The following is a 55,076-nucleotide window of genomic DNA, read 5'->3' on the forward strand; positions in this document are numbered from 1 at the left end:
TCGTTTCCGAAGGGTGAGACGGCAATGTTCAGTTATAATTTCCATTGGAATCAGGCGTTCAAGGCCCTGCCGCAGATGCTGGACGGTGCTTTGGTCACGCTCCAGATCGCCCTCGCCTCCATGGCCATCGGCCTTGTCGTCGCGCTCGCGCTGACGCTCTTCCGGCTGTCCGGCAACCGCATCCTGAACGGCTTTGCGACCGTCTGGGTCGAGATCGCGCGCAACACGCCGGCGCTCTTCCAGATCTACATGGCGCATTTCGGGCTGGGCAGCTTCGGCATCCACTTGAGCCCCTATACGGCGCTGCTCGTCGGCATCGCCTTCAACAATGCCGGCTATCTCGCGGAGAATTTCCGCGGCGCGCTGAAGGCGATCCCGGAAACGCAGACCCGCGCCGGCCGCTCGCTCGGCATGACGCCGCTCATGGCCTTCCGCTACATCGTCATGCCACAAATGCTGCGCATCGCCTTCCTGCCGGCCACCAACCAGATGGTCTGGGCAATCCTGATGACCTCGCTCGGCGTCACCGTCGGCATGAACACCGATCTCGCCGGCGTCACCCAGGCGCTGAATGCGGTGTCCTTCCGGACCTTCGAATTCTTCGCGCTCGCGGCGGTCATCTACTATCTGATCGCCAAGGCCGTGACGCTGGCTGCGCGTCTCGCCGCCACGCGCATGTTCCGCTACTGAGAGGGTAACCCATGTTCGATACCGCTCTCACGCTTGCCGATCTCGGCTTCCTCGCCCAAGGCGCGCTGATGACGCTTGCGGTCACCGCCGTCTCCGTGATCGCCGGCACCATTCTCGGCGTCGTCTTCGGCGTGCTGCGCAACCAGCTCGGCACCTACTGGTCGCTGCCGATCACCTTCCTGCTCGACATCTTCCGCTCCGTGCCGCTGCTCATTCAGCTCGTGCTCGGCAATGCGGCGCAATCGATCATGAAGCTCGGCTGGGCGCCCTTCACCACATCCTGCGTGGTGTTGTCGCTTTATACGGCCGCCTACTGCACCGAGATCGTGCGCGGCGGCATCTCCGCCGTACCGACGACGACGCGCCGCGCGGCCCGATCGCTCGGCATGACCTGGTGGCAGGACATGCGCTACATCGTGGCGCCGCTTGCCACCCGCGTCTCGCTGCCCGCCTGGATCGGCCTGACGCTCGGCGTCATGAAGGATTCGGCGCTGGTGCTCTGGCTCGGCCTCATCGAGCTGCTGCGCGCCTCGCAGATCCTCGTCACGCGCCTGCAGGAACCGCTGTTCATCCTGCTGATCTGCGGCGCCATCTACTTCATCATCAGCTTCCCCATAGCCCGGCTTGGCGGCTATCTCGAAAAACGGTGGTCCAATGATTGAGATCGAAAACGTCCGCAAGTCCTTCGGCCAGCTCGAAGTTCTCAAGGGGATCAACCTCACCGTCCAGAAGGGCGAAGTGCTGACCATCATCGGCGGCTCGGGCTCGGGCAAGTCGACGCTGCTCACCTGCATCAACGGTCTGGAGACCATCGATGCCGGCCGCATCGTGGTCGACGGCACCGACGTCCATGCCAAGGGCACGGACCTCAACAAGCTGCGCCGCAAGCTCGGCATCGTCTTCCAGCAGTTCAACGCCTTCCCGCACCTGACCGTGCTGGAAAACGTCATGCTGGCGCCGGTCAAGGTTCTCGGCCAGTCGAAGGCCGAAGCCGAGGCCATGGCCGTCAAGCAGCTGACCCATGTCGGTCTCGGCGACAAGCTGAAGGTCTATCCGAGCCGCATGTCAGGCGGCCAGCAGCAGCGCATGGCGATTGCCCGGGCGCTCGCCATGTCGCCGGCCTATATGCTGTTCGACGAAGTGACCTCGGCGCTTGACCCGCAGCTCGTCGGCGAAGTGCTGGACACGTTGCGCATGCTGGCCTCCGAAGGCATGACGATGATCTGCGTCACGCACGAAATGAAGTTCGCCCGCGAAGTCTCCGACCGCGTCGCCTTCTTCCACAAGGGCGTGATGGCCGAGATCGCACCGCCGGAAGCGTTGTTCGGCGCGCCGAAGGATCCTGAGCTGCAAAACTTCCTCGCCGCGACGCATTGAGACCGTGATGAACACTGACATTCAGCCCGGCGTCGTCGTCATCGGCGCCGGCGTCGTCGGCCTGTCGGCGGCCATTGCCGCCCAGGCGCGCGGCCTCACCGTCACCGTTCTGGAACGCGAGGCCCCGGCAGCCGGCGCGTCTGCCGGCAATGCCGGCGCTTTCGCCTTCACCGACATCCTGCCGCTCGCCTCGCCGGGCATCCTGAAGAAGGCGCCGAAATGGCTGCTCGATCCGCTTGGGCCGCTCAGCGTTCCGCCGTCCTACGCCATCAAGATCGCACCGTGGATGTTCCGCTTCTGGCGTGCCTGTTCGGCAAGCCGCGTCGCTCATTCCACGGCGGCGCAGACCGCGCTGATGGACCTTTCCAAGGCCGAGCTGGAACCGTTCCTCGCCCAGACCGATACGCTCGGCATGCTGCGCAAGGAAGGCAACCTGCAGGTCTATGAAAGCCAGGCCGAACTCAACGCCTCGCTGCCCGGCTGGAAGGCCCGCGAACAGCACGGCGTCGAGTTCCACCATCTCGACGCCAATGCCATGGCGGCGATCCAGCCCGGCCTCGCGCCACGCTTCACGCACGGCACGTTTACGCCCGGCTGGTATTCCATCGCCGATCCAAAACTCTACACGCTGGTGCTTGCCGACCATTTTCGCGCAAAGGGCGGCACAATCGAGCGTGCCGACGTCTCCGGCCTGCACCCGATCGAGGGTGGCATCGAAATCCGCACGACCGACGGACGGACGCTGCGGGCGCAGAAGGTCGTGTTGTCGGCCGGTGCCTTCTCTCATCAGGTCGCGCGCTCGCTTGGTGAAACCATCCCGCTCGAGACCGAGCGCGGCTACAACACGACGCTGCCTGTCGACGCCTTCGACCTGCGCACGCAGGTGACCTTCGGCGGCCACGGCTTCGTCGTGACCCGGCTTTCGACCGGCATCCGCGTTGGCGGCGCGGTGGAGCTTGGCGGACTGAAGCTGCCGCCGAACTTCCAGAGGTCGCAGGCCATGCTGGAAAAGGCCCGCACCTTCCTGCCCGGCCTCAAGCCCCAGGGCGGCGTGCAGTGGATGGGTTTTCGCCCGTCGCTGCCGGACAGCCTGCCGGCGATTGGCCGCGCCCGTGCCACGCCGAAGGTCATCTATGCATTCGGTCACGGCCATCTCGGCCTCACGCAGTCCGCCGGCACCGCCCGTCTCGTCGCCGATCTCTTGACAGACCGGCCGACCACCATCGACATCGCACCTTTCTCGCCGCAACGTTTCTAGGAGCTATTCCATGACAGCGCTCTCCGCCCGCAGCATTCTTGCCGGAACAGCCTCCGGTCCGATCATCGCCGCGGGCGAGGCGCTGAGCTTCTGGGGCGGCGTCGATCCGGCGACCGGCCGCGTCATCGACGTGCACCATCCGCTGCATGGCGTGACGATCACCGGCGGCATCCTGATGATGCCGTCGAGCCGCGGCTCCTGCACCGGATCCGGCGTGCTGCTCGATCTGGCGCTCACCGGCCGCGCGCCGGCCGCGCTTGTTTTCAGCGAGGCGGAGGATGTTCTGACGCTCGGTGCGCTGATCGCCGCGGAAATGTTCGGCAAATCGCTGCCGGTTTTGCGCCTCTCGCATGAGGCCTATGACGCGCTCTGTCGTGCCAAGACGGCGACGATCAGCGACACAGAAATCGTCGCCGACGACCTCGTCATCCCCGTTTCCCCGCCGGCCACAGCGGCCCTCGATCTCACCGAGAACGACCGTGCCATGCTCGAAGGCCGCGACGGCATCGCGGTGCAGCTGGCGCTGCGCATCACCATCGCCATGGCCGCCCAACAGGGTGCGGAAAAGCTCATCGACGTGGTGCAGGGCCATATTGACGGCTGCATCTATGCCAGCCCCGCCAACCTAACCTTCGCGGAAAAGATGGCCGACATGAGCGCCAAGGTGCGTGTGCCGACCACGATGAACGCCATCTCCGTCGACCGCGCCAACTGGGAGAAGCAGGGTGTGCCGCAGGAGTTCGGCGACCCGGCCGCCCGCCTTGCCGATGCCTATGTGCGCATGGGCTGCCGCCCGACCTTCACCTGCTCGCCCTACCTGCTCGACAGCGCGCCGAAGACGGGCGAGGCCATCGCCTGGGCCGAATCCAATGCCGTGATCTTCGCCAACACAGTGCTCGGCGCCCGCACGGCAAAACACCCCGATTTCCTTGACCTCTGCATCGCGCTCACCGGCCGCGCGCCGCTGTCCGGCGTCTATCTCGACGAACAACGCAAGGCCAGGCGCGTCATCGACGTGGAATTGCCCGACACTATCGACGACGCCTTCTGGCCGATCGTCGGCTATCTCGCCGGCCGCGCGGCACCCGACCGCATCCCCCTGCTGCGCGGCCTTGCGACCGCCAAGCCAACGCAGGACGATCTGAAGGCACTGTGCGCCGCCTTCGGCACCACCTCGGCCGCCCCCATGCTGCATATCGAGGGCGTGACGCCCGAAGCCGACGGCAGCGCCGCCGACAATGCCGACCGCACAATCATCACCCGCGCCGACATGATCGACGTCTGGAGGATGTTCAACGACGGCCCCGCCGAGGTCGAACTCGTTGCCATCGGCAGCCCGCACGCCTCGTCCTCCGAATGCCGGGCGCTGGCCGATGCGCTCGGCGACCGCAAGCGCCATCCCGATGTCACCGTCATCGTCACGGCCGGCCGCGATGTCATGGCGCAATCCGGCGACGTCCTGACCCGGCTCAGGGCGAGCGGCGTTCAGGTCCTGCCGGATCTCTGCTGGTGCTCGATTTCCGAACCGATTTTCCCGACGAAGACACGGGCGCTCATCACCAATTCCGGCAAATACGCCCATTACGGCCCGGGCCTCTCCGGCCGCACCGTGCGCTTCGGCAATCTCGCCGATTGCATCGAGGCGGCGCTGACCGGCCGCGTGCCGCCGCGCCTGCCGGCATGGCTCGCCTGAAGCCTCAGTCCCGCTCGAAAACGTCGCGCGTATAAACCTTATCCCTGACGTCTTCGAGTTCAGCGGAAAGGCGGTTAGCAACGATGAGGTCGGCGCGGCGCTTGAACGCGTCGAGATCGCGCACGATTTCCGAGCGGAAGAACGTGTCGTCCTCGAAATCCGGCTCGTAAATGATGACCGGAATGCCCTTGGCCTTGATGCGCTTCAAGATGCCCTGGATGGAGGATTCACGGAAATTATCCGAATCCTTCTTCATCGCGAGCCTGTAGACGCCGACTACATCGGGGTTGCGCGCGACGATGTCGAGCGCCAGAAACTCCTTGCGCGTCGTGTTGGCATCGACGATGGCGCGGATGAGGTTCTGCGGCACATCGGAGAAATTGGACAGAAGCTGCTTGGTGTCCTTCGGCAGGCAATAGCCGCCATAGCCGAAAGAGGGATTGTTGTAGTGCTTGCCGATGCGCGGATCGAGCCCGACGCCCTCAATGATCTGGCGCGTGTCGATGCCATGCGTCATGGCGTAGGAATCGAGTTCGTTGAAATAGGCGACGCGCATGGCGAGATAGGTGTTGGCGAAGAGCTTGATAGCCTCGGCCTCGCCCGAGCCGGTAAAGAGCAGCGGCACGTCGTCCTTCAAGGCGCCCTGCTGCAGCAGGCTCGCAAAGAGCCGCGCCTCCGGCGTATCCGCCCCCATGACGATGCGCGACGGGTAGAGGTTGTCATGCAGCGCCTTACCCTCACGCAGGAATTCCGGCGAGAAGACGATGCGCGCGTCACCGCGCTCATTGCGCAGCGCCTGGGTATAGCCGACGGGCACGGTGGACTTGATGATAACAGTGGCATCCGGATTGAGTGCCCGCGCCTCGTCGATGACCGCCTCAACGCTTTTCGTATCGAAATAATTGTACTGCGGATCGTAGTTGGTCGGCGTCGCCACGAGAATAAAATCCGCCCCGGTAAACGCCTCCGCCTTGTCCGTCGTCGCCTTCAACCGCAACGGTTTCGTCGCAAGATAGTCTTCGATCTCGGCATCGACGATGGGCGAAAGGCGCTGATTGACCTTCGCCACCCGTTCCGCGGAAATGTCATAGGCGATGACATCATTGTACTGGGCAAGCAGCACCGCATTGGAAAGCCCGACATAGCCGATACCGGCAACCGCAATCGTAACCATGAAAATCCCGTCGGCAACGCCGTTGAAACAGATGCTGCGGGCGCGGCGAAAGCCAGGTCCGGCGACAATCCGGCAGATATTATGGGGGGAGGGTTACAAAAGGATGGCGGACAGAGCGGGATTCGAACCCGCGATAGAGTCTCCCCTATACACACTTTCCAGGCGTGCGCCTTCAACCACTCGGCCACCTGTCCGTCCGCTCGCTGCCGGTGGTTAATCCGACGCGGGTCGCCTTCCTGTTTCCATTCCGGCGAGACGGCGCGATATATACCGAGGTTTGGCGCGCAATCAACCGCTTTCTGACAGTTTTTTGAAGGATATGCCGCATCGCGGCGAAGGATTGCAGAGTGCCGCGCGTCTTCCTATCTATAGGCAGCAATGAAGTGGAGCGGTTTTCGGCTCCCAAGGGCACCGGGAGGGTGCGCATGATACGGTTCGTCCTGAAGGCCATCAGTCTCTTCGCCCTCGTCGTTGCGGTCATGGCCGGCACGATCGATGCGATCCAGTCGGTCTCCGCCTCCGAGCCGGTGCTGACGCCGCTCGCCGTTGCCTGGAGCACGGCAAGCCCGGATACGATCGCGCTCGTCGCCGACGGCATCATGCGCAAGTTCCCCTATGCCTGGGATCCGGCGGCGCTCTGGGTGCTGTCGCAGCCGGCTTTTGCCGTGCTGCTCGCCGTATCCTTGTTCTTCTGGGTTATCGCCTACCGGCGCCCGCCCGTCGCAGGCCGCTTCACCGCCTGATACATTAAACCGCCGCCGTCCCGCGCGGCCCGGCCAGGAGGCCATCCATGTTCCTGATCGATATGTTCAACAAGAAGACCGCCATGCCCGCGCCGGAAGCCTCGCTTCCCGGCCGTGAGCAGCCGATCCCGACGTCGGAAACGCATTTCGTCAACGGCAATCCGCTGAAGGGCCCTTATCCGCAAGGTTTCAAGACCGTTTTGCTCGGCATGGGCTGCTTCTGGGGCGCCGAGCGGCTCTTGTGGAAAATCCCCGGCGTCTGGGTGACGGCGGCGGGTTATTCCGGCGGTTTCACGCCCAACCCGACCTATCACGAGACGACGACGGGACTGACCGGCCATACCGAAGTCGTGCTCGTCGTTTACGATCCCGCCACGGTGACGCTCGAGGCGCTGCTCAAGGTCTTCTTCGAGGCGCATGACCCGACGCAGGGCATGCGCCAGGGCAACGATATCGGCACGACCTACCGCTCGGCGGTCTATCTCGACGATGAGGCCGACCTTGCGACGGCGCGGCGTGTGCGCGACGCCTACCAGGCGGCCCTGACGGCAGCCGGGCGCACTGACCGCATCACGACGGAGATCGCCAAGGCCGGGCCACTCTACTTCGCCGAGGATGTGCACCAGCAGTATCTCGCCAAGAATCCCGGCGGCTATTGCGGCCTTCGCGGCACGGGCGTGGCCTGCGCCATCGGCTGAAAAAGCTCGAAAATTCGGGGAAATCCGCGCCGTCGCGAACAGGGTTTTATCTTCCTGTTGGCGGCGGCTTCTATTTTTTACCATCTGAAAAATTTCTGGTGAATTTTTCCCGGAGGCATGCAAGGATGCCGCCAGCCTGACCCAAGGGAACGGGTCGGTGGCTCCGCCGCGCGCCTGTCAGCGCCCGCGCGGAAGGTCCCTATAAGATCAATAGCGAACAGGGCTGCACAATGAAAAAAACCCTTCTCACCCTTCTTGCAACTGCTGCCATGTCGGCCAGCGCGCTCGCCGCGGATATCAAGCCGGCGATCATCTATGACCTCGGCGGCAAGTTCGACAAGTCGTTCAACGAAGCGGCCTATAACGGCGCGGAAAAGTTCAAGACCGAGACCGGCATCGAATACCGCGAATTCGAAATCGCCAACGACGCCCAGCGCGAGCAGGCGCTTCGCCGCTTCGCCGGCGACGGCAACAACCCGATCGTGATGGCCGGCTTCTCCTGGGCAGCGCAGCTTGAGAAGGTTGCCGCCGAATATCCCGACACCAAGTTCGCCATCATCGACATGGTTGTCGACAAGCCGAACGTCCGCTCGGTCGTCTTCAAGGAAGAAGAAGGCGGCTGGCTGGCCGGCATCCTCGCCGGCATGGCTTCCAAGTCGAAGACCGTCTCCTTCGTCGGCGGCATGGACATCCCGCTCATCCACAAATTCGCCTGCGGCTATACGGGCGGCGTGAAGTCGCTCGGCGCCGACTACAAGGTGCTCGAAGCCTATACGGGCACGACGCCGGATGCCTGGAACGACCCGGTCAAGGGCGGCGAAATCGCGAAGTCCCAGTTCGACCAGGGCTCGGACGTGGTCTATCACGCTGCCGGCGGCACGGGTGTCGGCGTTCTCCAGGCTGCGGCTGACGCCGGCAAGCTCGGCATCGGCGTCGATTCCAACCAGAACGGCATGCATCCGGGCAAGGTCCTGACCTCGATGGTCAAGCGCGTCGACGTCGCCGTCTACGACGCCTTCATGTCGGCCAAGGACGACACGTTCAAGCCCGGCATCAACGTGCTCGGCCTGAAGGAAAACGGTGTCGACGTCGCCATGGACGACAACAACGCACCGCTCATCACCCCGGAAATGAAGGCCGCCATCGACAAGGCGCGCGCCGACATCATCGCCGGCACGGTGAAGGTCCATGACTACATGACGGACGAGACCTGCCCCTACTAAGCGGCATTGACGGCCCGTTTGCGAAAGCAGACGGGCCGATTCCGTTTTCCGGCGCGTTCACCCTGTTTGGCCTGCGGCGCTGCCCGTTCAGTAATGCGGCGGGCGGGTAATGGCCGGGGCTTCGCCGGCCCCTTCCTCCAGCAAGAGAAACCGTTCCGTCAGCCGGTCGAGCTTCGTCCTGACCTGCTCGACCACACGCCATTGTTCGGCGAGCTGGTCGGAGAGCTCCTCGATCGTAACGGCCTGGTGGGCGACATGCTCTTCCAGGCGGGCGATGCGCGTGGCGTCGGTGTCTTCGGGAAGATCTGTCATGGCTGTCCTCGTCATGCGGCAAGCCTGAGCTATAGCGGGGGAGCCCCCGGCCCGCAATCGGGCTGGACAAGTGCAACGGAAGCAACAAGACTACGACCCGGCAGGCCGAAAAACGGCCCGTCGGCCCTAAATCCCCGTAAGAGTGGATCGTCATGAGCGAACTGGCAATCGAACTGAAGGGCATCGACAAGAGCTTCGGCCTCGTCCACGCCAACCGGAATATCAACCTGAAGGTCCGCAAAGGCACCATTCACGGTATCATCGGCGAAAACGGCGCCGGCAAATCCACCCTCATGTCGATCCTCTACGGCTTCTACCAGGCCGACCACGGCGACATCGTGATTGACGGCAAGACGATCAAAATCCGCGATCCCAATGCGGCGATCGCCGCCGGCATCGGCATGGTGCACCAGCACTTCATGCTGGTGGAAAACTTCACGGTGCTGGAAAACATCATGCTCGGCGCAGAGGAAAGCCAGATCCTCAATGCCGGCATCACCAAGGCGCGCGCCGAACTGAAGCGGCTCGAGAAGGAATATGCGCTGGAGGTCGATCCGGACGCCGTGATCGAGGAACTGCCCGTCGGTATCCAGCAGCGTGTCGAAATCCTGAAAGCGCTCTACCGCAAGGCCGATATCCTCATTCTCGACGAGCCGACGGGCGTTCTGACGCCGGCCGAGGCCGATCACCTGTTCCGCATTCTCGGCCAACTGAAGGACCAAGGCAAAACCGTTCTCCTCATCACCCACAAGCTGCGCGAGATCATGGCGATCACCGACGAGGTCTCGGTCATGCGCCGCGGCGAGATGGTGGCGACGCGCACGACCAAGGACACCTCCGTCGAGGAACTGGCCGAGCTGATGGTCGGTCGCCGTGTTCTGCTGCGCGTCGAAAAGGGTGAGGCCAAGCCCGCCGACGTCAAGCTCTCGGTCAAGAACCTCACGGTGCGCGACAGCCGCGGCGTGACCATGGTGGACGACGTGTCCTTCGACCTCAGGGCCGGCGAGATCGTCGGCATCGCTGGTGTCGCCGGCAACGGCCAGTCGGAGCTGCTGGAGGCGATTTCCGGCATCCGCCGCGCCAAATCCGGCACCGTGCTGCTCAACGGCCGCCCCGTCGATGTGACCGGCAATGCCGATCCGGCGGAGCTGCGAAAATGTGGGCTGGCCCATGTGCCCGAAGACCGCCACCATGTCGGCCTCGTCCTGAAATTCGAGGAGAGCGAGAACGCCATTCTCGGCTATCACGACGATCCGAAATACCGGAAGGGTCTGACCCTCGACATCGACGCCATCAGGGCCGAAGCTGAAGAGAAGATCGCGGCTTACGACATCCGCCCGCCGAATCCGCGGCTGAAGACCGCCAATTTCTCCGGCGGCAACCAGCAGAAGATCGTGCTCGCGCGCGAGATGGAGCGCAATCCCGATGTGCTGATCATCGGCCAGCCGACGCGCGGCGTCGATGTCGGGGCCATCGAATTCATTCACAAGCGCATCATAGAGATGCGTGATCAGGGCAAGGCCGTGCTGCTCGTCTCGGTCGAACTTGACGAGATCCGCGCGCTGTCCGACCGCATTCTCGTGATGTTTGCCGGCCGCGTCGTCGGCGAGCGTGCCCCGGATGCCACCGAAGGTGAACTCGGCCTGCTGATGGCCGGTGTGGAAGGCCCGAAGGAGGCCGCGGAATGAGTGTTCCCTATGCGAAACTGCCGGCCTGGGCCGAATATGGCCTGATCCCGCTCGTCAACCTCGCCGTCGCCTTCCTGATTTCCGGCCTCGTCGTGCTGATCGTCGGCGAAAGCCCGCTGGAAGCCGCCTATCACATGATCAACGGCGCCTTCGGCCGCGGCGAATATATCGGCTTCACGCTCTACTACACCACGACCTTCATCTTCACCGGCCTTGCCGTGGCGGTCGCCTTCCATGCCGGCCTGTTCAACATCGGCGGCGAAGGCCAGGCCTATGTCGGCGGCATCGGCGTGGCGCTCGCCTGCCTTGCGCTCGACCGGACGCTGCCCTGGTATCTCGTCTTCCCGATCGCCATCCTCGGCGCCGCTTTCTTCGGCGCGCTCTGGGCGATGATCCCCGGCTGGCTGCAGGCCAAGCGCGGCAGCCATATCGTCATCACGACGATCATGTTCAACTTCATCGCCGCCAGCCTGATGAACTACCTGCTCAACAAGGTGTTCAAGCCGCTCGGCTCGATGTCGCTGGAAACCCGCACTTTCGATGCCGGTGGCCAGCTGCCCAAGCTCGACTGGCTGATGTCGATCTTCGGGCTTTCCGTCGGCAATGCCCCCTTCAACATCTCCTTTCTGCTGGCGCTCGTCGCCGCCTTCGGCGTCTGGGTGCTGATCTGGCGCACGAAACTCGGCTACGAGATGCGCACGATGGGCCACAGCCCCGCCGCCGCGCGCTATGCCGGCATCAAGGAAGCCAAGATCATCGTCATCACCATGATGATCTCGGGCGGCCTTGCCGGCATGATGGCGCTGAACCCGATCATGGGCGAGCAGTTCCGCATGCAGCTCGAATTCGTCCAGGGCGCGGGCTTCGTGGGCATCGCGGTGGCGCTGATGGGCCGCTCGCATCCGGCGGGCATCATCCCGGCCGCGCTGCTCTTCGGCATGCTCTATCAGGGCGGTGCGGAAATCTCCTTCGAGATGCCCTCCATCTCGCGTGACATGATCGTCATCATCCAGGGCTTGGTGATCCTCTTTGCCGGAGCGCTCGAACATATGTTCCGCCCCGCCATTACCCGTCTCGTCATCGGCCTTTCGCCGAAGACGCGCGACGTCGCCGCCACCAAGGGAGCCTGATCCATGGATTTCTTTCAGGTCTTCATCGAACTCGCGCAATCGACCGTCCGCGTCTCGACCCCGCTGATCCTCGCCGCCCTTGCCGGTCTCTTCACCGAGCGTGCCGGCGTCTTCGACATCGGCCTTGAGGGCAAGATGCTGGGCGCGGCCTTCGCCGCCGGCTGCGTCGCCTATATCACCCAGTCCGTTTACATGGGCCTGCTGGCCGCGATCGTCGTGTCCATGCTTCTCTCGCTGGTGCATGGCTATGCCTCGATCACCCAGCGCGGCAGCCAGATCGTCTCTGGCGTCGCCATCAACTTCGTCGTCGCCGGCTCCACCGTCATCCTCGGCGAAGCCTGGTTCAAGCAGGGCGGGCGCACGCCGGCTCTCTCCGACGACGGTCGTTTCGGCACAATCCATCTGCCCTTCGCCGATGCCCTGCGCGACGTGCCGATCCTCGGCCCGATCTATTCCGGCCTGCTGTCGGGCCATTCGCCGCTGACCTATCTCGCCTTCCTGATGGTGCCGGCGAGCTGGTGGATTCTCTACCGCACGCGCTTCGGCCTGCGCCTTCGCGCCGTCGGTGAAAATCCGGGTGCCGTCGATACGGCCGGCATCTCGGTCATCTGGCTGCGCTACCGAGCCGTCATCTGCTGCGGCATTCTTTGCGGCATCGCGGGCGCCTATCTGTCGCTTTCAGCCGGCGCCGGCTTCACCAAGGGCATGACGGCCGGAAAGGGCTATATCGCGCTCGCCGCCCTCATTTTCGCCAAGTGGCGGCCGAAGAATATTCTCTTCGCCTGCCTGCTCTTCGGCTTCCTCGATGCCTTCGCCATCCGCTACCAGGGCTTTGCCTTCCCGCTGATCGGCAAGGTGCCGGTACAGTTGATGCAGGCCCTGCCCTATATCCTCACCGTGATCCTGCTTGCAGGCTTTATCGGCAAGGCCATTCCGCCGAAAGCCGGCGGCGTGCCCTACGTCAAGGAGCGATAATAAGATGTCCCACGACCTCTTCGAGGCGGCGCGCGCGGCGATGGCCTTCGCGCATGCGCCCTATTCCAAATTCCCCGTCGGCGCGGCGATCCGCGCCGAGGATGGAAAGATCTATGCCGGCGCCAATATCGAAAACCTGTCCTTTCCGCAGGGCTGGTGCGCCGAACCGAGCGCGATCAGCCATATGATCATGGCCGGCAACAAGAAGATCGTCGAAATGGCGGTCATCGCCGAAAAGCTGCCGCTCTGCCCGCCCTGCGGCGGCTGCCGGCAGAAGATCGCGGAATTCGCGACGGCGAAGACGCCGATCTATCTGTGCGACGAGACCGGCGTGAAGAAGACCATGACCATGGACGAGCTTCTGCCGCACAGCTTCGCGACGGATATTCTCGGATGAGCGTTCAGACCACGGACTTCCTGATCTCGCGCCTTGCCGGTGTTCTGCCGCGCTACGGAATCGTGCTCGGCTCCGGCCTGGGCTCCCTCGTGGAGGCCGTGCAGAACCCGCTGCGCATTCCCTATGCCGACCTGCCGAGCTTTCCGGTCAGTTCCGTCTCGGGCCATGCCGGCGAACTCGTCATCGGCTACCTCGGTGCCGTGCCCGTCATCATGCTGTCCGGCCGCGTGCACTACTATGAGAGCGGCGATGCGAATGCCATGCGCGCGCCGATCGAGGTGCTGAAGGGGCTCGGCGTGACGTCGCTGATCCTCACCAACTCGGCCGGCTCGCTGCGCGAGGACATGCCGCCGGGCTCGGTGATGCGCATTTCCGACCACATCAATTTTTCCGGCACCAATCCGCTTGTTGGCCTGGACAGCGACGACCGCTTCGTCGGCATGACAAATGCCTATGATGCGGAGCTGGCCGCCCGCATGGAAGCCGCTGCGACCAAGCTGGATATCCCGCTTTCATCAGGCGTCTATATGTGGTTCTCCGGCCCGAGCTTCGAAACGCCGGCGGAAATCCGCATGGCGCGCGTCTTCGGCGCGGATGCCGTAGGTATGTCTACCGTGCCGGAAGTGCTGATCGCCCGCCATATCGGCCTGAAGGTCGCGGCCGCCTCGGTCATCACCAATTTCGGCGCCGGCATGACGGGCGGCGAGCTCAGCCATCACGAAACCAAGGACATGGCCCCGATCGGCGGAAAGCGGCTTGCCGCCATCCTCGCTGAAATGATCGCGGGCGGAGGCAACGACCATGCTTAAGGACACCGCGCAGAAAGCGCTCTCTCTGCTCGACCTGACCGACCTCACGGACACTTGCGACGCGGCAGCCATCGAAAAGCTCTGCGCGCAGGCCCAGACGCCCTTCGGCACGACCGCCGCCATCTGCATCTGGCCGCGCTTCGTCGCGCAGGCGCGCGGCATTCTCGGCAAGGGCCATGCGGTGAAGATCGCCACCGTCGTCAACTTCCCCGCCGGGGACCTGGCGGTTGCCGAAGTGATTGCCGAAACGAAACAGGCGATCGCCGACGGCGCCGACGAGATCGACCTCGTCATTCCCTACCGCGATTTCATTGCCGGCGACGAAGGCGCCGTCACGGAGATGGTAGAAGCCGTCAAGGCTGCCTGCACGCCGCCCGTCCGTCTCAAGACCATTCTGGAAACCGGCGAATTGAAGGATCCCGCACTGATCCGCGAGGCCTCGGACCTTGCGATTGCCGCCGGCACCGACTTCATCAAGACCTCGACCGGCAAGGTTGCCGTCAACGCCACGCTGCCGGCTGCCGAGATCATGCTGAATGCCATCAAGGCCAGTGGCAAGCCTGTCGGTTTCAAGCCGGCCGGCGGGGTGCGCACGGTGGGCGATGCCGCCGACTATCTCGCGCTCGCCGCCAAGATCCTCGGCGAGGGATGGGCGACGCCCAAAACCTTCCGCTTCGGCGCCTCGGGCCTGCTCGGCGATATCCTCTCCGTGCTCGGCGGCCAGGCCGCGCCGTCGGCGCCTGCGAGCTACTGAACGATGCTGCCGCAGGAGACGATCCTCCGCAAGCGCAGCGGCGAGCCCCTCACCCGTGAGGAGATCGCCCGCTTCATCGCCGGCGTGACGGATGGCAGCGTCTCCGAGGGCCAGGTGGCCGCACTTGCCATGGCCATCTGGTTCAACGGCATGATGCGCGACGAGACCGTGGCGCTGACGCTTGCCATGCGCGATTCGGGTGACGTGCTCGACTGGTCGGATATCGACCGGCCGATCGCCGACAAACACTCGACCGGCGGTGTGGGCGATAACGTCTCGCTGATGCTGGCGCCGATCGCGGCGGCCTGCGGCCTTGCCGTGCCGATGATCTCGGGGCGTGGCCTCGGCCATACCGGCGGCACGCTGGACAAGCTGGAATCAATCCCCGGCTATACGATCATGCCGTCGGCCGACCTCTTCCGCCGCACGGTCAAGGATGTCGGCTGCGCGATCATCGGCCAGACCACCGCGCTCGCCCCCGCCGACAAGCGCATCTATGCGATCCGCGACGTGACGGCGACGGTCGATTCGGTGCCGCTGATCACCGCCTCCATTCTCTCCAAGAAACTCGCCGCGGGCCTGCAATCCCTGGTGCTGGATGTGAAGGTCGGCAACGGCGCCTTCATGACGGATGCGGCGGAGGCCGAGACGCTCGCCCGCTCGCTGGTCGAGGTGGCGAACGGCGCGGGCGTGACAACGTCCGCTCTTATTACCGACATGAACCAGCCGCTCGCCGACGCCGCCGGAAACGCTGTCGAGATCGCCAATTGCCTCGCCTTCCTCAAGGGCGAAAAGGCCGGCACGCGGCTGGAGCGCATCGTGCTGGCCTTCGCGGCGGAGATGCTGGTGCTGTCGGGCCTGGAACCGAACAGGCCGGCTGCCGAAATACAGGCGGCGAAGGCCCTTTCCAGCGGCGTGGCGGCTGATGTTTTCGGGCGCATGGTGCACGCGCTCGGCGGCCCCGCCGATATCGTCGAGAGATCGCAAACCTATCTGCAACCCGCACCGGTCATCCGCCCGGTCATCGCCACGCAGGCCGGGTATCTCAGCGCCTGCGACACGCGCGGCGTCGGCCTTGCCGTCATCGAACTTGGCGGCGGGCGCAGCCGGCCGGATGATGCAATCGACCATCGCGTCGGCTTCGATCGACTTCTTCCGCTGGGCACGAAGGTGGAAAAGGGCGACGAGATCGGCCGCGTACATGCCGCCGATGCCGACGCTGCGGCGCGGGCGGCGGAACGGCTTGCCGCGCTCTACACGATTGCGCCGGAGGCTCCAGCCTTGTCGCCGGATATCCTGACGCGCATCAGCGCGTGAGGTGCAGGCGGCCGTCCTCGACCTTGTAGGAGGCGAGGCCCTTCAAAAAGCTCATGCCGATCAGCGTGCCCGACAGGGCCTTGTCGTCCATCACCATGGCGCCGACATTCTCGACCTTGATCGGCCCGATCTCGACCTTGTCGAGCTTGACATAGGCGGCGCGCGCCCGGCCGTTCGCCGTATCCACGGCATAGCGGAAGTTGAGGTCGGTCTTGTCGATGCCGAGCCGCTGGGCGGTCGTGACATTGAGCGCGATCATGCTGGCGCCCGTATCGACGAGGCCCTCTTCCTTGCGGCCGTTGATGGAGAACAGGCCGGTGAAATGACCATTGGCATCGGCGTCGATCACGGCGCTGCGATTGCCCGTGTAGCGCGCAGCATCCTGGCCCGCCGGCACGGACGCCTTTTCGACCGTCGCTTCCGGTGTCTTGCTGTTCGTTCCCTCGAGATAACGGATCGCCACGCCGGGCACTACGGTGGCGGCAACGACAACGGAGCCGAAGAGAAAAACGAGGCTGCGAACGAACATGGACAGGTCTCCGGAAGGATCTGTCCCGAAATAACACGCTTGCGGCTAACGGACGGCAAAAGGGGCGCTCGACGGCGCCCCTCTCCACGATCTTCGCTTTGCTTGGTGAACGGCCGGTTAACGGCTCACTTCGTGCCGTACATGCGGTCGCCGGCATCGCCGAGGCCGGGCACGATATAGCCTTTCTCGTTGAGCTGGCGATCGATGGATGCCGTGTAGACCGGCACGTCCGGATGATGCGCACGGAAACTCTTGATGCCTTCAGGCGCGGCGAGCAGGCAGAGGAAGCGGATATTCGTCGCACCTCGGCTCTTCAGCGTGTCGATGGCGGCGATCGCCGAATTGCCGGTCGCCAGCATCGGATCGACGACGATGACGAGGCGTTCGTCGATGCTGTCGGGCGCCTTGAAGAAATATTCGACCGCCTCCAGCGTCTCGTGATCGCGGTAGACGCCGATATGCGAGACGCGGGCCGAGGGCACCAGCTCCAGCATACCTTCGAGCAGGCCATTGCCAGCGCGCAGGATCGAGGCGAAGACCAGCTTCTTGCCTTCGAGAACAGGCGCATCGATCTCCTCGAGCGGTGTCTTGATGCGCGCCGTCGTCAGCTCCAGATCGCGCGTGACTTCGTAGCAGAGCAGCGTCGAGATTTCACGCAGCAGGCGGCGGAAACTGCCCGTGGACGTCTCCTCCTTGCGCATGATGGTCAGCTTGTGTTGCACGAGCGGGTGATTGATGACTGTAACGCCGTCCATGGCCAACCTTCCGAAAGTAAGTAAGTGCGTACTTCTCCCACGGAACGGCCGGGACCTGCAAGAGACGACAGCCGGCCGCAGGCAACATCCCCACAGCCGGCTTGTGTCTTAGAGCTTGGCCAGCAGCTTCTGCCGCGTCGGCTCGTCGACGAAAGCAGCCTCGATGGCGGTGCGCGTCATACCGAGGATCTCAGCGTCGCTGAAGCCCATCACGGCCGAGGCGACCTCGTACTCACGGGCAAGCGAGGTGTGGAAGAACGGCGGGTCGTCGGAATTGAGCGTGACGCGCACGCCGGCCGCGTGAAGGGCGCGCAGTGGGTGGCTGTCGAAATCCTTGAAAACGCTCAATGCTACATTCGAACCGGGGCAGACTTCCAGCACCGTGCCCTCGTCCGCCAGACGTTTCACGAGATCGGCATCCTCGATGGCGCGCACGCCGTGGCTGATGCGCAACGGCCTGACATGATCGAGCGCATCGCGCACGCTAAAGGCGCCGGAGAGTTCGCCGGCATGAATGGTGATGCCGAGGCCGGCATCACGGGCAATGTCGAAGGCGCGGGTGAAATCGGCGACGCGGTGCATGCGCTCTTCACCGGCGAGGTTGAAGCCCGTGATCAGCGGATGCGGCCGGCGCGCGGCATATTCCGCCGCCTTCACCACCTGCTCCGGACCGAAATGGCGGATGCCGACGACCAGCAGGCGCGTCTCGATGCCGGTCTTCGCCTTGGCGCGTTCGGCGCCCTCGGCAAGCCCGCGCATATAGGCATCCGCGCCGATGCCCACGGCATCGCCCTGGTCGGGAGAGGCGATCAGCTCGCTGTAGATGGCGCCGGCCGCGGCGATCTCGGTCAGATAGGTCTCGGCGAGCAGCGCATAATCCTCCTCCGTGCGGAAGAGATTGGCGGTCGCATCGTAGCTCTGCACGAAGCTCGTGAAATCTTGCCAGGAATAGGCGCCGTCCTTGATGAAGGAGGACGTCTCGATGCCGTAGCGTTTTGCCTGGGTGGCGGCGAGTGCGGGCGGGGTCGCGCCTTCGATATGGCAGTGCAGCTCGGCCTTGGGCATGGATCTGGTCACAAAAAACTCCTTCCGTGCGGGCCGGGCGCGATGCCGAGATGGCGGGCAACGGTTTCGCCGATATCGGCGAAGGTTTTGCGGGTTTCGATGAGGCGCGAGCGCAGACCCGGCCCGAAGCTCAGGATCGGCACGCGCTCGCGCGTGTGGTCCGTGCCGCGCCAGGTCGGATCGCAGCCGTGGTCGGCGGTGAGGATGACGATATCGCCCGGCTTCAGCTTTCGGTCCACCTCCGGCAGGCGCCGGTCGAAGGCTTCGAGCGCCGCGGCATAGCCGGCGACATCGCGGCGGTGGCCGTAGAGCATGTCGAAATCGACGAAATTGGTGAAGACGAGATCGCCGTCCTTGGCTTCGTCCATGACGGCGAGCGTCGCATCGAACAGCGCCATGTTGCCGTTCGCCTTGGTGAGCGTGCCGATGCCCTGATGGGCGAAGATATCGCCGATCTTGCCGACGGCATGCACCGTGCGGCCGGCCTCCGTCAGCCGGTCGAGCAGGGTGGGCTCCGGCGGCAGCACGGAATAGTCGCGCCGGTTGCCGGTGCGCTCGAAGGTCTCGGGCGTCTCGCCGATGAAGGGCCGCGCGATGACGCGGCCGATGCGCCCGCCTGGCCGCTCGTCGAGGATTTTGCGCACGATCTCGCAGAAGGAAAGCAGACGGTCGAGGCCGAACGTGCTTTCATGCGCGGCGATCTGGAAGACGCTGTCGGAGGAGGTGTAGCAGATCGGCTTGCCGCTACGCCTATGCTCCTGCCCGTGCCGGGCGATGATGTCGGTGCCGGAGGCGTGGCAGTTACCGAGGATGCCGGGCACATTGCCGGCCGCGCAGATCGCTTCCACCAGTTCGGGCTCGAAGGCGTCGCCTTCCGACGGGAAATAGCCCCAGTCGAACGAGACGGGCGTGCCGGCGATCTCCCAATGGCCCGACGGCGTGTCCTTGCCGTTCGAGACCTCGCTCGCCGCGCCGTGATAGCCGAAAACGCGCTGCGGCACGTCGATGCCCTCGGGAAAACGGCCGGTCGCAGCGCGGGCGGCATGCAGGAGACCCAGCGCCGACATGTTGGGCAGTTTCAGTGGTCCTTGCCTGAGGCCCGGCCTGTCGGCAACGCCGGCCGCGCAGAATTCGGCGATATGGCCGAGCGTATCGGCACCGAGATCGCCGAAGGCGGCGGCATCAGGACCACCGCCGATGCCGAAACTGTCGAGAACGAAGAGAAAGGCTCGCGCCATGGATCACCTGCCGTCTGTCCGCATCCCCTCGCCGAACGATGGGAATGAACCTTCAGACATGGCACGGGCGGCAAGACGGGTTCAAGAAAAATCGCGAAAGAAGCCAGCGCCTCAGCAATCGCTGCAGGTGATCTTATCGCCGGTTCGCTGGCGGAAATAGCTCGTCTTGGAAAGATTGATCTTGTTGAAGGAAGAGGCAAGGCTAGGCATCATCGAGAGCAGTGTATAGGGCACGGTCAGTTCCGTGCGCACGATAAAAGTGCTCTTGGCTTCCAATGTCGAGGGCAGTGTTACAACGAGACCGGTTGCGTAGGGCCGCTGCTCATTCTGGTCCCGAGACCAGGCGACCGTCGCCTTACCGTCCGCAGCGACGGCGATACCGGTGATCTTCAGCGAATAGCCATCCTGCGAGAAGGGTGCGATCACAGTCTTCGTGACCGTCTTCATCGTGTCGAGCGTCGCCTTGTTCGTGGTCTGGTTCTGCGTGAGAAGGTCGGACACGGTGGCCGAGGCGCGGTTGATCTTTCTCGACACGGTGACGGCGACGGAAATCTCAAAGGCGCTGACATAGGCCATGATCAGGAGGGGCGCGACAATCGCGAACTCGATGGCACCGACCCCCCGGCGATCCTCGACGAAACGGCGCAACCGCGGAAGCACGCCACCCTTGATAGGCTGCTCTTTCAGGACGGAATCCTTGTGCAAGGGTCTATTTTCCATCCCTAGTAATCCTCGTTCTGGATCACGACGTTTGCGATCATCAGATAGTTCTGCCTCGAACCGTCTGCCGACTTGATGTTCGAGATGAAAGGACGGACGAGGTCGGTCATGATGTCCCAGCGGTAATACGCCCTGACGATGTTGATCGATTTCTTGCCACCGGGCGCAAACTTGAAGTTGGACGTATCGAGATCAGTGCCGTTCCGGGGGAGCGACTTCGGAATGTCCGTGAACTTCGCGAAGGTGCGCACGTCGATATACAGCTTATCCGGCGTCTCCAGCTCGTTGGCCGAGCAGGTCATCATGATCGCAATCTCTTCACAGAACGCCTTGCGGAACTGTGCCGTGCTCATATCCGTCGTCTTGCCGAGCTTATAGGTGATTTCGCCGGTACGGATTTTGCGCGCCATCACTTCCGTGGCGTTCGAAAGAATCTGCTCGGCGGAGAAGGCGACAAACGTTTCGAGCGAAGCGAATACGATCACCAAGAACGGCAGACTGAGCAGCGTGAACTCGATCGCCGTCGCGCCGTCACGCCTGGTGAGGAAACGGCGGAACAGGTCTTTCATCGACCTCCGTCGGATGTCTGTCGTGTGATCGAGCGTCATCGCGATCCATTCCCATATACTGGATGGAAGGAGACTAGACCGCCGACCGTTTATTTTTCGTGTGCGCGCGTGCGAAGAATTGAACGGTTTCCCGCTTTCGGCCAGCCGAAGCGACACACCTGGTCAGCCATCCGTCTGGTTGCTGGTGGCATGCTCTTCGCAATTGGGTGTGCAAGAAAGCACGGACCGGTCCGTCTGGCGGAAGACGCGCACCGTGTTGCCTTCGTCGATCGACACCAGGATGCGCTCGTCAACGATCGCATTGCCGTCGGTGTCGAGCAGAACGATATTGGTGGTGCCGAAGCTGCGGCCCGTCAGGACGATCGTCTTGGCGTCTGCCACCGTCGCATCGGCAACCTTAGCATTGCCGATGATCACCTTGCTGACCGGGCGATCCAATCGAAGCACCCGCGCATGATCCATATAGACGCGCATGAAGGGTTCCTCTGCGACAGCAGCACCTGCCATCGGCAGCACAATGCAAGCGCCCGTCACAAGCCTTGCGGCCTTCACGGCAAAGTTCCAGTCGCGTCCCATAATCGCTCATCCCGGCAAGAATATCGGACCAGCATCGCCGGGAATGGTGAATGAAGACTTAAGGCAAAACGCGATGTTTCGGCTTACGAGCGCCGCAGAGTGACACACCGGCCCGGAACAAGATCTCCGCAAACAGGGAAGAATACACGCGTAAGAGGATTAACACTTTTTACACCCTATTTCCGACAGCCAAAGATATAGGAAAAATTAACCGACTTCCTTAAGCCGATGGCAATCGCCCGACGCTAGGTTGCAGTCATCCGAACAACGGAAACAGTTGGCGGACGTGCTGAACCAACACTCGTGGAGCTAGGAGAATACAATGACCAAGATTTTTGCCCGCCTTATGAAGGACGAATCTGGCGCAACCGCCATCGAATACGGCCTGATCGCAGCCCTGATTTCCGTGGCCCTCATCGGCGGCGCAACTGCCCTCGGCTCCTCGCTGGGCACGCAGTTCACCAACCTCTCGTCTTATCTGGATGTTGCGGAGAAGTAATAATCGTCTTCGCTGGATATCAGCGACTAGCGGGCCGCCTCTTTTCAGAGGCGGCTTCGTTTTTTTCCAACAACCACCGCCGACCATCGTATTGTCTTGAGGAACCCGTTATGGCCCAGGCTATTATCTTCGTGGTTTTTCCACTCTGTCTTGCAGTTGCCGCCTGCTCCGACCTCCTGACGATGACCATCCCCAACCGAGTGTCGGTAATCCTTCTCGCCGCCTTCCTCATCGTTACCCCTCTCGTCGGCCTTGGTCTGCCTGCCATCACGATACATCTCGGTGCCGGCCTGCTTGTTTTTTCGATCGGCTTTGCGCTCTTCGCGCTAAATGTCATGGGTGGCGGCGACGTGAAGGTGCTGTCGGCGAGCGCCGTCTGGTTCGGCTTCACTGCCTCGCTTCTTGAATACATCATCTTGGTATCGTTCTTCGGTGGGCTTCTCACTGTCGCGATCGTGATGCTGAGAGGCAAAAGCACACAGATCTACGCCGCCGGCCTGCCCGTGCCTACACATCTCCTTTCCGGCAACAAGGTGCCCTACGGTATCGCGATCGGAGCCGCGGCCTTTGCCGCCTATCCCTCCTCGCCGCTGATGCTCGCCGCTCTCGGCTGACAGCCAATCCTTAAAGAGGAAACCGATTGGCCGGGATGGCCCCTGCCTCCCGGTTTTGCTTTTTGAGCCTCAGGCAGCATCCGCGGCGATCCCGTTAGCCGGACGTTAACCATACCCGTAAGGCGCTTATTAACCATAATTATACCATTGCCGGTCAATGTGGGCGGATAGAAGTGTCCGCAGCCCCAGGGAATCCATATGAGACCGGCGCGAATCATCATTCTGGCAGTAGCCGTCGTCTCGGCCGGCATTGCGGGCCTGCTTGCGCTGCAAGTCGCCCGCGGCGGCAAGGCGACCATCGTCCAGGGCGATCCCGTCATCGAACGCGAACCGACCGTCAACGTGCTTGTCGCGCGTGAGAGCCTGCCGGTCGGGTCCCGCCTCAAGCCCGATTCGCTCAGCTGGGCGGCATGGCCGCAAGGCTCCGTAATCGAAGGTTTCATCACCGATCAGAATCGGCCGGATGCGATGGAAAGCCTTGATGGCGCCATCGCCCGCATGCCGATCTTCAACGGCGAGCCGATCCGCCAGGAAAAGATCGCGGACTCGAGCAATCGCATCATGTCTTCGCTGCTGCCGGCCGGCAAACGAGCGGTCGCGACCGAAATCTCCGTTGCCACGGGCGCCGGCGGCTTCATCCTGCCGAACGACCGCGTCGACGTGATCATGGTGCGCAAGGCCGACACCGGCTCTTTCCTGACAGAGACCGTGCTGTCGAACGTGCGCGTGCTCGCCATCGACCAGCAGATCCAGGAAAATCCCGACGGCTCGAAATCGGCCGTCGGCACCACCGCCACTTTGGAACTGACGCCGGACCAGACCAAGGTGATCACCGTCGCCCAGCAGATGGCCGAGCGGCTACAGCTGGCGCTGCGCAGCGTCGCCGATGCCCAGGAACCCGATACGACTGCCGCCGACTACCTGCTTTCCGGCGGCGACGGCGTGCCGCTCGTCACGGTGATCAAAAGCGGCGAAATCGTCAACGGCACGAATGCCGCAAAGCAGTGACCAGGAGCTGACCGTGTTTGGACTTGCTAAGACTTTTCGGGCTTCTGTCGCCGGCGGGCTGAGTGTCTGCCTCGCTTTTTCCGGCTTTCCGCTTGCCCCCGTTGCAGTCGCCGAGGCGGCAACCGCCTCTGTCATCCGCATCAGCGAGAGCGGGCCCGGTGCCCGCAAGGCCGTCAAGCTCGGCCTCAATAAGGCGATCGTGGTGGATCTGCCGTCCGATGCGCACGACATCCTCGTCGCCGACCCCGTCAAGGCGGACGCCGTGACGCGCAGCTCGCGCCGCATCTATCTGTTCGGCAAGGAAGTCGGCCAGACCAACATCTTCATCTTCGGGCCGAACGGCGAAGAAATCGTCAGCATCGACCTGACCGTCGAGCGCGACATCGATGGCCTGCAGGCAAACCTGCGCCGCTTCATTCCCGACTCCGACATTCAGGTCGAGATCATCTCCGACAACATCGTGCTGAACGGCACTGTGCGCACGCCGCAGGACGCCGCCCAGGCGACACGGCTTGCGCAGATTTTCCTGAAGGGCGGCGAAGCGACCACCCGCAACATCACGGCCCAGGGCAACAATGGCGACGCCGCGATCTTCGGTGAAGAGCGCCAAAGCTCCCAGGTCGTCAACATGCTGAAGATCGATGGCGAAGACCAGGTCACCCTCAAGGTGACGGTTGCGGAAGTCAGCCGGCAGGTGCTCAAGCAGCTCGGCTTCAACGGCTCCGTCCAGGGCTCGTCCGGCGGCATCTCCTTCCGCAATCCGACCAATCTCGGCGGCGCCGCTGACTGGGTTTCCAACGGCGCCCTGGCCGGTAGCGTCGGCGGGCTCAACCTCGCAAGCTATGTCAGTGCCATGGAACAGGCCGGTGTCATGCGCACGCTGGCCGAACCGAGCCTCACCGCTATCTCCGGCGAAGAGGCCAAGTTCTATGTCGGCGGCGATTTCCGTCTCCCGACGGAACAGGAAATTGCCAAGGACGACGACGGCGCCAACACGATCAAGCGTACCATCGAGGAAGTCGAATACGGTATCCGGTTGAATTTCCGGCCGGTCGTGCTTTCGCCGGGGCGGATCAGCCTGCGCGTTCAGACGGAAGTGTCAGAACCGACCTTCGAGGGATCGGCGACCTGGGGCGGCACCAGCAGCATTCCCGGCATGACGGTCCTCGGTATTCGCCGGCGCGAAGCGACGACCAGCGTCGAGCTGCCCTCCGGCGGCTCCATCGTGATCGCCGGTCTCGTCAAGGATGATATCCGCCAGGCAATGTCCGGTCTTCCGGGCCTGTCGAAAATCCCGATCTTCGGCACGCTGTTTCGATCCAAGGATTTCGTGCGGAACGAGACGGAAATGGTGATCATCGCCACGCCCTATCTCGTGCGGCCGGTCGCGCGCACCGCGCTGTCGCGTCCCGACGACAATTTCAATGCGACCAACGACGCCGCGAGCTTCTTCCTCGGCAAGGTGAACAAGGTCTACGGCCGCAAGGAAGACGCGATGCCCGCGGGCAATTATCACGGCTCCATCGGCTTCATCTACAAATGACGGACAGGTCCATGAGCGAAACGATCCAGAACTTCCGTCATTCCGCAAGGAGCCGCCCGATGCGCGCTGCGCTCGCCGCCACCCTCGTCCTCTCCGCCGTCGCCCTTTCCGGCTGCGGCACGAAGCCGGACCGCAATGCAACCGGCTCGATCCCGGACGATTACCGCACGCGCCACCCGATCGTGCTGGCCGAGGACGCCCAGACGCTCGACATCCCGATCGCCACCGGCGACCGCTCGCTGACGACGGGTGTGCGCGACAACATCCGCGGCTTCGCTTCCGACCATGCCGCTAAATCGCGCAGCGCCGTGCAGATCATGCTGCCGCGCGGCTCGGCCAATGCGGCCACGGCCGACCATATGCGCAAGCAAATCCGCGCGACCCTCATTGCGGCCGGCGTCAAGCGCGACATGCTGATCGAGACGGCCTATGACGCCGCGGCCTACGGCCCGAACGCGCCGATCCGGCTCGCCTTCTTCGCCATCACCGCCAAGGCAGGTCCCTGCGGCGAATGGCCGGAGGATCTCGTCGAAAACACCATGGAAAACAAGAACTACCACAATTTCGGCTGCGCGACGCAGGCCAACCTGGCCGCCCAGGTCGCCAATCCGATGGATCTCGTCCAGCCGCGCGGCATGAGCGCGATCGACGCCGAGCAGCGCAATGTGGTGATCCAGGACTACCGCAAGAACGGCCAGCCGGATTTCTGACGGCAGGCGCGTTGAACCACTCCCACCGGTCCGCCGGATACCAGGAACGGGCATGACGATGAGCACAGTAGACTACACCATTGAGCGTGCCGGCGAGGGAATGGCGGACGAAGCGGTTCGGCCGACCGAGATGGAGACCGTGCGGCCGCTACCGCGCATTTCCGTGCATGCCTTCTGCGAAAGCGAAGCGATGCTGCGCACCATGGAACGCTGCGGCCAGGATCGTCGCATGGCCAAGGTGAGCCTGCGCATTTCGAGCGCCAGCATTGCAGCGGCCGCCAACATGTTCGCTTCCGCACCGACGCCCAATCTCCTGATCCTGGAAACCTCGACCGAGCCCGGCGGCATCATGGACGAGCTTGCCCCGCTCGCCCAGGTTTGCGACCCCAGCACCAAGGTCGTCATCGTCGGCCGCTACAACGACATTCCGCTCTACCGCGACCTCATCCGCAACGGCATTTCCGAATATATGGTCGGCCCCGTCGGCATGGCCGAGGTGCTGAACGCCATGACGGCGATCTTCGTCGATCCGGAAGCCGAGCCGCTCGGCCGCACTATCGCCTTCATCGGCGCCAAGGGCGGCTGCGGCTCCTCGACGATCGCGCACAACTGCGCCTTCGACATTTCCAATCTCTTCCAGACGGAGGTCATCCTCGCCGACCTCGACCTGCCCTACGGCACGGCCAATATCGACTTCGACCAGGATCCGCCGCAGGGCATTTCCGAGGCGATCAGCGCACCGGAACGGCTCGATGAGGTGTTCCTCGACCGCCTTCTGACGAAGTGCTCGCAACATCTGTCGCTGCTCGCCGCCCCCTCCATGCTGGACCGCGCCTACGATCTCGAACGCGGCTCCTTCCAGCCGATCGTCGAGGTGCTGCAACGCAGCGCTCCGGTCACCGTGCTGGACGTGCCGCATGCCTGGTCGGAATGGACGCGCGCACTGCTGTCGGAAGTCGACGAGGTGATCATCACCGCCGTGCCCGACCTCGCCAATCTGCGCAATGCGAAGAACATGCTGGATGCGTTGAAGAAGCTCCGGCCCAACGACAAGCCGCCGCATCTGGTGCTCAACCAAGTCGGCCTGCCGAAGCGCCCGGAAATCGCGCCCGACGACTTCTGCGAGCCGCTCGGCATCCAGCCGATTGCGGTCATTCCTTTCGACGCGCAGCTTTTCGGCACGGCCTCCAACAGCGGCCGCATGATCGCGGAAATGGACAAGAAGTCGCCGACGGCGGAGACCTTCTCACAGCTCGCCCATATCGTGACGGGCCGCTCGACGGTCAAGAAGGCCAAGAAGGCCGGCCTCGGCAAGATGCTGGGCCTGCTCGGCCGAAAGTAAGGCCTCAGGGCAACAACAGACTGGATGACAAGGCATGTTCGGCAAACGCGGCAATGAAGGTTCAGGCAAGGGCGGCCCGGTTGGCCAACCGGCGCATGCCATGGCGCACGCCACCCAGACCGTGACGGCGGAGCGGCCGGTCAGCGCGGCACCGGCGCAGCCCGTCTTCGAGCCTGCGCCTGCCCCCGTAATAGCACCCGCCGCAACGGCACGCCGCCGCACGCCGCGCACCGAGGACTACTACGACACGAAGAGCCAGGTCTTCTCCGCGCTGATCGACACGATCGACCTGTCGCAGCTCGCCAAGCTCGACACCGAGAGCGCGCGCGAGGAAATTCGCGATATCGTCAACGACATCATCACGATCAAGAACTTCGCGATGTCGATCTCCGAGCAGGAGGAACTGCTTGACGACATCTGCAACGACGTTCTCGGCTACGGTCCGCTCGAGCCACTGCTGGCCCGCGATGACATCGCCGACATCATGGTCAACGGTGCGGGCAAGACCTATATCGAAGTGGCCGGCAAGGTGCAGGAATCGGAAATCCGCTTCCGCGACAACGCCCAGCTGCTCTCGATCTGCCAGCGCATCGTCAGCCAGGTCGGCCGCCGTGTCGACGAATCGAGCCCGATCTGCGACGCGCGCCTTCCCGACGGCTCGCGCGTCAACGTGATCGCCCCGCCGCTCGCCATCGACGGCACCGCGCTCACCATCCGTAAATTCAAGAAGGACAAGCTGACGCTCGACCAGCTCGTCAAGTTCGGCTCGATCACGCCGGAAGGTGCGACGCTTCTGCAGATCATCGGCCGCGTGCGCTGCAACCTCGTCATCTCGGGCGGTACCGGCTCGGGCAAGACGACGCTGCTCAACTGCCTGACCAACTATATCGACCGCGACGAGCGCGTCATCACCTGCGAAGACTCCGCCGAACTCCAGTTGCAGCAGCCGCATGTCGTGCGCCTCGAAACCCGCCCGCCGAACATCGAGGGCGAGGGCGAGATCACCATGCGCGATCTCATCAAGAACTGCCTGCGTATGCGTCCTGAACGCATCATCGTCGGCGAAGTGCGCGGACCCGAGGTCTTCGACCTGCTGCAGGCGATGAACACCGGCCATGATGGTTCGATGGGCACCATCCACGCCAACACGCCGCGCGAATGCCTTTCCCGCATGGAATCCATGATCGCCATGGGCGGCTATACGCTGCCGGCCAAAACCGTGCGCGAAATCATCGCCGGCTCAATCGACGTCATCATCCAGGCCTCGCGCCTGCGCGATGGCTCACGCCGCATCACCCACATCACCGAAGTCGTCGGCATGGAAGGTGACGTCATCGTCACCCAGGACCTGATGCGCTTCGAGATCCAGGGCGAGGACGCCAACGGGCGTCTCATCGGCCACCATTCGGGCACGGGCATCGGCAAGCCGCATTTCTGGGACCGCGCCCGCTATTTCAACGAGGACAAGCGCCTGGCGGCGGCGCTCGACGCGATGGAAAAACCGTAGAGGCAGACGATGTTCGGACTGGATATCACCATCGTCGCCATCTTCGCGTTGGCAGCCATCGCCACGGCGGGGCTCACCTACGGCGTCCTCTTCTCGCGCATCGAGACGGAGAAGAAGGCGGAAAGCCGCGTGCGGCGGGTTCAGGCGGCAGAAACCGACCAGTCCAAGGCCAAGGTCGCCCGCGACCGCATGCAGGAACTGTCCAAGCGCCGCAAATCCGTGCAGGATTCGTTGAAGGACCTGGAAAAGAAGCAGCAGGAGCAGACGAAGCGCATCGCCACGACGCTGAAGGCCAAGCTCGTCCAGGCGGGCCTGTCGATCACGGTTTCGCGGTTCTATGTCTATAGCGGCATCTTCGGCCTCTTCGCTTTCGTGGTTTCATTGATTGCCGGCGCCGGGCTGTTCGTCGGCTTTGGCGTTGCCGTCATCGCGGCGCTCGGCGTGCCGCGCTGGTTCGTAGGCTTCATGATCAAACGTCGCCTGAAACGGTTCCTGGCTGAATTTCCGAATTCGCTTGATGTCATGGTGCGGTCCATCAAGTCGGGCCTGCCGCTGACGGACGCGCTTCGCCTCATCGCCGCGGAAGGGCAGGAGCCGGTGCGCACGGAATTCCGCAAGATCGTCGAAGCCCAGCAGGTGGGCTTGAGTGTGCCGGAAGCCTGTGCGCGCATGTTCACCAGCATTCCGCTGCAGGAAACCAACTTCTTCGCCATCGTCATCGCCATCCAGAGCCAGGCCGGCGGCAATCTTTCCGAAGCGCTCGGCAACCTGTCGCGCGTGCTGCGCGAACGGCGCAAGATGCGCGACAAGGTGCAGGCGCTCTCGATGGAAGCGAAGGCGTCAGCTGCCATCATCGGCGCCCTGCCCTTCATCGTGACCCTGCTCGTCTACCTGACCTCGCCCGATTACATCATGATCCTGTTTACGGATCCGCGCGGTCACCTGATCCTCGGCCTCGGCCTCGGCTGGATGTCCATCGGCATCCTCATGATGCGCAAAATGATCAACTTCGACATCTAGGAGCGCGCGGGCATGTCCGGACTCGTCACCACTCTCACCGACCCGACCGTTCTCCTGCCGGCCTTCGTAATGATGGCGGTGCTCGCAACCATCTACACTTTGGCGGTGCCCTATCTCGACCGCGGCGATCTCGACAAACGCATGAAATCGGTGGCGCTCGAACGCGAGCAGATGCGCGCCCGCGAGCGCGCGCGCCTCAATGCCGAGGCCGTGCAGAGCAAGGCCTCGCTGCGCGCCCAGCATAACACCTCGGTGCGCCAGATCGTCGAGCGGCTGAACCTGCGCGAGGCGCTCGTCGACGCCAACACGATGAACCGGCTGCGCCAGGCAGGCTATCGCTCGCAGAACGCCCTCAACATCTTCCTGTTCGCACGCTTCGTGCTGCCCTTCCTCTTCGGCGCGGTGGGCGCCTTCTACATCTTCTATCTCGGCTATCTCGGCGAAAAGCCGTTCTTCATGCGGCTGCTGGCCACCCTTCTGAGCGCCTATCTCGGCTTCTATGCGCCGAACATCTTCATCTCCAACCAGGTCAACAAGCGGCAGAGCTCGATCCGTCGTGCCTGGCCGGATGCGCTCGACCTCATGCTGATCTGCGTGGAATCGGGTATTTCCATCGAGGTCGCCTTCAAGCGCGTGGCCGATGAAATCGCCATGGCCTCGCCGGAACTCGCCGAAGAGCTGGTGCTCACGACGGCCGAGCTCTCGTTCCTGCAGGAGCGGCGCGCAGCCTATGAAAATCTCGGCACGCGTATCGGCCTCGATACGGTGAAGGCCGTCGCACAGGCGCTCATCCAGGCCGAACGCTACGGAACGCCGTTGGCGCAGGCGCTGCGCGTGCTGGCCCAGGAATGCCGCGATCAGCGCATGAATGAAGCCGAAAAGAAGGCAGCCGCCCTGCCGCCGAAGCTCACCGTGCCGATGATCCTGTTCTTCCTGCCCGTACTGGTCGCCGTCATTCTCGGCCCCGCCGGCATCCAGGTCTCCGACACCTTCAAGTAACGCCTCCTGCCCCTGAACAGAAAACGCCCCGGTCAGGAGAAATCCTGCCGGGGCGAAGGCGTCCTTGGGAGGGACTATTCGAAATCTCGATATCCGGTCTCAGTTCGTACCGTTGTCGTCGGCGGCGAGCTTCTTCCAGGAATTCTGCTGAGCGAGCATGGAGCGCAGATATTTGACATTGGCTTCCGCCTGATCGGCGGTCAGTTCCTGGCGTGCGATGTTTTCCGCTTCCTGGAAGCGGCCCTGCAGGCCGATGGTCAGTGCCAGGTTCTGGCGCACGCTGCTGTCGGCGCCGGGCTGCGAGGCAGCCGAGCGAAGATAGGTTTCCGCCGTCTTCAGATCCTTCGCAAGCAGATAGGACATGCCGAGATTGGAGAGGACCGAGGGTTCGTTCTGGTTGATGTCGAGCGCCTCGCGGTAGCGCTGGCGCGCTTCGCCGGAACGGCCGAGCTGGTCGAGAATGGCGCCTTCGGCCGATTTCAGACGCCAGTCGGGGCGATCGGGCGTCTGGGCGCGGCCAATGGTGTTCAGCGCCTGCTCCAGCTGGCCGGCGGCGGCCTGCGCCTTGCCGTAAGCGGCGAGCACGTCGCGGTCGCTCGGGAAATTGATGGCGACCTGCTGCATGACGGCGAGCGCCTGGTCGTTGCGGCCGTTCATGCGCAGCACATTGGCGTAGTTGAGGCCGATATTGCGGTCCTTCGGGTTCTTCGCATAGGCTTGGCCGATGCTGTCGGCGGCGCCGCGAAGCTCCGTCGCGTTCATCTGGTCGATGGGCTTTCCGCCCCGCGAAATGGAGCCCGTCGTGAGGTTGCTCTTGCCGCCCGCGCAACCGGCCACCGCCACGGCGATGGCGAGGAGGGCGGCCCGCCTCAGGAGCCCTTTGCGAAGTGACGAACGCGTGCGGTAAGCGGTCATGATCAGTCCCCGAAGCGATTTCCGCATGACGCGGCGGTTAGGAATCACGCCGCAATCTCCGCACCAGCAATAATCTGTTAACCCTAACAGAGTGTTAATTGGCCGATTCTCCGGCTTTCTCCAAAGGTTCCCCATGGCCCCCTTCCAGTTCATCGACCGGCCCTCTCCCTTCAACACGAAGAACGGAAAGACGCTGCCGATCTTTGCGATCACGCCTGCTCATATCGAGACCGGCACGATCGACCCGATTGCCTTGGACTGGGCGAAGAAGGCGGGCTTTAAGGCGGATTCGGGCGCGCTCCTGATGGTGCCGACGGCGGACGGCCATCTCGGCGGCGCACTGTTCGGGCTGGGCAAGAACCCGTCCGACGCGCCCTTCCTGGCGGGCAAGCTCGCCCGCGCACTGCCGGCCGGCGACTGGCATGTCGAGACCGCGCCGCTGACGGCAAACCGCCTGGCGCTCGGCTACGGTCTCGGCAGCTACCGCTTCGAGCGTTACAAGGCCTCCGCCTCCGAAGCGCCGACGCTGCTCATCCCCTCCGATGCCGACGCCACCGATATCAAACGCCAGCTCGCCGGCGTGTTCCTCGCCCGCGACCTGATCAACACGCCCACCAACGACATGGGGCCGGACGCGCTGGAGGACGTATTCCGCGCGCTCGGCGAGCACTATAAGGCCAAGGTCTCGGTCATCTCGGGCGAAGACCTGCTCAAGGAAAATTTCCCGCTCGTGCACACGGTCGGCCGTGCTTCCGAACAGGCGCCGCGCCTGCTCGAACTGCGCTGGGGCAAGAAGGGCCACAAGCGCGTGACGCTGGTCGGCAAGGGCGTGACTTTCGATACCGGCGGCCTCGACATCAAGCCGGCCTCTTCCATGCTCTTGATGAAAAAGGACATGGGTGGTGCGGCCAATGTCATGGGCCTCGCGCTGATGATCATGGACGCCAAGCTGAAGGTTGACCTGCGCGTGCTGGTGCCCGTCGTCGAGAACTCGATCTCGGCCAATGCCTTCCGTCCCGGCGATATCTACAAGAGCCGCAAGGGCCTGACCGTCCAGATCGACAATACCGACGCCGAAGGCCGGCTGATCCTGGCCGACGCGCTGGCCTATGCGGATGAGGAAGACGCCGATCTGATCGTTGACATGGCGACGCTGACGGGGGCTGCGCGCGTGGCGCTCGGCCCCGATCTGCCGCCCTTCTTCACCGACGATGAGGACCTGGCGCAGGATCTCACCGAAGCGAGCCTGACGGTGGACGACCCGATGTGGCGCATGCCGCTCTATATGGGCTATGACAAGGACGTCTCCGCCCGCATCGCCGATCTCACCAATGCCCCCTCGGGCGGCATGGCGGGCTCGATCACGGCCGCACTCTTCCTCAAGCGCTTCGTCACCCGCAACACGCACTGGGCGCATTTCGACATCTATGCCTGGGCGCAGGCCGAGCGGCCGCATTCGCCCGTCGGCGGCGAGGCGCAGGCCATTCGCGCGCTCTACCACCACCTGCGCACGATCACCGCCTAAGCAATTGCAGCAAAAGTGCGAAGCGGTTTTGCGTCCGCAATTGCGGCATTCAAAAACTTCCTTTTGGGGAACCGATACGGTAGCGTAACGAAACGCTAACGCAAATGCGGGACAACTGCCTGAGCCGCCCTTTTGCCGGGCGGACAGGTTCATCCCCGGAGGCGCCGTGCCGGTAGATTTGACCCCATCGCAGGCGCTCGGCCTCTGGCACGAGGTGACCGTGCAGCAGGTGCATGCCGATGGTCGCGACCTGACGCTGCGCCAGCTCGCTATCCTGCTCGAAATCTATCTCGTGCCGCCGCCGCATACAGTGCGCGGGCTTGCCGCCAAGCTCGGCGTGACCAAGCCCGTCATCACGCGCGCTCTTGACACGATGGGCGAACAGGGTCTCGTTACCCGCATGCGCGACGACCGCGACCGCCGCAATGTCATCATCAAGCGCACCGTGGATGGTGCGCTTTATCTCGAACGGCTCGGCGACCTCATCATCGCCAGGGGCCATACGCTCGTTCCGTGAGACGCCCATGAACGCCCTGCCCGACCGCCGCCTCAACGCCTACCGTCCCGACCTCGCCGAAGAGGCGCTGCGCGGCACCGTGGAGGCGCCGCACTACACGTCCGGCACGCCGGCGCATGTCGCCGTGCCCGTCGCATCGCTCCGGCCCCGGCCGGACGCCGCCGCCGGCATCGACACGCAGGTGCTGTACGGCGAGACCGTGCAGGTGCTCGACCGGGCAGATGGGTGGGCCTGGGTGAAATCCGGTTTCGACGGTTATGTCGGTTATATCGAGGAGACGGCGCTGTCTTCGGACGTGCCCGCACCCACCCACATCGTCGCCGTGCCCCGCACCTTCGCCTATAGCGGCGCGGATCTCCGGACCCCCGCCGCCTTTGCGCTTTCGATCGGAAGCCGGCTAACGGTCGTCGGCGAGAGCGAAACGCGCGGCACGCGCTACCTGACGCTGGCGGGCGGGCAATCCGTCGTCGCCGGCCATTGCCTGGCCATCGGAGAGGCCGCCAGCGACGACTATGTCGCCATCGCCACCCGCTTCCTCGAAGCGCCCTATCTCTGGGGCGGCCGCTCCGGCTTCGGGCTAGATTGCTCGGCGCTGGTGCAGCTCTCGATGATGATGGCCGGCCGCACGGCCCCGCGCGATTCCGACATGCAGGCCACCGGCCTCGGCACGTCGATCACTCGCGAGGAGTTGCGCCGCGGCGATCTCGTCTTCTGGAAGGGCCATGTGGCGATCATGGAAGACAATGCGACCATCCTCCACGCCAACGGCCACACGATGACCGTGGCCCGCGAAGGGCTGGATGCCGCCATCGAACGCATCGGCTGGCTCTACGAGCGGCCGACGGGCTACCGCCGGCCCTGAGCATTCCAGCAAAAGTGCGAAGCGGTTTTTCAATAGCCTGCATTGCGATCGACGAGATGCTCCAGCGGCTTGCCGCCTTCGAGCCGCGTGATCTGCTGTTCGACATGACGGAAGAGCGCTGCGACGTCCGAAGCCGCCGCTGCGTGCGGCGTCAGGAAGGCCTTGTCCATCGACCACAGCGGGCTTTCGAGCGGCAGCGGCTCCTGCTCGAAGACGTCGAGCGAGGCACCGTGCAGCGTGCCGTCGTTGAGGCTCGCGACGATATCGGCCTCGACCTGGCTGCCGCCGCGGCCGGCATTGATGAAAACGGGCGCGCCGAACGGGCCCTTGCGGCTGAGACGGGTGAAGAGGCCGGTGTTGAAGATGCCCTTCGTATCCGGCGTCAGCGGCAGCAGGCCGACCAGGATGTCGCTCCTGCCGAGGAAGGCATCGAGACCACTGTCGTCGAACGTCTCGAAACCCTCGACCTTGCGGCCGCTCTTCGACCAGCCGATGACGTTGAAGCCGAGTGTCTTCAGCTTTTTCGCCGAATCCTGCCCGAGCACGCCGAAGCCCATGACGCCGACGGTAAAATCCTTCGCCTCGGGCTGGGAAAGCTCGCGCCAGATGCGCTTGTCGCGTTGCGCCTCGTAGAGACGGTGCTGGCGCATGTGCAGGAGGCACTGCATGACCACCCATTCGCTCATGCGGGTCGTCAGCGTCTCGTCGACGAAGCGGACGAGCGGCACATCCGGCAGGCCCGGCAGCGTCAGCACGTGATCGACGCCGGCGCCACCTGAGAATACGACCTTCAGATCCTTCGCCCGCGAAAAGAGATCGGCGCCCGGCTTCCAGACCACGGCATAGTCGATGCTGGAGAGATCGCGCTTGCGGTTGCCCGGATGCAGGAGGTTGATGACCTCGCGGTCCGGAAAGGCACCCTTCAACGCCGCCGCGACCTCCTCCTGATCGAATTTCAGATCGATGATAACGGGGCTTTTCATGGGCAGTCTCTTCTTGGCTACTGATGGATGCTCTCGGCTCTGACGGCTTCGAGATTGAAGGCGGCGGCCATGAGGGCCTTGGTATAGGCCTCCGTCGGACGCTCGATGATGTCTTTCGCCGGCCCCTTCTCCACGACGCGCCCGGCGCGCATGACGATGATGTCATTGGCCAGCGCCCGCACGACCTTGAGGTCGTGGCTGATGAAGAGATAGGCGAGATTGTGCTTGGCCTGGAGGTCGCGAAGCAGCTCGACGACCTGCGCCTGCACGCTCATGTCGAGCGCGGAGGTCGGCTCGTCGAGCATGACGAATTCGGGTTTGAGCACCATGGCGCGGGCAATCGCGATGCGCTGGCGCTGGCCGCCGGAAAATTCATGCGGATAGCGCCAGCGGGTCGAGGCGTCGAGGCCGGTTTCTTCGAGCGCCGAGGCCACGCGATGGTCACGCTCGGCTTCCGACAGCGCGGGCTCGTGGATCTTCAACCCCTCCGCGACGATATCGGCGACCGACATGCGCGGCGACAGCGAGCCAAAGGGATCCTGGAAGACGATCTGCATGCGCCGGCGCAGCGGACGCATTTCTGCGAAGGAGTGGCCGGCAATGTCCTGCCCGATGAAGGCGATGCGGCCCTGCGAGGCGATGAGCCGCGTCAGCGCGAGACCAAGCGTCGTCTTGCCAGAACCGGATTCGCCGACGACGCCGAGCGTATGGCCGGCGCGCAGCGTCAGGTCGATGCCGTCGACCGCCTTCACATGATCGACCACACGGCGCATGAAGCCCGCCTTGATCGGGAACCAGACCTTGACGTCGTCAGCCTCCATGATGACGGGCTGGCCGGCATCGCCCGGCCGCGGCTCGCCCTTCGGCTCGGAGGCGAGCAGGTGGCGCGTATAGGCGTGCTGCGGGTTGGAGAAGATTTCCTCGACCGGACCGGTTTCGACGATCTTGCCCTTGGTCATCACGCAGACCCGGTCGGCGAATTTTCGCACGATGCCGAGATCGTGGGTGATGAAGAGCATGGACATGCCGTGCTCTTCCTTGAGTTTTTCCAGGAGTTCGAGGATCTGCGCCTGCACGGTCACGTCGAGCGCGGTGGTCGGCTCGTCGGCGATCAGCAGTTCCGGGCGGTTGGCGAGCGCCATAGCGATCATCACGCGCTGACGCTGGCCACCGGACAGTTCGTGCGGATAGGCGGCCAAGCGTTTTTCCGGCTCGCGGATGCCGACCTGGTTGAGCAGCTCCAGGATTTTTGCCCGCGCGGCCACACCTTCGATGCCCTGGTGCAGCTTCAGGATCTCGCCGATCTGCCGCTCGATCGAATGCAGCGGATTGAGCGAGGTCATCGGCTCCTGGAAGATCATCGTGATGTCGTTGCCGCGCACATTGCGCAACGTCGCATCCGACGCATTCAGGAGGTCCTTGCCGTTGAAATGGATTTCGCCCGAGGGGTGGCTGGCGGCCGGATAGGGCAGCAGCTTCAGGATGGAATTGGCCGTCACCGATTTGCCGGAACCGGATTCGCCGACCAGCGCCACGACCTCGCCGCGGTGGATGTCGAAGGACACCTGATCGACGGCAAGCGATGTCTTGCCGCCCTGGTGGAAGGCGACGGAGAGGTCCTTTACGGACAGGAGGATTTCGCGAGCGCTCACCGGAAGGTCTTCCTCGGATCGAAGGCGTCGCGCGTTGCTTCACCGACGAAGATCAGAAGCGACAGCATGACGGACATGACGACGAAGGCGGTGATGCCGAGCCACGGCGCCTGAAGGTTGTTCTTGCCCTGCGCGATCAGCTCGCCCAGTGACGGCGAGCCCGGCGGCATGCCGAACCCTAAGAAGTCGAGCGAGGTGAGCGTGGTGATCGAGCCCGAAAGGATGAAGGGCAGGAAGGTCAGCGTCGCCACCATCGCGTTGGGCAGCAGGTGCCGGTACATGATCGTGACATTGCCGACGCCGAGCGCGCGGGCGGCCCGGACATATTCGAAATTGCGGGCGCGCAGGAATTCCGCACGCACCACGCCGACGAAGCCGACCCATGAGAACAGCAGCATGATGCTGAGCAGGATCCAGAAGCCGGGCGGCAGGATGGCGGCGATGATCAGCAGGATGTAGAGGACCGGCATCGAGGACCAGATCTCGATGAAGCGCTGCATCAGAAGGTCGGTCCAGCCACCGAAATAGCCCTGCACGGCCCCGGCCGTCACGCCGACAATGGCAGAGGCGATGGTGAGGGCCAGACCGAACAGCACCGAGATGCGGAAACCGTAGATGGCGCGGGCCAGCACGTCGCGCGCCTGGTCGTCCGTACCGAGCCAGTTGAGGTTGCTGATCGTGCAGTTCGGATCGTTCACGCCGCCGGGATAACCGGCGCAGCGCTCTTCCTTCGACATCAGCCAGAAGGGTTTCGTCGGGGCGGAATGCGGGATGTTGGAATTGGTCGAGCTGTAGGAATAGCGGATCGGCGGCCAGATCATCCAGCCGTTGGCGTTGAGCTCTTCCTGAATGAAATCCGAGCGGTAATCGGTCTCGGCCAGGAAGCCGCCGAACTTTTCTTCCGGGTAATCGACCACGACGGGGAACAGCAGTTCGCCTTTGTAGGAGGCGATGATCGGCCGGTCGTTGGCGATGCCCTCGGCAAAGAGTGAGAGCACGAAGATGACGAGGAATATCCACAGCGACCAGTAACCGCGCCGGTTCGCCTTGAAATTCTCCCAGCGCCGGAGATTGGTCGGATTGAGCAGCCCCTTGCGCGGGGGCGCGACCGGCTTTGCGTCCGTCACGGCGGTCATCACACGTCCCTCCGGTCGAAATCGATGCGGGGATCGACCCAGGTGTAGATGAGGTCGGAGATGAGGCTGACGACGAGGCCCATCAGCGAGAAGATGAAGAGCGTGGCGAAGACGATCGGGTAGTCGCGCCGCACGATAGAATCGTAGCCGAGGCGGCCGAGGCCATCGAGCGAGAAGATGTATTCGATGAGCAACGATCCCGTGAAGAAGGCCGAGATGAAGGCGCCGGGGAAGCCGGCGATGATGATCAGCATGGCATTGCGGAAGACGTGGCCGTAGAGCACCTGACGCTCATTCAGGCCTTTCGCGCGCGCCGTCGTGACATACTGCTTCTTGATCTCGTCGATGAAGGAGTTCTTGGTGAGCAGCGTCGTGGTGGCGAAGGCGGAGAGCAGCAGCGTGATCAGCGGCAGGGTCATGTGCCACATGTAATCGAGCGGCTTCTGCCACCAGGCGAGGCTGTCGAAATTGTCGGAGACGATGCCGCGCAGCGGGAACCAGTCCAGGAAGGACCCGCCGGCGAAGAGCACGATGAGCAGGATGCCGAACAGGAAGCTCGGCACCGCATAGCCGATGATGATGATGCCGGAGGTCCAGACGTCGAAGGCCGATCCGTCCGACACCGCCTTCTTGATGCCGAGCGGGATGGAGATAGCGTAGGAGAAGATCAGGATCCACACGCCGAGCGAGATGGAGACCGGCATCTTCTCGGCGATGAGATCGACGACCGAGGTGTTGCGGAAGAAGCTCTCGCCGAAATCGAAGCGCATGTAATCCCACATCATCGTGAAGAAGCGCTCGAGCGGCGGCTTGTCGAAGCCGAACTGCTTTTCCAGCTTGGCGATGAATTCGGGATCCAACCCCTGCGAGCCGCGATAGGCGCCCTCGCCGCCGGCATTCTGCAGCATGTCGCCGCCGCCGGAGAGACGGTCGCCCGCGCCCTGGTTGGTGAGGTCGGAAATGACCTGCTCGACCGGGCCGCCCGGCGCGAACTGCACGATGGCAAAGGAGATCGCCATGATACCGAAGATGGTCGGGATCATCAGCAGGAGACGACGCAGGATATAGGCGCTCATCAGCGACGCCTCGCCGGAAGGACGTGCGCATCCGCGGCACGCCGCCGCTTCGATATCCAGTCGATCAAACCCAGACCTTCTCGTTTAGCCGCCACTGCCGGCAGCGGTGATTCGCTGTCGCTATATGGAGCCCAGCCGGCTTTGCGGCGCAAGCCCCGCCTCATTTCGCAGCGGTTTTCGACCACCAGACCTGCGGGAAACCGAGCCCATAGTAAGGCAGCTCCTGAGGACGGCTGAGATTGTTCCAGTAGGCGATGCGCTGTGCCTTTGCATAGAACAGCGGCACGACATAGTGATGAGCGAGCAGGACGCGGTCGAGCGCGTGGGTGGTCGCCACCAGTTCCTCGCGGTTCGGCGCGAATATGATGCGGCGGATGAGGTCGTCGATCGCCGGATCGGAAATGCCGGCATAGTTTTTCGAGCCCTGCTGGTTGGCCGAGGCCGAACCCCAATAGTCGGCCTGCTCGTTGCCCGGAACCAGCGACTGCGCCCAGATGCCGTAGATCATGTCATAATCGAAGCTGCGGGTACGGTTGGTATATTGCGAGGCATCGACAGTGCGGATGCGCGCATCGACGCCGATCTTCTTCACGCTGTTGACGAAGGGCGTGACCGTGCGCTCGAAGGAGGGATTGGAGAGCAGGATTTCGAAGCCGAAGGGCTCACCCGTCTTCACGTTGACGAGCTTGCGGTCCTTCAGCTCGTAGCCGGCCTCCTTGAAGAGATCCAGCGCCTTGCGCAGGTTGGTGCGCACCTTCTGCGGGTCGCCGTTGACGGGATTGGTATAGGGCGTGGTGAAGACTTCTGGCGGAACCTTGTCTTTCAGCTCCTCGAGGATTTCCTTCTCGCGCCCTTCCGGCAGGCCGGAGGAGGCGAGTTCCGTGCCCCAGAAATAGCTGTCGACGCGCTGGAAGGCGTTATAGGCGAGGCTGCGGTTCAGGTCCTCGAAATCGAAGGCGTAGTTCAACGCCTCGCGCACCTTCTGATCCTTGAACTTGTCGCGGCGCAGGTTCGGCACGAAGGCCTGCATGATGCCGGTGGCGCGCAGCGGGTTCTCGATCTCCTCGCGCACCACGCGCCCGTCCTTGGCAGCCGGGAATTCGTAGGACGTCGCCCAGTGGCTCGCGCTGTTGTCCTGGTAGAATTGGACATTGCCGGTGCGGAAGGCTTCGAATTCGACGGTCCTGTCGCCGAAGAACGTGTAGATGATCGTGCCGAAATTGTTCTGGCCGACATTCACGTTGAGGTCCTTGCCCCAATAGTCGTCGCGCCGCTCGAAGCGGATGGAGGCGCCGGCCTGGAATGCGCCGATCTTGTACGGCCCAGAGCCCATCACCGGCTCCAGCGTTGTGCGGCTGATGTCGCGCTTGTTACCCTTGTCGTCCGTTCCCTCCCACCAATGTTTGGGGATGACCGGAAACTGGCCGAGAATGTTCGGCAGTTCGCGGTTGTTCTTCTCGTCGAAGCGGAAGGTGATGTCGCGCTCGCCGGTCTTTTCGGCCGAAATCACGTGGCGATAGTAGTTGGCATAAAGCGGATTGTGCTCCTTCAGCTTTTCGAAGGAGTAGACCACATCCTCCGGCGTCACCGGCTTCCCATCCGCCCATTTCGCTTCCGCGCGCAGGCGGAAGGTCGCGGACGAGAAGTCGTCGGGATAGGAGACGCCCTCGGCGAGCAGGCCGTAGGAGGCGGTGATCTCGTCCTCGGCCGATTTCAGCAGCGTATCGAAGACGAGCGAGCCGACGCCCGTCGCCGCCTCGCCCTTGGAAAGGATGAGGTTGAACGTGTCATAGGTTCCGGTTTCGGAAAGCTTCAGCTCGCCGCCCTTCGGCGCATCGGGATTGACATAGTCGAAGCGTTCGAAGCCGTTGGGATGCTTCAGTTCGCCGATGGTGGAGATACCGCTGCGCCAGACCGGGCTTGCGGCATCCTGAGCGGCGGCCCCCGTTGCAAGCGCGAGCGCCAAAACCGCCGTGACCAGAGTTTTCCCGAAGGCTGCCTGCATGCCAAGTCCCTTTCCGATGCGTTTGCCGAAGCATGCAGCGGAGAATAGGCAAAATCCGGGCAATTGACAGGCCTGCCATGAAAGCGGCGGTTTTTGCCGCCCCTATCGGCCAAGACGATTCATTTCCGCGAAAGGATGATCCTTTAACCTTTCGTGAGCGATTGCGACTTCGAGACCTGCCAATGCCCCTGCCTTCCAAGCTTACCCGCCTCATCCCATGCCTGATGGCCGCCGGCCTCGCGTTGACCGCCCTTGCCGCACCCTCCGCCGCCGAGGACCGGCCGGCTAAGGAGCTGTTCGGCGCCAAGCGCCTGCCGGCGAAGATGGCGACCAACCCCTATGGTTCCTATGCCAAGGGCTGCATCGCCGGCGCCGTGGCGATCCCGACGGACGGTCCGGCCTGGCAGGCGATGCGCCTGTCGCGCAACCGGCGCTGGGGCCATCCGCAGATGATCGCGCTCCTGGAGCAGTTCTCGCAGGATGCACAGAAACTCGGCTGGCCGGGCCTGCTGCTCGGCGATATCTCGCAGCCGCGCGGTGGGCCGATGCTGAACGGTCATGCCTCGCATCAGGTCGGTCTCGACGCCGATATCTGGTTCACGCCGATGCCGGATCATCGCCTGTCGGCCGAGGAGCGCGAAAAGCTGCCCTTCACCTCCATGCTCGACAAGAGCAAGTTTCTGACCGTCGATTCGCGCCGCTGGACCTCGACCCATGCCAAGCTTGTGATGAAGGCAGCGAGCTATCCTCAGGTCGATCGCGTCTTCGTCAATCCGGCGATCAAGAAGAAGCTCTGCGACACCTGGCAGGGCGACCGGTCGCTGCTCGGCAAGGTGCGGCCGATCTACGGTCATGACGAGCACTTCCACATCCGCATCAAATGCCCGGAAGGCGCGGCCGGCTGCAAGCCCCAGGCCCGCGTACCGGCCGGCGACGGCTGCGATGCATCGCTTGCCTGGTGGTTCACCAAGGAGCCCTGGTCCAAGCCGAAGCCGAAGAAGGACGACAAGCCCGTAAAGCCCTGGTATCTCACGATGGCCAACCTGCCCAAGGCCTGCAGCACCGTGCTTGCCAGCGCCTCGCCGGCCTCCGAGCAGGAAGTGACCTATCAGGGCAATGGCGGGGTCTCCTCCACCGCGCTCGCCTTTTCCGGCGGTGGCGACACGCCGGCAAACAGCATCGAATCGGTCATTGCCAACGATACGGCGCTGCCGGCCATCGTGCCGATCCCCATTCCGCGACCGTTCCAATAAGCGGCTGCCTGGCGGCGGGGCTTTTCAAGGTCCCGCCGCCTTTGTATAAGGCAATCAAATCGATTTAAATTTCCCCGTCGAACCCACGAGGAACGCCATGTCCCGCCGCAAATGCATCGCTCTCATCGCGCATGACGAGAAGAAGGACGACATGGCGGATTTCGCGCGGCGCAATGAGAACGTGCTGGCGCAGGCGAAGATCGTAGCGACCGGCACCACCGGCGGCCGCGTGCTGGAAGCCTGCCCCGGCCTCGACGTCACGCGTCTTAAGAGCGGCCCGCTCGGCGGCGACCAGCAGATCGGCGCGCTGATCGCGACCGGCGAGGTGGACGTGCTGATCTTCTTCGTCGATCCGCTCACCCCCATGCCGCACGATGTCGACGTCAAGGCGCTGATGCGGCTTGCCATCGTCTATGACATTCCGATGGCGCTGAACCGCGCCACCGCCGAACACCTGCTCGACTTCGCTGCCGATTGACGGCACTGTTGAGCCCGGATAGCGATAAGCCAAAATTACGACGCGAAAGAACGGGATAGCTTGATGGCAAGGCCAGGCGACAACGACACCAACCTCCCCTTCCCCATTCTCGTCGGCGATATCGGCGGCACCAATGCGCGCTTCGCGCTGCTGCTGGATGCCTTTGCCGAGCCCAAGCCGTTCCCGATCGTCCAGACCGCCGATTTCACCAATATCGACGACGCCCTGCAAAAGTGCATCCTCGACACGAGTTCGGTGCAGCCGCGCTCGGCGATCCTGGCGCTCGCCGGCCCGATCCAGGGCGACGAGGTGCCGCTGACCAATTGCCCCTGGGTGGTGCGCCCGCGCGACATGATCGCCAATCTCGGCTTCGAGGACGTGCTGCTCGTCAACGATTTCGAGGCGCAGGCGCTCGCCGTCGCCTCGCTTGGCGAAACCGACCGGGAAAAGATCGGCCCCGGCATCGAGCGCAACGCCGCTTCGCGCACCGTGCTCGGCCCCGGCACCGGGCTCGGCGTCGCCGGCCTCGTCTATGCCCGCCACAGCTGGATCCCGGTTCCCGGTGAAGGCGGCCATGTCGATGTCGGCCCGCGCAGCGAGCGCGACTACCGGATCTGGCCGTTCCTGGAACCGATCGAGGGCCGCATCTCCGCCGAGCAGCTTTTGTGCGGGCGAGGCATCATGAATATCTACCGCGCCATCTGCGCGGCCGACGGGGTGGATGCGACACTCGCCAAACCCTCCGACGTGACGGCCAAGGCGCTGGCGCAGGAAGACCGCGCGGCAGTCGAGACCGTCTCGCTGTTTTCGACCTATCTCGGCCGCGTGGCGGGCGACATGGCGATGATCTTCATGGCCAAGGGCGGCGTGTTCCTGGCCGGCGGCATCTCGCAGAAGATCCTGCCGGCGCTGCGCGGACCGGAGTTTCGCGCGGCTTTCGAGGATAAGGCGCCGCACAGCGCGCTGCTCAAATCCATCCCGACCTATGTCGTCACCCATCCGGTCGCAGCGCTTGCCGGCCTTGCCGCCTTTGCGCGCATGCCGGACCGTTTCGGTGTTGCAACCGAGGGACGCCACTGGAAAAGGTGACGTCTTCGGCAGCGCTTGACGCCGCCTCGGACTCGCCAAAGGCCGACCGACACCCTATAGAGCGGCCAAAGCGTCGGTTTTGGCCGGCCGCCCGTGAGATCGTGCAGGAAAGTCAGTCTATTGGCCGATAAGAGTCGTCCCGAGCGCCCCCACGTCAGCTCCGACACCGTCACCACCGTGCTGAAGCGCGTCATCGCCGAGAACGGCCGTGACCACCTCAAGGGCTACGGTCTCGCCGTGCTCAGCCTCGCCGTCGTCGCCGCCACCACGGCCTTCACCGCCTGGATCATGGAATCCGTCGTCAACGAGGCCTTCGCCAACAAGCGCGCCGACCTCGTCATCCTGATCTGCGGCTCGATCTTCGTCGCCTTCGTGCTGCGCGGCTTCGCGACCTATTTCCAGGCCGTCATCCTCTCGAAGATCGGCAACAACATCGTGGCGCGCTACCAGCGCCGCATTTATTCGCACCTGATGGCGCTCAGCGTCGGCTTCTTCTCGGAATCGCGCTCGGCCTATCTCGCCGCCCAGATCAGCCAGAACGTCACGGGCATCCGCGACGTGCTCAACATGACGGTGACGTCGGTCGCGCGCGATTTCCTGACCCTCGTCGCCCTCATCGGCGTGATGTTGTCGAAGGACTGGATCCTGACGCTGATCGTGTTCTTCGTCGCCCCGCCGCTGCTCATCGGCCTGCGTTACGTTTCCAAGCGGCTGCGTAGCGCCACGCGCGAATCCGTCGTGCTGAACAGCCACGTGCTCGGGGCCATGCAGGAGACGGTGCAGGGCATCACCATCGTCAAGGCTTTCACCATGGAAGCCCAGCTGAAGGACAAGGTCGAAGGCATCATCGCACGGGCGGAAAACCGCTCGAACCGCATTGCCCGCCTTTCCGAACGTACCGCGCCGATGACGGAAGCCTTCGCCGGTTTCGCCATTTCGGGCGTACTCGGCTACGCCGCCTATCGCTCGATCTATGGCGGCATCCTGCCGGGCGCCTTCTTCTCCTTCGTCACCGCACTTTTGATGGCCTATGAGCCGGCCAAGCGCCTCGCCCGCCTGCAGGTCTCGCTGGAGCGCGCGGTCGTCAATGCCCGCATGATCTATGAAATCCTCGACCTCAAGCCGCGCCAGGCCGACCGCGCGGACGCCAAGGCGCTGGCGGTTACCGATGCCACCATCACCTTCAAGGACGTGCGTTTCGGCTATTCGGAAAACGAGACGATCCTCAAGGGCCTGAACTTCACCGCCGAGGGCGGGAAGACGACAGCGCTCGTCGGCCCCTCGGGTGCCGGCAAATCCACCGTCATCAGCCTCATTCCTCGCTTCTACGACCCGGCGGAGGGCGAGATCCTGATCGACGGGCAGGACATCGCCCATGTGACCAAGCAGTCGCTGCGCAACGCCATCGCCTATGTCTCGCAGCAGCCCTATCTGTTCGAAGGCACCATCCGCGACAATATCCGCTACGGCCGCCCGGACGCGACGGATGTCGATATCGAGGAAGCCGCGCGCCACGCCTATGCGCATGATTTCATCCTCGCCCAGCCGCTCGGTTACGAGACGCCGGTCGGTGAAAACGGCGTGACGCTGTCCGGCGGCCAGCGCCAGCGACTGTCGATCGCGCGCGCTCTTGTTCGCAATGCGCCGATCCTGCTGCTCGACGAGGCGACTTCCGCGCTCGACACGGAATCGGAACAGGCCGTGCAGAAGGCGCTGGACGAGGCGATGAGCGGGCGCACCGTCGTCGTCATCGCGCACCGCCTGTCGACCGTGGTGCGCGCCGACAAGATCATCGTGATGCAGGATGGCGCGGTCGTCGAGGAGGGCTCGCACACGGCGCTTGCGAGCCGGGAAAACGGCCTTTACGCTCGCCTCAACAGCCTGCAGGCTCCGGCCGGCAACAAGTAAACAGGGACAAGACATGAGCGGCACCGCAATGAAGCTGGTCGTCGTCGGCGCTGCCGGCCGCATGGGCCAGACGCTGATCCGCACCATCCATGCCATCGAGGGCGCAGAAGTGTTCGCCGCCGTCGAGCGTGAGGGATCGCCCTTCATCGGCCGCGACGCGGGGGAACTTGCCGGCCTCGGCCCGATCGGCGTTGCCATCACCGACAAGCCGCTCGAAGCCTTCGTCGCCGCCGAAGGCGTGCTCGATTTCACGGCTCCGGCCGCGACCGTCGATTTCGCGGGGCTGGCCGCACAGGCCCGCATCGTGCATGTCATCGGCACCACCGGTTGCTCGGTTGAGGACGACGAGAAGATCAAGGCGGCCGCCCGCCATGCCCGCGTGGTCAAATCAGGCAATATGAGCCTCGGCGTGAACCTGCTCGGCGTGCTCACCGAGACAGCCGCCCGCGCGCTCGGCCCCGCCGACTGGGATATCGAGGTGCTGGAAATGCACCACAGGCACAAGGTGGACGCGCCCTCTGGCACGGCGCTCCTGCTCGGCCAGGCCGCCGCCAAAGGGCGCGGCATTTCGCTGGCCGACAATTCCGTGCGGGTGCGTGACGGCCATACCGGCGCGCGTCCCGCGGGCACGATCGGCTTCGCCACGCTGCGCGGCGGTTCGGTCATCGGCGAACATTCCGTCGTGATCGCCGGCGAAGGCGAGCTGGTGACGCTGTCGCACAGCGCGACCGACCGCTCGATTTTTGCGCGCGGCGCGGTGCAGGCAGCGCTCTGGGCGCGCGACAAAAAACCCGGCCTCTATTCCATGCTCGACGTGCTCGGGCTCAACTGAAATTTTTGTTCACAGCGCATCGTTTAATCCGAAAACCGGTACCCACTTTTCGGAACGATGCTAACCGGAGAAAAACCCTATGAGCGGAACCCTCGTCCTCGTTCGCCACGGCCAGAGCGAATGGAACCTGAAAAACCTCTTCACCGGCTGGCGCGATCCCGACCTGACCGAACTCGGCGTCGAGGAAGCCAAGACCGGCGGCAAGGCGATCGCCGAAACGGGCATCAAGTTCGATATCGCCTTCACCTCGGACCTCTCCCGCGCCCAGAAAACGCTGAAGATCATCCTTGACGAGATCGGCCAGCAGGGTCTGGAAACGATCCGCGACCAGGCGCTCAACGAGCGCGACTATGGCGATCTCTCCGGCCTCAACAAGGACGACGCCCGTGCCAAGTGGGGCGAGGAACAGGTCCATATCTGGCGCCGTTCCTACGACATCCCGCCGCCGGGCGGCGAGAGCCTGCGCGACACCGGCGCCCGCGTCTGGCCCTATTACCTCACGGAAATCCTGCCCCGCGTGCTGCGCGGCGAAAAGGTTCTGGTCGCCGCGCACGGCAACTCGCTGCGCTCGCTGGTCATGGTACTCGACAAGCTGACCAAGGACGAGATCCTGAAGCTCAACCTCGCGACCGGCGTTCCCATGGTTTACACGCTGAACGCTGATTCGACCGTAAAGACCAAGGACGTTCTCGGCGACATGTCTGGCGCGCACTGAGCTTTCTCGGCAGAACAAGCAAAAGGCCGGCATCTCTGCCGGCCTTTTTCGTTTCAGGCCTTGCCCGATTCCCAGCCGAGCATCGCCCGCTTGCGCGTCAGGCCCCAATGGTAGCCGGTCAGCGCGCCGCTCTTGCCGAGCGCGCGGTGGCAGGGCACGACGAAGGAGATGGGGTTACGGCCGACGGCGGCACCGACGGCGCGCGAGGCGGTGGGCTGGCCGAGTGTTTCGGCAATCGAGGAATAGGTGACGGCGCAGCCCATGGGGATGCGCAACAGCGCCTCCCAGACGCGGACCTGGAAATCCGAGCCGATCAGCACGATGCGCAGCGGCGCCTTGGGGTCCCAGCGGGTCGGGTCGAAGATGCGCTCGGCATAGGCGGCGGTCGCCTCGCTGTCCTCCACATATTTGGCGTTCGGCCAGCGCGAGGACATGTCCTCGAAGGCATCCTCGCCGCCGGGCTCATCGGCGAAGGCAAGGCCGGCAAGGCCGCGATCGGTGATCATGACGAGGGCGCGGCCGAAGGGCGACGGGTGAAAACCGTAGCGGATCGTCAGGCCCGCCCCACGCGCCTTCCATTCACCCGGCGACATGGCCTCGTGCGTGACGAAGAGATCGTGCAGGCGGCTCGGGCCGGAAAGGCCGACCTCAAAGCTGGTTTCGAGCAGCGGCAACTCTTCCTGGCGCAGCAGGCGCTTGGCGTGATCGAGCGTCACGGCCTGCAGAAAGGCTTTCGGCGAGAGGCCGGCCCAGCGGGTGAAGGTTTTCTGCAGCTGTGTCGGCGACTGGCCGAGTTTTCCGGCAATATCCTCCAGACCGGGCTGGTCGCGATAGTCGTCCGTTATCATCTCGATGACCTGGCGGACGGTCGTGTAATCGTCGCCCTCAGGCGTGATATCGGTTTGCAAAGTCGCGGCAATGTTCATCGCTTTTCTCCTGTGCCGCCAGAAAAGCATGGCGCGCGTGGGCTCGCCACCCGATTCCTGCCGACCCGTTCAGTAACCGCGTTTGACACGGGCCAAGGCGCCGGAAAAGGCCGTGGCGAAGCGCTCGCGATCGTCGAGCGGCAGGAAGGTGCCGACATCGGTCTCGCGGCCGTTACCGCGCACATGCATGGCGGTGATGCCGATCTTGGCCTTGCGCGACACCTGGAAGCGCGCCCAGAACGGGTTGAAGACATGCTCCGTCTCGCGGCCGGACGGGCTGATCTTGCGGATGGAGATGTTGGTGCGCGACAGCGAGACCACCTCGCGCGCTTTGGCCGCCCGGTTGTTCAGCCAGAAGGCGCCGAAGAGGATCAGGAAATCGAGCCCGAAGAACAGCACAACCGGCCATGCACCCGAGATCAGGAACACCGCCATATGGGCAAAGGTCAGCGCGCCGGCGATGAGGAAGAAGATACGGTAGCCGGTGCGCCCGAGCGACCGGTAGGGATGCAGCTCGGCCGAGAAGACCGGCAGCTCGTTCATCGTGATGTCAGCGTTGCCTTGCGTCATGAGCGAGGATTATAGAAGCACCATGGAAAACGGAAAGATCAAAAAGACGGCGGCCCCCCGCCGCAAGGCGCCGGCCCGGCCGAAAAGCCTCTATTCGCAGGACGAACTCAAAGAAATCTTTCGCCGCTTCTCCATCCAGCGGCCGGAGCCGAAGGGCGAGCTCGAACATGTGAATCCGTTCACGCTCGTCGTCGCCGTCGCCCTTTCCGCGCAGGCGACCGATGCCGGCGTCAACAAGGCGACGCGCGCGCTCTTTGCCGTCGCCGACACGCCGGAAAAGATGCTCGCGCTCGGCGAAGACAAAGTGCGCGACTACATCAAGACGATCGGCCTCTACCGCAACAAGGCGAAGAACGTCATCGCGCTCAGCCAGATGCTGGTCGACCGGTTCAACAGCGAGGTGCCGCGCACCCGCGAAGAACTCATCATGCTGCCCGGCGTCGGGCGCAAGACGGCGAATGTCGTGCTCTCCATGGCCTTCGGCCAGGCGACGATGGCGGTGGACACGCATATCTTCCGCATCGCCAACCGGCTGCGCCTTGCCCCCGGCAAGACACCCGACGAGGTGGAAGAGAAGCTGATGCGCCTCATCCCCGACGAATATCTCTACCACGCCCATCACTGGCTGATCCTGCACGGGCGCTACTGCTGCAAGGCGCGCCGGCCCGAATGCGAGCATTGCGTCATCGCCGATCTATGTCGATCGCCGGAAAAGACCTGCGACGTGCCGGCGCCCCTGGTGGAGCTGCCGGCACAGCTGTTCGGCCCTACGCCCTGAGACCATCGATGAGGTTGGCAATCGCCGCCTCATAGGCCTTGCGGTCCACTCCCGCCTCGATGGCGATGGCAGCACGGTCGAAGGCGGCGGAGAGCAGGTCCGTCAGCGCCTGGAGTTTTTCCGCACCCGCATGCGGCCCGAGCAGGTCGCGGAGGCCGGTTTTCAGCGTACCCTCGGCATTGTCCCGGTCGATGGCGAAGGCATCTTCGAGGCCAATGACGGCGGGCGCTTCCAGCAGCAGAAGCCGCGTGCGGCCGGGTTCGGCCATCGCGTTGAAATAGGCGCAAGCGCCTGACAGCAGCGCATCACGCGGCGTGCCGGAAGGCATAGAAGCCGTCTCGATCTGCGCGGCGACGGCTTGCGCCTCGCGCTCAAGCGTGGCGCGAAACAGCGCCCGCTTGTCCTCGAAATGATGATAGAGCGCGCCGCGCGTCACGCCGGCCTCCGCCACGATGTCGGGCGTCGCCGTTTCGGCATAGCCCTTTTCCACGAACAGCCGCCGCGCTGCCTCGATCAGAGCCAGCCGCGTCGCTTCCGTGCGTTCTCTATTGCTGCGTGCCATCTCGCCTCTTTACATACAAACTGCATGTATGTTAATTGATAGAAACATGCAGACTGTATGTTTATTTTCGCGAAAGGCAAAGCGATGAAAACGACCAGCTACTATCCCGTGATCATGACCGACGACGTGACGGGGACTGCAGAATTCTACACGGCGCATTTCCGGTTCGAGGCACTCTTCACCAGCGATTGGTACACCCACCTCCAATCGAAGGAGGATGAGAAGGTGACGCTTGCGGTGCTCGACGGCAGCCATGAGACGATCCCCGCCGTGGGGCGCGGCAAGGTCTCGGGCCTGCTCCTGAATTTCGAGGTCGAGGATGTCGATGCCGTCTATGACGCTGTGCGCGCCGCCGGACTGCCGATCCTGCGCACTATCAGGGACGAGGATTTCGGCCAGCGCCATTTCATCACCGCCGATCCGAACGGCGTGATGATCGACGTGATCAAGCCGATCCCGCCGAGCGCCGACTTCGCGATCCTCTATGACGCATCAGTTCTGCCGCAGTGAGAAATCCCGGTCCTTGCGGCTCAAGGCCTTGTGGAGATGCACCATGAGGCCGGCCGCAAAGAGCGGCGTCATGAGGTTGACAATGGGGATCGCCAGGAAGGCCGCGATCAACAGGCCGGCAAGCAGCACCGTGGACGCGTGTTTCGACCTGAACAGCCGTGCCTCCGCCGGCGTGCGGTAGCGCATCGCGGCGAACTCGAAGAATTCCCGGCCGAGCAGATAGCCGTTGACCACGAAGAAGGCGACCAGATTGACGCCGGGAATGAACAGCAGGAACAGCGCGATCAGGTTGCCGAGAAGCACGATGCCGAGGAACTTGATCGAGCCCGCTATCGCCTGCCCCATCGGCAGCGCCACGCCCGGCGTTTCCGCGGGATAATCGCGTTTCTCGATAACCTCGGCGACATCATCGAGGAAGAAGCCGGCGATGATGGCCGTGACGGGCGCGAGCAGCAGGGCAAGGCCGAGCGCCAGCCCAATGCTTGCGACAACGCCGAAGACGAGGGTGAGCCAGCCAGCCCAATCCGGCAGGTCGGGCATGAAAGCGCCTTGCAGCCACGGCCAGGCAAAGGCGATGAAGGTTTCGCGCAGCCCGAACCAGATGACCACAAGGGCAAGCAGCGTGAGGCCTAAAACCTTCCAGAAGACGCCGCGCGTCTCCGGAGCGAAGAGATTGGCCAGCGAAAGACGGGCAGCGTCGAGGATCATCGCAAACTCCTGTTCGCCCCCGCATGTAGGGTGTGGAAAAGCGCCCGGCAAGGCAGGCCTTCGCAACCTCCCATTAAGCCGGCGTTAAACGACGATCCCTAGACTTTCGCGCACTCTTACGCGGCTCGCCGCCGCCATAAAATTCAGGGAACCGTCATGCGTAATGTCCGGATCAGCAGGTTGCTACCCGCCCTCTTCCTGCTCATGGTGGTGCTGGGCGGCCTGCAGGGTGCCGTCGCCTTCCGCTCGCTCTCGGCGATGACCGGCCATATCGAGCGCATCGGCACGGACCGCATGCCGCAGATGAGCAGCATCCTGCAGCTGAGCCATGCCTTTTCCGAGCTGAACGCCACCTATTCCGAACATCTGCTCTCGATGGATCCGGACGAGATCGGCCGTATCGAGGCGCGCATCAAGGAGCGCGCCGATGCCTTTGCCGGAATGGTCGACAGCTACGGCGCGGCCAATACGGGCGACGCGGCGACGACGGCGGAGGTCGATGGCATCAAGGCGACGCTGAAGACCTATCTCGACGAATCCGCCAAGCTCATCCAGTTCTCCGCCATTGCCGCCAAGGGGCCGGCGCTGGAAGTCTATAAGGGCCCGATGCAGGCGAGCGCCGATGCGATCACCGCCTCGCTGAACGATCTCGTCGCGCGCACCCAGAAGGTGACGGACGAGACGATCCTGTCGGCCCGCGCCGAGGAGGGCTCCGCCTTCGCGCTGACCTGGGCGTCGCTTGCCGCCGCCATGGGCCTCGCGCTTGCCGCCATCCTCCTCGTCAACCGCCGCGTCGTGAAACCGCTCACCGGCCTGGGTGCCGCGATGAAGCGGCTCGCCGAAGGCGACACGACCGTCACCATTCCCCATGCCGACCGTACCGACGAGATCGGCGAAATGGCTGGCACCGTCGCGATCTTCCGCGACAATGCCGCCGATCGCCAGCGCCTGGAGCGCCAGAGCGAGGACGACCGCCGCCGCGCCGATGGCGAGCGCCAGGCCCGCGACGCCGAACGCACCCGCGACAGCGGCCGCGTGCAGGAAGCCGTTGCCAGCCTTGCCGATGCGCTCGGAAAGCTCGCATCCGGCGACATGACCTGCCGGATCGAAAAGCCCTTCGACGGCGACCTCGACCGGCTGCGCGAGGATTTCAACGCCTCGGTCTCGCGCCTCAGCGACGCGCTGCGCGAAGTCGGCGAAAACGCCCGCGCCATCGATGCCGGCGCCAGCCAGATCCGCGCCGCTGCCGACGATCTGTCGCGCCGCACCGAGCAGCAGGCCGCCTCCGTCGAGGAAACCGCCGCAGCCCTTGAAGAGATCACCACGACCGTCAAGGATTCGACCAAGCGGGCGGAAGAGGCCGGCGCACTGGTCGGCCGCACCCGCACGGGCGCTGAAAAATCCGGCGAGATCGTGCGCCGCGCCGTCGCCGCCATGCAGGAGATCGAAAAATCCTCCAGCGAGATCACCAGCATCATCGGCGTCATCGATGAGATCGCCTTCCAGACGAACCTGCTGGCGCTGAATGCCGGCGTAGAAGCAGCGCGTGCCGGGGAAGCGGGCAAGGGTTTTGCCGTCGTTGCGCAGGAAGTGCGCGAACTTGCCCAGCGGTCTGCCAAAGCTGCCAAGGAAATCAAGGCGCTGATCAACACGTCCGGCGAGCAGGTGCGCACCGGCGTGTCGCTGGTCGGCGATACCGGCCGCGCCTTGCAGACCATCGTTACCGAGGTGCAGGAGATCAACAGCCACGTCGTAGCGATCGTCGAGGCCGCGCGCGAACAGTCGACCGGCCTTCAGGAGATCAACACCGCCGTCAACGCCATGGACCAGGGCACGCAGAAGAACGCCGCCATGGTCGAGGAGACGACGGCGGCAAGCCACGGCCTCGCCTCAGAAGTGCAGGCGCTGAACGCGCTGATCGGCCGCTTCAATGTCGGCGGCAGCGCGGCGGCCGGCCGCTCCATGCAGGCGCCGCATCTCCACATCGTGCCCTCTACCCCGGCCTCGCCGGTCATGGCCGCGCCGGAACCGGCCGTCGCCCGCAAATCGCCCGGCCAGTGGAACGTCAAGGCGGCCACCGCAAAAACCCGCCCGGTCAGTTCGCCCGCCCTTGCGCTCAGCGAAAAGCTTGCCGGCGCATTGGGCGTGCGGCAGGAAACGGGCAATGACGGGGACTGGGAAGAGTTTTGAGAAAGGCCTTTAGGGCCTAACCCTCTTCCGGCGGATACAGATGCGTTTCCCCGCGAAAATCGCGCAGGCGGAAACAGCCGTCGTCCGCCTCTTCCACCGCCATGGAATCCGCCCGCACCTTGCCGTGGCCGCCGGGAATATCGAGGATATAAGCGGGCTGGCAGAGGCCGGAGACGCGGCCGCGCAGGCGCTCGGTAAGCGCCCGGCCTTCGGCAAGCGTCAGGCGGAAATGCGACGTGCCGGGCGCGAGGTCCGGGTGATGCAGGTAATAGGGCTTTACCCGGTTCTCGACGAAGCTGCGCATCAGCGCGGCCAGCACATCCGCATCGTCGTTGACGCCCTTCAAGAGCACCGTCTGGCTGATCATCACCATGCCGGCGTCGACGATGCGGGCAATAGCGGCACGGGCGTCTGCGGTGAATTCGCGCGGATGGTTGGCGTGCAGCGCCACATAGGTGGTCTTGCCCGAGGCTTTTAGTGCATCGATCAGTGCGGCATCGATGCGGACGGGATCGACGACCGCCACGCGGGTGTGAAAGCGCACGATCTTCACATGCTTGATCGCGGCAAGCCGCTCCATCATGTCGCGCAGCCGGCGCGGTGACAGCACGAGCGGGTCGCCGCCTGTCAGAATGACTTCCCAGATTTCCGGCCGGCCGGCAATATAGGCGATGGCGGCATCGAGTGCTGCCGGCGTCAGCGTGCCAAGGCCTTCCGGCCCGACCATCTCGCGGCGGAAGCAGAAGCGGCAATAGACCGGGCAGACATGCACGGCCTTCAGCAGCACGCGGTCGGGATAGCGGTGCACGATGCCCTCGACGGGGCTGTGCGCGAGATCACCGATCGGGTCGGCCCGTTCCTCCGGCAGCGTCACCAGTTCGGCGGCATCGGGCACGAACTGGCGGGCGATGGGGTCGAGCGGATCGTCGGCATCGATGAGCGCGACGAGCGGCA

At 63.9% G+C, this 55,076-nt stretch carries 56 protein-coding genes and 1 tRNA gene (1 of these 57 only partly in view); 36 read left to right on the forward strand and 21 right to left on the reverse strand.

The features are described 5' to 3' along the window. Window positions 1–24 precede the first annotated feature (24 nt). From ACOZK4_RS18230 to ACOZK4_RS18250, 5 genes are read left to right on the forward strand one after another with little or no spacing between them, the layout of a single operon-like run. Window positions 25–690, forward strand: coding sequence for an amino acid ABC transporter permease (locus ACOZK4_RS18230; protein ID WP_421593180.1), 666 nt, complete (start codon window positions 25–27; stop codon window positions 688–690). Between the two features lie 11 nt (window positions 691–701). Beyond that, complete coding sequence (locus tag ACOZK4_RS18235) at window positions 702–1,352, forward strand: amino acid ABC transporter permease (RefSeq protein WP_313526623.1); 651 nt, start codon at window positions 702–704, stop codon at window positions 1,350–1,352. Then, window positions 1,345–2,067, forward strand: a complete 723-nt coding sequence (locus tag ACOZK4_RS18240; RefSeq protein WP_313526620.1) for an amino acid ABC transporter ATP-binding protein — start codon at window positions 1,345–1,347, stop codon at window positions 2,065–2,067. Before ACOZK4_RS18235 ends, ACOZK4_RS18240 begins: the two co-directional genes overlap by 8 nt. A 7-nt stretch (window positions 2,068–2,074) precedes the next feature. Continuing rightward, on the forward strand, window positions 2,075–3,325 hold the full coding sequence (locus ACOZK4_RS18245; RefSeq protein ID WP_421593102.1) for an NAD(P)/FAD-dependent oxidoreductase: 1,251 nt from the start codon (window positions 2,075–2,077) through the stop codon (window positions 3,323–3,325). Between the two features lie 10 nt (window positions 3,326–3,335). Next, a complete protein-coding gene (locus ACOZK4_RS18250) occupies window positions 3,336–5,018 on the forward strand; it encodes an aconitase X (RefSeq protein WP_421593103.1) in 1,683 nt (560 codons plus the stop codon). A gap of 4 nt (window positions 5,019–5,022) precedes the next feature. Here the strand turns inward: ACOZK4_RS18250 and ACOZK4_RS18255 are convergent, their stop codons facing one another. Together ACOZK4_RS18255 and ACOZK4_RS18260 are read right to left on the reverse strand one after the other, a co-directional pair. Beyond that, window positions 5,023–6,192, reverse strand: a complete 1,170-nt coding sequence (locus ACOZK4_RS18255; RefSeq protein WP_421593104.1) for a nucleotide sugar dehydrogenase — start codon at window positions 6,190–6,192, stop codon at window positions 5,023–5,025. A 104-nt stretch (window positions 6,193–6,296) separates the two neighbouring features. Beyond that, window positions 6,297–6,386, reverse strand: a tRNA-Ser gene (locus tag ACOZK4_RS18260). Window positions 6,387–6,617: 231 nt separating this feature from the next. On the opposite strand from ACOZK4_RS18260, the gene ACOZK4_RS18265 reads away from it, so the two are divergent. The 3 genes from ACOZK4_RS18265 to ACOZK4_RS18275 all read left to right on the forward strand — a co-directional run bounded on the left by ACOZK4_RS18265 (window position 6,618) and on the right by ACOZK4_RS18275 (window position 8,856). After that, on the forward strand, window positions 6,618–6,935 hold the full coding sequence (locus tag ACOZK4_RS18265; protein WP_313526609.1) for a hypothetical protein: 318 nt from the start codon (window positions 6,618–6,620) through the stop codon (window positions 6,933–6,935). A 47-nt stretch (window positions 6,936–6,982) separates the two neighbouring features. Continuing rightward, entirely contained in the window at window positions 6,983–7,633 is a 651-nt protein-coding gene (gene msrA, locus ACOZK4_RS18270; RefSeq protein ID WP_421593105.1) for a peptide-methionine (S)-S-oxide reductase MsrA, read from the forward strand. A gap of 230 nt (window positions 7,634–7,863) precedes the next feature. Next, complete coding sequence (locus ACOZK4_RS18275) at window positions 7,864–8,856, forward strand: BMP family ABC transporter substrate-binding protein (RefSeq protein WP_313526603.1); 993 nt, start codon at window positions 7,864–7,866, stop codon at window positions 8,854–8,856. Between the two features lie 87 nt (window positions 8,857–8,943). Here the strand turns inward: ACOZK4_RS18275 and ACOZK4_RS18280 are convergent, their stop codons facing one another. Continuing rightward, window positions 8,944–9,168 carry a SlyX family protein gene (locus ACOZK4_RS18280; RefSeq protein ID WP_421593106.1) on the reverse strand — a complete coding sequence of 75 codons (225 nt, stop codon included), beginning with the start codon at window positions 9,166–9,168 and terminating at the stop codon, window positions 8,944–8,946. Window positions 9,169–9,320: 152 nt separating this feature from the next. On the opposite strand from ACOZK4_RS18280, the gene ACOZK4_RS18285 reads away from it, so the two are divergent. The 7 genes from ACOZK4_RS18285 to deoA are packed head-to-tail and all read left to right on the forward strand — an operon-like array spanning window position 9,321 to window position 16,238. Further along, window positions 9,321–10,856, forward strand: a complete 1,536-nt coding sequence (locus ACOZK4_RS18285) for an ABC transporter ATP-binding protein (protein WP_421593107.1) — start codon at window positions 9,321–9,323, stop codon at window positions 10,854–10,856. After that, complete coding sequence (locus ACOZK4_RS18290) at window positions 10,853–11,986, forward strand: ABC transporter permease (RefSeq protein WP_421593108.1); 1,134 nt, start codon at window positions 10,853–10,855, stop codon at window positions 11,984–11,986. The genes ACOZK4_RS18285 and ACOZK4_RS18290 overlap by 4 nt, the downstream gene beginning before the upstream one ends. A 3-nt stretch (window positions 11,987–11,989) precedes the next feature. Beyond that, window positions 11,990–12,961, forward strand: a complete 972-nt coding sequence (locus tag ACOZK4_RS18295; protein ID WP_421593109.1) for an ABC transporter permease — start codon at window positions 11,990–11,992, stop codon at window positions 12,959–12,961. A 4-nt stretch (window positions 12,962–12,965) separates the two neighbouring features. After that, window positions 12,966–13,358 (forward strand): cytidine deaminase, encoded by a 393-nt coding sequence (locus ACOZK4_RS18300; protein WP_421593110.1) that lies wholly within the window; start codon window positions 12,966–12,968, stop codon window positions 13,356–13,358. Then, window positions 13,355–14,167 (forward strand): purine-nucleoside phosphorylase, encoded by an 813-nt coding sequence (locus ACOZK4_RS18305; protein WP_421593111.1) that lies wholly within the window; start codon window positions 13,355–13,357, stop codon window positions 14,165–14,167. Before ACOZK4_RS18300 ends, ACOZK4_RS18305 begins: the two co-directional genes overlap by 4 nt. Continuing rightward, a complete protein-coding gene (deoC, locus tag ACOZK4_RS18310) occupies window positions 14,160–14,921 on the forward strand; it encodes a deoxyribose-phosphate aldolase (RefSeq protein ID WP_421593112.1) in 762 nt (253 codons plus the stop codon). Before ACOZK4_RS18305 ends, deoC begins: the two co-directional genes overlap by 8 nt. 3 nt (window positions 14,922–14,924) lie before the next feature. After that, window positions 14,925–16,238 carry a thymidine phosphorylase gene (gene deoA / locus ACOZK4_RS18315; RefSeq protein ID WP_421593113.1) on the forward strand — a complete coding sequence of 438 codons (1,314 nt, stop codon included), beginning with the start codon at window positions 14,925–14,927 and terminating at the stop codon, window positions 16,236–16,238. Here the strand turns inward: deoA and ACOZK4_RS18320 are convergent. The 7 genes from ACOZK4_RS18320 to ACOZK4_RS18350 form a co-directional block, all read right to left on the reverse strand. Continuing rightward, on the reverse strand, window positions 16,228–16,767 hold the full coding sequence (locus ACOZK4_RS18320; RefSeq protein ID WP_421593114.1) for a TIGR02281 family clan AA aspartic protease: 540 nt from the start codon (window positions 16,765–16,767) through the stop codon (window positions 16,228–16,230). The two genes, deoA and ACOZK4_RS18320, sit on opposite strands and share 11 nt — an antisense overlap. Before the next feature lie 125 nt (window positions 16,768–16,892). Then, window positions 16,893–17,522, reverse strand: coding sequence for a uracil phosphoribosyltransferase (gene upp / locus ACOZK4_RS18325; RefSeq protein ID WP_117367370.1), 630 nt, complete (start codon window positions 17,520–17,522; stop codon window positions 16,893–16,895). A 108-nt stretch (window positions 17,523–17,630) separates the two neighbouring features. Next, a complete protein-coding gene (locus tag ACOZK4_RS18330) occupies window positions 17,631–18,587 on the reverse strand; it encodes an adenosine deaminase (RefSeq protein ID WP_421593181.1) in 957 nt (318 codons plus the stop codon). 8 nt (window positions 18,588–18,595) lie between these two features. Then, window positions 18,596–19,825 carry a phosphopentomutase gene (locus ACOZK4_RS18335; protein WP_421593115.1) on the reverse strand — a complete coding sequence of 410 codons (1,230 nt, stop codon included), beginning with the start codon at window positions 19,823–19,825 and terminating at the stop codon, window positions 18,596–18,598. A 111-nt stretch (window positions 19,826–19,936) separates the two neighbouring features. Further along, window positions 19,937–20,545, reverse strand: coding sequence for a TadE/TadG family type IV pilus assembly protein (locus ACOZK4_RS18340; protein ID WP_421593116.1), 609 nt, complete (start codon window positions 20,543–20,545; stop codon window positions 19,937–19,939). A gap of 2 nt (window positions 20,546–20,547) precedes the next feature. Continuing rightward, window positions 20,548–21,114 (reverse strand): TadE/TadG family type IV pilus assembly protein, encoded by a 567-nt coding sequence (locus tag ACOZK4_RS18345; RefSeq protein WP_313526565.1) that lies wholly within the window; start codon window positions 21,112–21,114, stop codon window positions 20,548–20,550. Between the two features lie 162 nt (window positions 21,115–21,276). Beyond that, window positions 21,277–21,621, reverse strand: coding sequence for a pilus assembly protein N-terminal domain-containing protein (locus tag ACOZK4_RS18350; protein ID WP_313526669.1), 345 nt, complete (start codon window positions 21,619–21,621; stop codon window positions 21,277–21,279). A gap of 391 nt (window positions 21,622–22,012) precedes the next feature. Here ACOZK4_RS18350 and ACOZK4_RS18355 point away from each other — a divergent pair, with 391 nt between their 5' ends. From ACOZK4_RS18355 to ACOZK4_RS18395, 9 genes are all read left to right on the forward strand, one after another. Beyond that, window positions 22,013–22,189 carry a Flp family type IVb pilin gene (locus ACOZK4_RS18355; RefSeq protein WP_421593117.1) on the forward strand — a complete coding sequence of 59 codons (177 nt, stop codon included), beginning with the start codon at window positions 22,013–22,015 and terminating at the stop codon, window positions 22,187–22,189. A 110-nt stretch (window positions 22,190–22,299) separates the two neighbouring features. Next, the gene (locus tag ACOZK4_RS18360; RefSeq protein WP_421593118.1) at window positions 22,300–22,803 is read left to right on the forward strand and encodes an A24 family peptidase; all 504 of its coding nucleotides are present in this window, start codon (window positions 22,300–22,302) and stop codon (window positions 22,801–22,803) included. A 198-nt stretch (window positions 22,804–23,001) separates the two neighbouring features. After that, window positions 23,002–23,811, forward strand: coding sequence for a Flp pilus assembly protein CpaB (gene cpaB / locus ACOZK4_RS18365; protein ID WP_313526556.1), 810 nt, complete (start codon window positions 23,002–23,004; stop codon window positions 23,809–23,811). Beyond that, window positions 23,795–25,354, forward strand: a complete 1,560-nt coding sequence (locus tag ACOZK4_RS18370) for a type II and III secretion system protein family protein (RefSeq protein ID WP_421593119.1) — start codon at window positions 23,795–23,797, stop codon at window positions 25,352–25,354. Before cpaB ends, ACOZK4_RS18370 begins: the two co-directional genes overlap by 17 nt. 11 nt (window positions 25,355–25,365) lie before the next feature. Further along, window positions 25,366–26,064 (forward strand): CpaD family pilus assembly protein, encoded by a 699-nt coding sequence (locus ACOZK4_RS18375; protein WP_421593120.1) that lies wholly within the window; start codon window positions 25,366–25,368, stop codon window positions 26,062–26,064. A gap of 58 nt (window positions 26,065–26,122) precedes the next feature. Further along, window positions 26,123–27,406, forward strand: coding sequence for an AAA family ATPase (locus ACOZK4_RS18380; protein ID WP_421593182.1), 1,284 nt, complete (start codon window positions 26,123–26,125; stop codon window positions 27,404–27,406). Window positions 27,407–27,440: 34 nt separating this feature from the next. Continuing rightward, entirely contained in the window at window positions 27,441–28,913 is a 1,473-nt protein-coding gene (locus tag ACOZK4_RS18385; protein WP_421593121.1) for a CpaF family protein, read from the forward strand. A 9-nt stretch (window positions 28,914–28,922) separates the two neighbouring features. Then, window positions 28,923–29,933: a type II secretion system F family protein gene (locus ACOZK4_RS18390; RefSeq protein ID WP_313526547.1), complete on the forward strand. Its 1,011-nt coding sequence runs from the start codon at window positions 28,923–28,925 to the stop codon at window positions 29,931–29,933. A gap of 12 nt (window positions 29,934–29,945) precedes the next feature. After that, entirely contained in the window at window positions 29,946–30,932 is a 987-nt protein-coding gene (locus ACOZK4_RS18395; RefSeq protein WP_421593122.1) for a type II secretion system F family protein, read from the forward strand. A gap of 99 nt (window positions 30,933–31,031) precedes the next feature. On the opposite strand, the gene ACOZK4_RS18400 is transcribed toward ACOZK4_RS18395, so the two are convergent. Then, on the reverse strand, window positions 31,032–31,847 hold the full coding sequence (locus ACOZK4_RS18400) for a tetratricopeptide repeat protein (protein ID WP_421593123.1): 816 nt from the start codon (window positions 31,845–31,847) through the stop codon (window positions 31,032–31,034). Window positions 31,848–31,980: 133 nt separating this feature from the next. Here ACOZK4_RS18400 and ACOZK4_RS18405 point away from each other — a divergent pair, with 133 nt between their 5' ends. The 3 genes from ACOZK4_RS18405 (at window position 31,981) to ACOZK4_RS18415 (ending at window position 34,751) form a co-directional block, all read left to right on the forward strand. Continuing rightward, window positions 31,981–33,372, forward strand: a complete 1,392-nt coding sequence (locus tag ACOZK4_RS18405; RefSeq protein ID WP_421593124.1) for a leucyl aminopeptidase family protein — start codon at window positions 31,981–31,983, stop codon at window positions 33,370–33,372. Between the two features lie 166 nt (window positions 33,373–33,538). Then, window positions 33,539–33,889, forward strand: coding sequence for a MarR family winged helix-turn-helix transcriptional regulator (locus tag ACOZK4_RS18410; protein WP_314090928.1), 351 nt, complete (start codon window positions 33,539–33,541; stop codon window positions 33,887–33,889). Between the two features lie 7 nt (window positions 33,890–33,896). Continuing rightward, window positions 33,897–34,751, forward strand: coding sequence for an NlpC/P60 family protein (locus ACOZK4_RS18415; RefSeq protein WP_421593125.1), 855 nt, complete (start codon window positions 33,897–33,899; stop codon window positions 34,749–34,751). 29 nt (window positions 34,752–34,780) lie between these two features. Here the strand turns inward: ACOZK4_RS18415 and ACOZK4_RS18420 are convergent, their stop codons facing one another. The 5 genes from ACOZK4_RS18420 to ACOZK4_RS18440 form a co-directional block, all read right to left on the reverse strand. Then, a complete protein-coding gene (locus ACOZK4_RS18420) occupies window positions 34,781–35,740 on the reverse strand; it encodes a 2-hydroxyacid dehydrogenase (protein ID WP_421593183.1) in 960 nt (319 codons plus the stop codon). A gap of 11 nt (window positions 35,741–35,751) precedes the next feature. Then, window positions 35,752–37,386 carry an ABC transporter ATP-binding protein gene (locus tag ACOZK4_RS18425; protein WP_421593126.1) on the reverse strand — a complete coding sequence of 545 codons (1,635 nt, stop codon included), beginning with the start codon at window positions 37,384–37,386 and terminating at the stop codon, window positions 35,752–35,754. After that, entirely contained in the window at window positions 37,383–38,522 is a 1,140-nt protein-coding gene (locus ACOZK4_RS18430) for an ABC transporter permease (protein ID WP_421593127.1), read from the reverse strand. Before ACOZK4_RS18430 ends, ACOZK4_RS18425 begins: the two co-directional genes overlap by 4 nt. Beyond that, window positions 38,522–39,598, reverse strand: coding sequence for a microcin C ABC transporter permease YejB (locus ACOZK4_RS18435; RefSeq protein ID WP_421593128.1), 1,077 nt, complete (start codon window positions 39,596–39,598; stop codon window positions 38,522–38,524). The genes ACOZK4_RS18430 and ACOZK4_RS18435 overlap by 1 nt, the downstream gene beginning before the upstream one ends. A gap of 160 nt (window positions 39,599–39,758) precedes the next feature. Continuing rightward, window positions 39,759–41,666 carry an extracellular solute-binding protein gene (locus ACOZK4_RS18440; protein ID WP_421593129.1) on the reverse strand — a complete coding sequence of 636 codons (1,908 nt, stop codon included), beginning with the start codon at window positions 41,664–41,666 and terminating at the stop codon, window positions 39,759–39,761. 119 nt (window positions 41,667–41,785) lie between these two features. On the opposite strand from ACOZK4_RS18440, the gene mepA reads away from it, so the two are divergent. The 6 genes from mepA to ACOZK4_RS18470 all read left to right on the forward strand — a co-directional run bounded on the left by mepA (window position 41,786) and on the right by ACOZK4_RS18470 (window position 47,878). Continuing rightward, entirely contained in the window at window positions 41,786–42,856 is a 1,071-nt protein-coding gene (mepA, locus tag ACOZK4_RS18445) for a penicillin-insensitive murein endopeptidase (RefSeq protein ID WP_421593130.1), read from the forward strand. 97 nt (window positions 42,857–42,953) lie between these two features. Further along, entirely contained in the window at window positions 42,954–43,334 is a 381-nt protein-coding gene (locus tag ACOZK4_RS18450; RefSeq protein WP_313526519.1) for a methylglyoxal synthase, read from the forward strand. Window positions 43,335–43,397: 63 nt separating this feature from the next. Further along, window positions 43,398–44,423 (forward strand): glucokinase, encoded by a 1,026-nt coding sequence (locus tag ACOZK4_RS18455; protein ID WP_421593131.1) that lies wholly within the window; start codon window positions 43,398–43,400, stop codon window positions 44,421–44,423. 120 nt (window positions 44,424–44,543) lie between these two features. Continuing rightward, window positions 44,544–46,331 (forward strand): ABC transporter ATP-binding protein, encoded by a 1,788-nt coding sequence (locus tag ACOZK4_RS18460; RefSeq protein WP_421593132.1) that lies wholly within the window; start codon window positions 44,544–44,546, stop codon window positions 46,329–46,331. A gap of 13 nt (window positions 46,332–46,344) precedes the next feature. Further along, window positions 46,345–47,163: a 4-hydroxy-tetrahydrodipicolinate reductase gene (dapB, locus tag ACOZK4_RS18465; protein ID WP_421593133.1), complete on the forward strand. Its 819-nt coding sequence runs from the start codon at window positions 46,345–46,347 to the stop codon at window positions 47,161–47,163. Between the two features lie 79 nt (window positions 47,164–47,242). Then, window positions 47,243–47,878, forward strand: coding sequence for a 2,3-bisphosphoglycerate-dependent phosphoglycerate mutase (locus ACOZK4_RS18470; RefSeq protein WP_117367316.1), 636 nt, complete (start codon window positions 47,243–47,245; stop codon window positions 47,876–47,878). A 53-nt stretch (window positions 47,879–47,931) separates the two neighbouring features. Here ACOZK4_RS18470 and ACOZK4_RS18475 read toward each other — a convergent pair whose 3' ends face one another. Next, window positions 47,932–48,804, reverse strand: coding sequence for a bifunctional helix-turn-helix domain-containing protein/methylated-DNA--[protein]-cysteine S-methyltransferase (locus ACOZK4_RS18475; protein ID WP_313526508.1), 873 nt, complete (start codon window positions 48,802–48,804; stop codon window positions 47,932–47,934). Window positions 48,805–48,873: 69 nt separating this feature from the next. Beyond that, window positions 48,874–49,374, reverse strand: coding sequence for a DUF2244 domain-containing protein (locus ACOZK4_RS18480; RefSeq protein ID WP_421593134.1), 501 nt, complete (start codon window positions 49,372–49,374; stop codon window positions 48,874–48,876). A gap of 22 nt (window positions 49,375–49,396) precedes the next feature. Between ACOZK4_RS18480 and nth the strand changes: the two genes are divergently transcribed. Continuing rightward, complete coding sequence (nth, locus tag ACOZK4_RS18485) at window positions 49,397–50,152, forward strand: endonuclease III (protein ID WP_421593135.1); 756 nt, start codon at window positions 49,397–49,399, stop codon at window positions 50,150–50,152. Here the strand turns inward: nth and ACOZK4_RS18490 are convergent. Then, window positions 50,142–50,714 (reverse strand): TetR/AcrR family transcriptional regulator, encoded by a 573-nt coding sequence (locus ACOZK4_RS18490; RefSeq protein ID WP_421593136.1) that lies wholly within the window; start codon window positions 50,712–50,714, stop codon window positions 50,142–50,144. The genes nth and ACOZK4_RS18490 overlap by 11 nt on opposite strands. 84 nt (window positions 50,715–50,798) lie before the next feature. Between ACOZK4_RS18490 and ACOZK4_RS18495 the strand changes: the two genes are divergently transcribed. After that, window positions 50,799–51,224 (forward strand): VOC family protein, encoded by a 426-nt coding sequence (locus ACOZK4_RS18495; protein WP_421593137.1) that lies wholly within the window; start codon window positions 50,799–50,801, stop codon window positions 51,222–51,224. Here ACOZK4_RS18495 and ACOZK4_RS18500 read toward each other — a convergent pair. Continuing rightward, entirely contained in the window at window positions 51,207–51,932 is a 726-nt protein-coding gene (locus ACOZK4_RS18500; RefSeq protein WP_421593138.1) for a sulfate transporter family protein, read from the reverse strand. The genes ACOZK4_RS18495 and ACOZK4_RS18500 overlap by 18 nt on opposite strands. A gap of 156 nt (window positions 51,933–52,088) precedes the next feature. Here ACOZK4_RS18500 and ACOZK4_RS18505 point away from each other — a divergent pair, with 156 nt between their 5' ends. Beyond that, entirely contained in the window at window positions 52,089–54,122 is a 2,034-nt protein-coding gene (locus ACOZK4_RS18505; protein ID WP_421593139.1) for a HAMP domain-containing methyl-accepting chemotaxis protein, read from the forward strand. Between the two features lie 16 nt (window positions 54,123–54,138). Here ACOZK4_RS18505 and ACOZK4_RS18510 read toward each other — a convergent pair whose 3' ends face one another. Beyond that, on the reverse strand, window positions 54,139–55,076 hold the 3' portion of the coding sequence (locus ACOZK4_RS18510; protein ID WP_421593140.1) for a lysine-2,3-aminomutase-like protein. It continues 118 nt past the right edge of the window; only the last 938 of its 1,056 coding nucleotides appear in the window; the start codon falls outside the window, past its right edge; the stop codon is at window positions 54,139–54,141.

It is taken from the genome of Shinella sp. M27 (assembly GCF_049199905.1).
GTDB lineage: Bacteria > Pseudomonadota > Alphaproteobacteria > Rhizobiales > Rhizobiaceae > Shinella.

Excerpts from the sequence above, each read along its gene's own strand:
- ACOZK4_RS18275 (WP_313526603.1), top strand. The coding sequence starts at position 7,864 with ATGAAAAAAACCCTTCTCACCCTTCTTGCAACTGCTGCCATGTCGGCC.
- ACOZK4_RS18490 (WP_421593136.1), bottom strand. The coding sequence starts at position 50,714 with ATGGCACGCAGCAATAGAGAACGCACGGAAGCGACGCGGCTGGCTCTG.
- ACOZK4_RS18240 (WP_313526620.1), top strand. The coding sequence starts at position 1,345 with ATGATTGAGATCGAAAACGTCCGCAAGTCCTTCGGCCAGCTCGAAGTT.
- ACOZK4_RS18285 (WP_421593107.1), top strand. The coding sequence starts at position 9,321 with ATGAGCGAACTGGCAATCGAACTGAAGGGCATCGACAAGAGCTTCGGC.
- ACOZK4_RS18360 (WP_421593118.1), top strand. The coding sequence starts at position 22,300 with ATGGCCCAGGCTATTATCTTCGTGGTTTTTCCACTCTGTCTTGCAGTT.
- ACOZK4_RS18430 (WP_421593127.1), bottom strand. The coding sequence starts at position 38,522 with ATGACCGCCGTGACGGACGCAAAGCCGGTCGCGCCCCCGCGCAAGGGG.
- ACOZK4_RS18450 (WP_313526519.1), top strand. The coding sequence starts at position 42,954 with ATGTCCCGCCGCAAATGCATCGCTCTCATCGCGCATGACGAGAAGAAG.
- ACOZK4_RS18385 (WP_421593121.1), top strand. The coding sequence starts at position 27,441 with ATGTTCGGCAAACGCGGCAATGAAGGTTCAGGCAAGGGCGGCCCGGTT.
- ACOZK4_RS18320 (WP_421593114.1), bottom strand. The coding sequence starts at position 16,767 with ATGTTCGTTCGCAGCCTCGTTTTTCTCTTCGGCTCCGTTGTCGTTGCC.
- ACOZK4_RS18500 (WP_421593138.1), bottom strand. The coding sequence starts at position 51,932 with ATGATCCTCGACGCTGCCCGTCTTTCGCTGGCCAATCTCTTCGCTCCG.
- mepA (WP_421593130.1), top strand. The coding sequence starts at position 41,786 with ATGCCCCTGCCTTCCAAGCTTACCCGCCTCATCCCATGCCTGATGGCC.
- ACOZK4_RS18370 (WP_421593119.1), top strand. The coding sequence starts at position 23,795 with ATGCCGCAAAGCAGTGACCAGGAGCTGACCGTGTTTGGACTTGCTAAG.
- ACOZK4_RS18290 (WP_421593108.1), top strand. The coding sequence starts at position 10,853 with ATGAGTGTTCCCTATGCGAAACTGCCGGCCTGGGCCGAATATGGCCTG.
- msrA (WP_421593105.1), top strand. The coding sequence starts at position 6,983 with ATGTTCCTGATCGATATGTTCAACAAGAAGACCGCCATGCCCGCGCCG.
- ACOZK4_RS18480 (WP_421593134.1), bottom strand. The coding sequence starts at position 49,374 with ATGACGCAAGGCAACGCTGACATCACGATGAACGAGCTGCCGGTCTTC.
- ACOZK4_RS18405 (WP_421593124.1), top strand. The coding sequence starts at position 31,981 with ATGGCCCCCTTCCAGTTCATCGACCGGCCCTCTCCCTTCAACACGAAG.
- ACOZK4_RS18255 (WP_421593104.1), bottom strand. The coding sequence starts at position 6,192 with ATGGTTACGATTGCGGTTGCCGGTATCGGCTATGTCGGGCTTTCCAAT.
- ACOZK4_RS18300 (WP_421593110.1), top strand. The coding sequence starts at position 12,966 with ATGTCCCACGACCTCTTCGAGGCGGCGCGCGCGGCGATGGCCTTCGCG.
- ACOZK4_RS18335 (WP_421593115.1), bottom strand. The coding sequence starts at position 19,825 with ATGGCGCGAGCCTTTCTCTTCGTTCTCGACAGTTTCGGCATCGGCGGT.
- ACOZK4_RS18235 (WP_313526623.1), top strand. The coding sequence starts at position 702 with ATGTTCGATACCGCTCTCACGCTTGCCGATCTCGGCTTCCTCGCCCAA.
- ACOZK4_RS18230 (WP_421593180.1), top strand. The coding sequence starts at position 25 with ATGTTCAGTTATAATTTCCATTGGAATCAGGCGTTCAAGGCCCTGCCG.
- deoC (WP_421593112.1), top strand. The coding sequence starts at position 14,160 with ATGCTTAAGGACACCGCGCAGAAAGCGCTCTCTCTGCTCGACCTGACC.
- ACOZK4_RS18355 (WP_421593117.1), top strand. The coding sequence starts at position 22,013 with ATGACCAAGATTTTTGCCCGCCTTATGAAGGACGAATCTGGCGCAACC.
- ACOZK4_RS18435 (WP_421593128.1), bottom strand. The coding sequence starts at position 39,598 with ATGAGCGCCTATATCCTGCGTCGTCTCCTGCTGATGATCCCGACCATC.
- nth (WP_421593135.1), top strand. The coding sequence starts at position 49,397 with ATGGAAAACGGAAAGATCAAAAAGACGGCGGCCCCCCGCCGCAAGGCG.
- cpaB (WP_313526556.1), top strand. The coding sequence starts at position 23,002 with ATGAGACCGGCGCGAATCATCATTCTGGCAGTAGCCGTCGTCTCGGCC.
- ACOZK4_RS18265 (WP_313526609.1), top strand. The coding sequence starts at position 6,618 with ATGATACGGTTCGTCCTGAAGGCCATCAGTCTCTTCGCCCTCGTCGTT.
- ACOZK4_RS18455 (WP_421593131.1), top strand. The coding sequence starts at position 43,398 with ATGGCAAGGCCAGGCGACAACGACACCAACCTCCCCTTCCCCATTCTC.
- ACOZK4_RS18390 (WP_313526547.1), top strand. The coding sequence starts at position 28,923 with ATGTTCGGACTGGATATCACCATCGTCGCCATCTTCGCGTTGGCAGCC.
- ACOZK4_RS18245 (WP_421593102.1), top strand. The coding sequence starts at position 2,075 with ATGAACACTGACATTCAGCCCGGCGTCGTCGTCATCGGCGCCGGCGTC.
- ACOZK4_RS18380 (WP_421593182.1), top strand. The coding sequence starts at position 26,123 with ATGAGCACAGTAGACTACACCATTGAGCGTGCCGGCGAGGGAATGGCG.
- upp (WP_117367370.1), bottom strand. The coding sequence starts at position 17,522 with ATGGACGGCGTTACAGTCATCAATCACCCGCTCGTGCAACACAAGCTG.
- ACOZK4_RS18345 (WP_313526565.1), bottom strand. The coding sequence starts at position 21,114 with ATGAAAGACCTGTTCCGCCGTTTCCTCACCAGGCGTGACGGCGCGACG.
- ACOZK4_RS18350 (WP_313526669.1), bottom strand. The coding sequence starts at position 21,621 with ATGGCAGGTGCTGCTGTCGCAGAGGAACCCTTCATGCGCGTCTATATG.
- ACOZK4_RS18375 (WP_421593120.1), top strand. The coding sequence starts at position 25,366 with ATGAGCGAAACGATCCAGAACTTCCGTCATTCCGCAAGGAGCCGCCCG.
- ACOZK4_RS18395 (WP_421593122.1), top strand. The coding sequence starts at position 29,946 with ATGTCCGGACTCGTCACCACTCTCACCGACCCGACCGTTCTCCTGCCG.
- ACOZK4_RS18400 (WP_421593123.1), bottom strand. The coding sequence starts at position 31,847 with ATGACCGCTTACCGCACGCGTTCGTCACTTCGCAAAGGGCTCCTGAGG.
- ACOZK4_RS18340 (WP_421593116.1), bottom strand. The coding sequence starts at position 20,545 with ATGGAAAATAGACCCTTGCACAAGGATTCCGTCCTGAAAGAGCAGCCT.
- ACOZK4_RS18415 (WP_421593125.1), top strand. The coding sequence starts at position 33,897 with ATGAACGCCCTGCCCGACCGCCGCCTCAACGCCTACCGTCCCGACCTC.
- ACOZK4_RS18295 (WP_421593109.1), top strand. The coding sequence starts at position 11,990 with ATGGATTTCTTTCAGGTCTTCATCGAACTCGCGCAATCGACCGTCCGC.
- ACOZK4_RS18505 (WP_421593139.1), top strand. The coding sequence starts at position 52,089 with ATGCGTAATGTCCGGATCAGCAGGTTGCTACCCGCCCTCTTCCTGCTC.
- ACOZK4_RS18475 (WP_313526508.1), bottom strand. The coding sequence starts at position 48,804 with ATGAACATTGCCGCGACTTTGCAAACCGATATCACGCCTGAGGGCGAC.
- ACOZK4_RS18495 (WP_421593137.1), top strand. The coding sequence starts at position 50,799 with ATGAAAACGACCAGCTACTATCCCGTGATCATGACCGACGACGTGACG.
- deoA (WP_421593113.1), top strand. The coding sequence starts at position 14,925 with ATGCTGCCGCAGGAGACGATCCTCCGCAAGCGCAGCGGCGAGCCCCTC.
- dapB (WP_421593133.1), top strand. The coding sequence starts at position 46,345 with ATGAGCGGCACCGCAATGAAGCTGGTCGTCGTCGGCGCTGCCGGCCGC.
- ACOZK4_RS18470 (WP_117367316.1), top strand. The coding sequence starts at position 47,243 with ATGAGCGGAACCCTCGTCCTCGTTCGCCACGGCCAGAGCGAATGGAAC.
- ACOZK4_RS18330 (WP_421593181.1), bottom strand. The coding sequence starts at position 18,587 with ATGCCCAAGGCCGAGCTGCACTGCCATATCGAAGGCGCGACCCCGCCC.
- ACOZK4_RS18305 (WP_421593111.1), top strand. The coding sequence starts at position 13,355 with ATGAGCGTTCAGACCACGGACTTCCTGATCTCGCGCCTTGCCGGTGTT.
- ACOZK4_RS18250 (WP_421593103.1), top strand. The coding sequence starts at position 3,336 with ATGACAGCGCTCTCCGCCCGCAGCATTCTTGCCGGAACAGCCTCCGGT.
- ACOZK4_RS18280 (WP_421593106.1), bottom strand. The coding sequence starts at position 9,168 with ATGACAGATCTTCCCGAAGACACCGACGCCACGCGCATCGCCCGCCTG.